Annotated in this window: 45 protein-coding genes, 1 rRNA gene, 1 other RNA gene, 1 pseudogene and 1 other annotated feature (1 of these 49 running past the window's edge); of the genes and pseudogenes, 20 read left to right on the top strand and 28 right to left on the bottom strand. The window is 52.3% G+C overall.

The window, feature by feature from the left end; translation table 11 throughout:
• Positions 1-2,621: the final stretch of an autotransporter outer membrane beta-barrel domain-containing protein gene (locus WC7_RS08295; protein ID WP_231390988.1), read on the top strand. 4,294 nt of this gene lie to the left of the window's left edge; only the last 2,621 of its 6,915 coding nucleotides appear in the window; its start codon lies off the left edge, out of view; the stop codon is at positions 2,619-2,621.
• A gap of 116 nt (positions 2,622-2,737) precedes the next feature.
• A pseudogene (locus tag WC7_RS0124625) lies at positions 2,738-3,619 on the top strand (EAL domain-containing protein); the annotation flags it as partial.
• A 9-nt stretch (positions 3,620-3,628) separates the two neighbouring features.
• Here WC7_RS0124625 and WC7_RS27345 read toward each other — a convergent pair.
• The 8 genes from WC7_RS27345 to WC7_RS08330 form a co-directional block, all read right to left on the bottom strand.
• A complete protein-coding gene (locus WC7_RS27345; RefSeq protein WP_369707980.1) occupies positions 3,629-3,838 on the bottom strand; it encodes a hypothetical protein in 210 nt (69 codons plus the stop codon).
• Positions 3,820-4,800 (bottom strand): IS5-like element ISKpn26 family transposase, encoded by a 981-nt coding sequence (locus WC7_RS08300; protein WP_016154089.1) that lies wholly within the window; start codon positions 4,798-4,800, stop codon positions 3,820-3,822. Before WC7_RS08300 ends, WC7_RS27345 begins: the two co-directional genes overlap by 19 nt.
• Positions 4,801-5,073: 273 nt before the next feature.
• Positions 5,074-5,262 (bottom strand): hypothetical protein, encoded by a 189-nt coding sequence (locus WC7_RS08305; protein WP_016154088.1) that lies wholly within the window; start codon positions 5,260-5,262, stop codon positions 5,074-5,076.
• 514 nt (positions 5,263-5,776) lie between these two features.
• On the bottom strand, positions 5,777-8,110 hold the full coding sequence (locus WC7_RS08310; protein WP_016154087.1) for a primase-helicase zinc-binding domain-containing protein: 2,334 nt from the start codon (positions 8,108-8,110) through the stop codon (positions 5,777-5,779).
• 14 nt (positions 8,111-8,124) lie between these two features.
• Complete coding sequence (locus WC7_RS08315; protein WP_016154086.1) at positions 8,125-8,445, bottom strand: DUF5375 domain-containing protein; 321 nt, start codon at positions 8,443-8,445, stop codon at positions 8,125-8,127.
• A complete protein-coding gene (locus tag WC7_RS08320) occupies positions 8,442-8,669 on the bottom strand; it encodes a hypothetical protein (protein ID WP_016154085.1) in 228 nt (75 codons plus the stop codon). The genes WC7_RS08315 and WC7_RS08320 overlap by 4 nt, the downstream gene beginning before the upstream one ends.
• Positions 8,666-9,214, bottom strand: a complete 549-nt coding sequence (locus WC7_RS08325) for a host cell division inhibitor Icd-like protein (RefSeq protein WP_016154084.1) — start codon at positions 9,212-9,214, stop codon at positions 8,666-8,668. The genes WC7_RS08320 and WC7_RS08325 overlap by 4 nt, the downstream gene beginning before the upstream one ends.
• On the bottom strand, positions 9,211-9,477 hold the full coding sequence (locus WC7_RS08330; RefSeq protein WP_016154083.1) for a helix-turn-helix transcriptional regulator: 267 nt from the start codon (positions 9,475-9,477) through the stop codon (positions 9,211-9,213). Before WC7_RS08330 ends, WC7_RS08325 begins: the two co-directional genes overlap by 4 nt.
• A 539-nt stretch (positions 9,478-10,016) precedes the next feature.
• Between WC7_RS08330 and WC7_RS08335 the strand changes: the two genes are divergently transcribed.
• The 4 genes from WC7_RS08335 to WC7_RS08345 all read left to right on the top strand — a co-directional run bounded on the left by WC7_RS08335 (position 10,017) and on the right by WC7_RS08345 (position 14,279).
• Positions 10,017-10,754 (top strand): hypothetical protein, encoded by a 738-nt coding sequence (locus WC7_RS08335; protein WP_016154082.1) that lies wholly within the window; start codon positions 10,017-10,019, stop codon positions 10,752-10,754.
• Positions 10,751-10,996 (top strand): ogr/Delta-like zinc finger family protein, encoded by a 246-nt coding sequence (locus WC7_RS25800; RefSeq protein WP_016154081.1) that lies wholly within the window; start codon positions 10,751-10,753, stop codon positions 10,994-10,996. The genes WC7_RS08335 and WC7_RS25800 overlap by 4 nt, the downstream gene beginning before the upstream one ends.
• A gap of 16 nt (positions 10,997-11,012) precedes the next feature.
• Complete coding sequence (locus WC7_RS08340) at positions 11,013-11,579, top strand: phage polarity suppression protein (protein ID WP_016154080.1); 567 nt, start codon at positions 11,013-11,015, stop codon at positions 11,577-11,579.
• Positions 11,580-12,191: 612 nt separating this feature from the next.
• Positions 12,192-14,279: an SEC-C metal-binding domain-containing protein gene (locus WC7_RS08345; protein WP_016154079.1), complete on the top strand. Its 2,088-nt coding sequence runs from the start codon at positions 12,192-12,194 to the stop codon at positions 14,277-14,279.
• A 31-nt stretch (positions 14,280-14,310) separates the two neighbouring features.
• On the opposite strand, the gene WC7_RS08350 is transcribed toward WC7_RS08345, so the two are convergent.
• The 7 genes from WC7_RS08350 to smpB all read right to left on the bottom strand — a co-directional run bounded on the left by WC7_RS08350 (position 14,311) and on the right by smpB (position 33,251).
• Positions 14,311-15,501 carry an integrase domain-containing protein gene (locus WC7_RS08350; protein WP_000124714.1) on the bottom strand — a complete coding sequence of 397 codons (1,191 nt, stop codon included), beginning with the start codon at positions 15,499-15,501 and terminating at the stop codon, positions 14,311-14,313.
• 184 nt (positions 15,502-15,685) lie between these two features.
• Positions 15,686-16,049, bottom strand: a transfer-messenger RNA (tmRNA) gene (ssrA, locus tag WC7_RS25795).
• A gap of 72 nt (positions 16,050-16,121) precedes the next feature.
• Positions 16,122-17,285, bottom strand: coding sequence for a beta-barrel domain-containing protein (locus tag WC7_RS08355; protein WP_155849809.1), 1,164 nt, complete (start codon positions 17,283-17,285; stop codon positions 16,122-16,124).
• Positions 17,286-17,292: 7 nt separating this feature from the next.
• A complete protein-coding gene (locus WC7_RS08360; RefSeq protein WP_016154077.1) occupies positions 17,293-19,479 on the bottom strand; it encodes a type I secretion system permease/ATPase in 2,187 nt (728 codons plus the stop codon).
• Positions 19,476-20,885, bottom strand: a complete 1,410-nt coding sequence (locus WC7_RS08365; protein ID WP_016154076.1) for a TolC family outer membrane protein — start codon at positions 20,883-20,885, stop codon at positions 19,476-19,478. Before WC7_RS08365 ends, WC7_RS08360 begins: the two co-directional genes overlap by 4 nt.
• Positions 20,886-20,985: 100 nt before the next feature.
• The gene (locus tag WC7_RS08370; protein ID WP_016154075.1) at positions 20,986-32,187 is read right to left on the bottom strand and encodes a BapA/Bap/LapF family large adhesin; all 11,202 of its coding nucleotides are present in this window, start codon (positions 32,185-32,187) and stop codon (positions 20,986-20,988) included.
• Between the two features lie 581 nt (positions 32,188-32,768).
• The gene (gene smpB, locus WC7_RS08375) at positions 32,769-33,251 is read right to left on the bottom strand and encodes an SsrA-binding protein SmpB (RefSeq protein ID WP_003031211.1); all 483 of its coding nucleotides are present in this window, start codon (positions 33,249-33,251) and stop codon (positions 32,769-32,771) included.
• 154 nt (positions 33,252-33,405) lie between these two features.
• Between smpB and ratA the strand changes: the two genes are divergently transcribed.
• Positions 33,406-33,849 (top strand): type II toxin-antitoxin system toxin RatA, encoded by a 444-nt coding sequence (gene ratA, locus WC7_RS08380; protein ID WP_003031213.1) that lies wholly within the window; start codon positions 33,406-33,408, stop codon positions 33,847-33,849.
• Positions 33,833-34,129, top strand: a complete 297-nt coding sequence (locus WC7_RS08385) for an RnfH family protein (RefSeq protein ID WP_003839823.1) — start codon at positions 33,833-33,835, stop codon at positions 34,127-34,129. Before ratA ends, WC7_RS08385 begins: the two co-directional genes overlap by 17 nt.
• 50 nt (positions 34,130-34,179) lie before the next feature.
• Here WC7_RS08385 and bamE read toward each other — a convergent pair whose 3' ends face one another.
• From bamE to nadK, 3 genes are all read right to left on the bottom strand, one after another.
• Positions 34,180-34,524, bottom strand: coding sequence for an outer membrane protein assembly factor BamE (gene bamE, locus WC7_RS08390; protein ID WP_003826401.1), 345 nt, complete (start codon positions 34,522-34,524; stop codon positions 34,180-34,182).
• A gap of 149 nt (positions 34,525-34,673) precedes the next feature.
• Positions 34,674-36,335: a DNA repair protein RecN gene (recN, locus tag WC7_RS08395; RefSeq protein WP_016154074.1), complete on the bottom strand. Its 1,662-nt coding sequence runs from the start codon at positions 36,333-36,335 to the stop codon at positions 34,674-34,676.
• Positions 36,336-36,420: 85 nt separating this feature from the next.
• The gene (gene nadK / locus WC7_RS08400) at positions 36,421-37,299 is read right to left on the bottom strand and encodes an NAD(+) kinase (protein WP_016154073.1); all 879 of its coding nucleotides are present in this window, start codon (positions 37,297-37,299) and stop codon (positions 36,421-36,423) included.
• A 122-nt stretch (positions 37,300-37,421) separates the two neighbouring features.
• On the opposite strand from nadK, the gene grpE reads away from it, so the two are divergent.
• Positions 37,422-38,015: a nucleotide exchange factor GrpE gene (gene grpE, locus WC7_RS08405; protein ID WP_003031221.1), complete on the top strand. Its 594-nt coding sequence runs from the start codon at positions 37,422-37,424 to the stop codon at positions 38,013-38,015.
• A gap of 50 nt (positions 38,016-38,065) precedes the next feature.
• Here the strand turns inward: grpE and WC7_RS08410 are convergent, their stop codons facing one another.
• Complete coding sequence (locus tag WC7_RS08410) at positions 38,066-39,355, bottom strand: HlyC/CorC family transporter (RefSeq protein ID WP_008324538.1); 1,290 nt, start codon at positions 39,353-39,355, stop codon at positions 38,066-38,068.
• 18 nt (positions 39,356-39,373) lie between these two features.
• The gene (locus WC7_RS08415) at positions 39,374-40,165 is read right to left on the bottom strand and encodes a cytochrome C assembly family protein (protein WP_003031224.1); all 792 of its coding nucleotides are present in this window, start codon (positions 40,163-40,165) and stop codon (positions 39,374-39,376) included.
• Between the two features lie 165 nt (positions 40,166-40,330).
• Between WC7_RS08415 and ffh the strand changes: the two genes are divergently transcribed.
• The 5 genes from ffh (at position 40,331) to rplS (ending at position 43,962) form a co-directional block, all read left to right on the top strand.
• Positions 40,331-41,692 (top strand): signal recognition particle protein, encoded by a 1,362-nt coding sequence (gene ffh / locus WC7_RS08420; protein WP_003031226.1) that lies wholly within the window; start codon positions 40,331-40,333, stop codon positions 41,690-41,692.
• 253 nt (positions 41,693-41,945) lie between these two features.
• The gene (rpsP, locus tag WC7_RS08425) at positions 41,946-42,194 is read left to right on the top strand and encodes a 30S ribosomal protein S16 (protein WP_003031228.1); all 249 of its coding nucleotides are present in this window, start codon (positions 41,946-41,948) and stop codon (positions 42,192-42,194) included.
• 18 nt (positions 42,195-42,212) lie between these two features.
• On the top strand, positions 42,213-42,761 hold the full coding sequence (gene rimM / locus WC7_RS08430) for a ribosome maturation factor RimM (protein ID WP_003031230.1): 549 nt from the start codon (positions 42,213-42,215) through the stop codon (positions 42,759-42,761).
• A gap of 44 nt (positions 42,762-42,805) precedes the next feature.
• A complete protein-coding gene (trmD, locus tag WC7_RS08435) occupies positions 42,806-43,573 on the top strand; it encodes a tRNA (guanosine(37)-N1)-methyltransferase TrmD (RefSeq protein ID WP_016154072.1) in 768 nt (255 codons plus the stop codon).
• A 41-nt stretch (positions 43,574-43,614) separates the two neighbouring features.
• A complete protein-coding gene (gene rplS, locus WC7_RS08440; protein ID WP_002914145.1) occupies positions 43,615-43,962 on the top strand; it encodes a 50S ribosomal protein L19 in 348 nt (115 codons plus the stop codon).
• A 127-nt stretch (positions 43,963-44,089) separates the two neighbouring features.
• Here rplS and WC7_RS08445 read toward each other — a convergent pair whose 3' ends face one another.
• From WC7_RS08445 to WC7_RS08460, 4 genes are all read right to left on the bottom strand, one after another.
• Complete coding sequence (locus tag WC7_RS08445) at positions 44,090-44,572, bottom strand: OmpA family protein (RefSeq protein WP_016154071.1); 483 nt, start codon at positions 44,570-44,572, stop codon at positions 44,090-44,092.
• A 10-nt stretch (positions 44,573-44,582) separates the two neighbouring features.
• On the bottom strand, positions 44,583-45,809 hold the full coding sequence (dgcN, locus tag WC7_RS08450) for a diguanylate cyclase DgcN/YfiN (protein WP_016154070.1): 1,227 nt from the start codon (positions 45,807-45,809) through the stop codon (positions 44,583-44,585).
• Positions 45,802-46,320 (bottom strand): regulatory sequestration protein YfiR, encoded by a 519-nt coding sequence (locus tag WC7_RS08455; RefSeq protein ID WP_016154069.1) that lies wholly within the window; start codon positions 46,318-46,320, stop codon positions 45,802-45,804. The genes dgcN and WC7_RS08455 overlap by 8 nt, the downstream gene beginning before the upstream one ends.
• A 158-nt stretch (positions 46,321-46,478) precedes the next feature.
• The gene (locus tag WC7_RS08460) at positions 46,479-46,853 is read right to left on the bottom strand and encodes a DUF2799 domain-containing protein (RefSeq protein ID WP_016154068.1); all 375 of its coding nucleotides are present in this window, start codon (positions 46,851-46,853) and stop codon (positions 46,479-46,481) included.
• A 215-nt stretch (positions 46,854-47,068) separates the two neighbouring features.
• Between WC7_RS08460 and aroF the strand changes: the two genes are divergently transcribed.
• Complete coding sequence (aroF, locus tag WC7_RS08465) at positions 47,069-48,139, top strand: 3-deoxy-7-phosphoheptulonate synthase AroF (RefSeq protein ID WP_016154067.1); 1,071 nt, start codon at positions 47,069-47,071, stop codon at positions 48,137-48,139.
• 10 nt (positions 48,140-48,149) lie between these two features.
• Positions 48,150-49,271 (top strand): bifunctional chorismate mutase/prephenate dehydrogenase, encoded by a 1,122-nt coding sequence (gene tyrA, locus WC7_RS08470; protein ID WP_016154066.1) that lies wholly within the window; start codon positions 48,150-48,152, stop codon positions 49,269-49,271.
• 101 nt (positions 49,272-49,372) lie between these two features.
• Here the strand turns inward: tyrA and pheA are convergent, their stop codons facing one another.
• From pheA to bamD, 4 genes are all read right to left on the bottom strand, one after another.
• Complete coding sequence (gene pheA, locus WC7_RS08475; RefSeq protein WP_016154065.1) at positions 49,373-50,533, bottom strand: bifunctional chorismate mutase/prephenate dehydratase; 1,161 nt, start codon at positions 50,531-50,533, stop codon at positions 49,373-49,375.
• Between the two features lie 22 nt (positions 50,534-50,555).
• Positions 50,556-50,681: a sequence feature (Phe leader region), on the bottom strand.
• Positions 50,633-50,680 carry a pheA operon leader peptide PheL gene (gene pheL, locus WC7_RS26770; protein ID WP_100250063.1) on the bottom strand — a complete coding sequence of 16 codons (48 nt, stop codon included), beginning with the start codon at positions 50,678-50,680 and terminating at the stop codon, positions 50,633-50,635. It overlaps the preceding feature by 48 nt.
• A 102-nt stretch (positions 50,682-50,783) precedes the next feature.
• Positions 50,784-51,122, bottom strand: coding sequence for a ribosome-associated translation inhibitor RaiA (gene raiA / locus WC7_RS08480; RefSeq protein WP_003031244.1), 339 nt, complete (start codon positions 51,120-51,122; stop codon positions 50,784-50,786).
• Between the two features lie 269 nt (positions 51,123-51,391).
• Positions 51,392-52,129 carry an outer membrane protein assembly factor BamD gene (gene bamD, locus WC7_RS08485; protein ID WP_016154064.1) on the bottom strand — a complete coding sequence of 246 codons (738 nt, stop codon included), beginning with the start codon at positions 52,127-52,129 and terminating at the stop codon, positions 51,392-51,394.
• Positions 52,130-52,260: 131 nt separating this feature from the next.
• Here bamD and rluD point away from each other — a divergent pair, with 131 nt between their 5' ends.
• The 4 genes from rluD to WC7_RS0124620 all read left to right on the top strand — a co-directional run.
• Positions 52,261-53,241 (top strand): 23S rRNA pseudouridine(1911/1915/1917) synthase RluD, encoded by a 981-nt coding sequence (gene rluD / locus WC7_RS08490; RefSeq protein ID WP_016154063.1) that lies wholly within the window; start codon positions 52,261-52,263, stop codon positions 53,239-53,241.
• On the top strand, positions 53,238-53,969 hold the full coding sequence (gene yfiH / locus WC7_RS08495; RefSeq protein ID WP_016154062.1) for a purine nucleoside phosphorylase YfiH: 732 nt from the start codon (positions 53,238-53,240) through the stop codon (positions 53,967-53,969). The genes rluD and yfiH overlap by 4 nt, the downstream gene beginning before the upstream one ends.
• Positions 53,970-54,098: 129 nt before the next feature.
• Positions 54,099-56,672: an ATP-dependent chaperone ClpB gene (gene clpB, locus WC7_RS08500; RefSeq protein ID WP_016154061.1), complete on the top strand. Its 2,574-nt coding sequence runs from the start codon at positions 54,099-54,101 to the stop codon at positions 56,670-56,672.
• 416 nt (positions 56,673-57,088) lie between these two features.
• A 16S ribosomal RNA gene (locus WC7_RS0124620) occupies positions 57,089-57,671 on the top strand; the annotation flags it as partial.

Raw genomic sequence — 57,671 nt, 5'->3', positions numbered from 1 at the left:
CCGTCACCGGCGGTGCGGGCAATCTGACGCTGACCGATAGCAATGGCAATATCATCAGCGATGGAGTTGAAGCCGGCATCAGCCAAAATGGCGAGATTGTTGCGAATGGAACCTATGATTATCGCCTCACCGGAGGGGATAACGATGATGGACTGTACATTAGCTATGGTCTGACACAAGTCGAACTGCTCGCATCCGGAGACAATGCACTGGTCCTGGATGCGAACGGAAAAACCGGTAATGCCGCAGATCTGAGCGCTCGCGTGACAGGCAGTGGCGATCTGGCGTTTGACAGCGCCAAAGGCCAGACGGTATCGCTGTCGAATATGGATAACGATTACACCGGTATCACCGATGTGCGCAGCGGCAACCTGCTGATGAAAAACGATAATGTTCTGGGACAGACCGGTGAACTACGTCTGGCCGCCGATACCGGTTTTGACATGAATGGTCATAGCCAGACTGTCGGTAAGCTGACGGCGGGGGCTGACTCACTGCTGAACATCAATGGCGGTAGCCTGACCCTGGAGCAGGGCGGAACAGCCGATGGAATATTGACCGGAAGCGGCGCGCTAAACATCAATGGCGATACGCTGACCATCACCGGTGAAAACAGCACGCTGACGGCAAAAACGACCATTGCAGAAGGCGCACGCGTGCTGATGAACACGACGCTGGGTCTCGGCACGGGCGATATTGTGGCGGCGGGAACGCTGACGATGAATAAGGCGGCAGGTGTACTTTACAACAGCATCAGCGATGCCGGACGGATTGAACTTACCGAAAGTGATGTCGCGCTGGTGGGCAATAATAGTGCCTTTACGGGACAATTTGCTATTGATGCGGATTCCCGGCTCACCGCGTTCACCGCAGAAAATCTGGGCAGCGCAGAAGTGCGCAATAGCGGTTCACTGGTGCTGGACAGTCATACCGACTGGCAGCTTAATAACGACGTTTATGGTAGCGGCGACGTGACCAAGCTGGGAGCCGGATCCATTACCGTCGGTGATAACGCCGCCTGGACGGGGAAAACGGATATTGAGCAGGGCGGCCTGGTTCTGGGTGACGGCACATCTCCAGTCACGCTTGCCAGTACCGAGGTCAACATAGCTACGGCGGGGATGCTCTCGGGCGTAGGGGGCGTCGCAGGTAATGTGAATAACGCCGGTGTGCTGCAGGTGGGTACCGGGACCGGTGACAACCTCCTGTTCACTGTAGAGGGAAACCTGGTTAACAGCGGTATCCTCGCAACCGGTGTGAATGGTCAGCAGGCCGGTAATCAACTGGTGGTCAATGGCAATTACACGGGTAATGATGGTCATCTTTCCTTAAACACTGCGCTGGGGGATGACAATTCCGTTACGGATAAGCTGGTGGTGAAAGGTGATACCAGTGGCACTACTTCTGTCAGCGTCACTAACGCCGGCGGGAAAGGTGCCGCAACGATTGATGGTATCGAAGTTATCCATGTTGATGGCGTATCGGATGGTGAGTTTATTCAGGCTGGCCGTATTGTGGCGGGGGCATATGACTACAGCCTTGGACGTGGTCAGGATGAAAACAGCGGCAACTGGTATCTGACCAGCGGTAAAACCAACCCCGATCCGCAGCCAAACCCGGATCCGGATCCCGATAAAGATCTGCGTCCGGAAGGCGGCAGCTACACGGCTAACCTGGCGGCAGCCAACAACATGTTCGTCACCCGTTTGCACGATCGTCTGGGCGAAACGCAGTATATTGATGCCTTCACCGGCGAGCAGAAAGTCACCAGCATGTGGATGCGCCACGTCGGTGGGCACAACAACTGGCGTGACGGTAGCGGCCAGTTGAAAACCCAGAGCAACCGTTACGTATTGCAACTGGGGGGCGACATTGCGCAATGGAGCCAGAATGGGCTTGAGCGCTGGCACCTTGGCGTGATGGCGGGCTACGGTAACGATCACAGCAATACCCAGTCTTCACGCACGGGCTATCGTTCAAAAGGCTCAGTGAATGGTTACAGCACCGGCGTTTATGCCACGTGGTATGCCAATGATGCGTCGCATAACGGCGCCTGGCTGGACAGCTGGGCTCAGTACAGCTGGTTTGATAACAATGTTAAAGGCGATGACCTGCAAGGCGAATCGTACAAATCGAAAGGGGTTACCGCTTCGCTGGAAATGGGATATGCCCAAAAAATGGGCGAGTTTGCCGGCAGTCACGGAACGCTGAACGAATGGTACATACAACCTCAGGCGCAGGCAGTCTGGATGGGGGTGAAGGCGAACGACCATCGTGAAAGTAACGGTACCCGTATCACCAGCAACGGTAATGGTAATGTGCAGACCAGACTTGGCCTGAAAACCTGGATTAAGAGCCATCATCAGATGGATAACGATAAAGAGCGTGAATTCCAGCCGTTTGCCGAGCTGAACTGGCTGCACAATTCACGCGATTTTAGTACGACCATGGATGGCGTGAATGTGCGCCAGGATGGAGCGAAAAATATTGCCGAGGTAAAAGTGGGTGTGGAGGGACAGGTGAGTCCTCGTCTTAATCTGTGGGGCAATATCGGGGTTCAGGCTGGCGACAAAGGGTATAACGACAGCGCTGCGATGGTAGGTGTGAAATGGAACTTCTAAGCTGATTCTACCGGGCAAGTTCAGCCAGACTGGCGCATGTCAGTCTGGCCATTTCCTCCTGAAATAATCTCAAAAAGCGTCCTTCGGGGCGCTCTGTTCGACAACACGAGTTAATCATGTCTGTAACCAAGAAAATCACACCCATCATGCTGGTGTTGCTTTTTCTTCTGGCCGGTGTGCTGACGTCATGGCAGCAATGGGATAGAGAGGGACAACTTGTCAGAGAACACGCGATAAATAGCCTGGTCGAAGAAATCGATACGATATTTGACGACGTAAATACACTGGCTGTGTTAGCCAGCGCACATATACAAGAGAATTGCACTGACGATCTGCTACGAAAATTGCGTCTTCTTACGGCGTCTGGCGAGAAGATTCGTTCAGTCAGTATCATCAGGAACGGTGAGTGGAACTGCTCTTCTCTTGAAGGTCGAGAATCGCCGGGGATTATTTCCAATGGAACGACTACACACTCACTGATGATTGAACAGATTTATCGGCTGAACACGGAGATGTATATAATCTATTTTCCGTTTCAGGGGCAGGTGGTGGCTGTTGCAGTATATAAAGCGGCGATCGATAAAATTCTTATGGATTTTACCCGTAAAGAAAAAATTGATGTGCATTTTTTATTGTATCCAGAAAAACATCCTTTCGTGCAGATGGCCTCGCAAAACTATCCTTTCTGGATTGTGACGGATTCACAGGATGGCATTGCGGATTATGTGCGGGATAATCATTATCTTCTTATTTTATTTGTGGTTCTGTCTTTGCTGTTATATTTCCACTTACGCCGGGCGCAGCGGATATCACCGATAAAAATACTGCAGCGTGCGATTAATAATGATGAATTTATTCCGTTTTATCAGCCCGTCGTTGAACTCGCTTGCGGAAAAATCGTCGGGGCTGAAGTGCTTGTTCGCTGGAATCACCCTGAGCAGGGAATTATTCCCCCTAACGAATTTATCCACACGGCTGAACATAGCGGCTTGATTAATGCGCTGACGCTAAAATTGTTGACGCAGGTAGAGGTTGATATGCGGTGCCTTAGGGAAGGTGCGAATAAGCAGGTCATTTCTTCCCAAGCTGACTCGCTGATTAAAATTTCGCGGATCTGGGCCGATTTTTTTCCCGCAAACACATCGAATCAGCCTATTTAGGCTATTTTTTCCACCATTTCTGGCGTTATTTCCGGTTTTTACTGAGATCTCTCCCACTGACGTATCATTTGGTCCACCCGAAACAGGTTGGCCAGGGTGAATAACATCGCCAGTTGGTTATCGTTTTTCAGCAGCCCCTTGTATCTGGCTTTCACGAAGCCGAACTGCCGCTTGATGATGCGAAACGGGTGCTCCACCCTGGCACGGATGCTGGCTTTCATGTATTCGATGTTGATGGCCGTTTTGTTCTTGCGCGGATGCTGCTTCAAGGTTTTTACCTTGCCGGGACGCTCGGCGATCAGCCAGTCCACATCCACCTCGGCCAGCTCCTCGCGCTGTGGCGCTCCTTGGTAGCCGGCATCGGCTGAGACAAATTGCTCCTCTCCATGAAGCAGATTACCCAGCTGATTGAGGTCATGCTCGTTGGCCGCGGTGGTGACCAGGCTGTGGGTCAGGCCACTCTTGGCATCGACACCAATGTGGGCCTTCATGCCAAAGTGCCACTGATTGCCTTTCTTGGTCTGATGCATCTCCGGATCGCGTTGCTGCTCTTTGTTCTTGGTAGAGCTGGGTGCCTCAATGATGGTGGCATCCACCAAAGTGCCTTGGGTCATCATGACGCCTGCTTCGGCCAGCCAGCGACTGATAGTCTTGAACAATTGACGGGCCAGTTGATGCTGCTCGAGCAGGTGGCGGAAATTCATGATGGTGGTGCGATCCGGCAGGGCGCTATCCAGGGATAATCGGGCAAACAGGCGCATGGAGGCGATTTCGTACAGGGCATCTTCCATGGCACCGTCGCTCAGGTTGTACCAATGCTGCATGCAGTGAATACGCAGCATGGTCTCCAGCGGATAGGGCCGTCGGCCATTGCCCGCCTTGGGATAAAACGGCTCGATGACAGCGGTCATATTCTGCCATGGCAAAATCTGCTCCATGCGGGAGAGGAAAATCTCTTTTCGGGTCTGACGGCGCTTAGTGCTGAATTCACTATCGGCGAAGGTGAGTTGATGGCTCATGATGTCCCTCTGGGATGCGCTCCGGATGAATATGATGATCTCATATCAGGAACTTGTTCGCACCTTCCCTACGAATACCTCCAACTCGGGTTTAAAGCAAGCTTCGTAGTACGTTTACTGTAACGCCCCTCCCAATTAACTTTGAACTAAGAAGAGTAGAAATAATTTTTTATAAAAAGCATGAAATCTTTGTGTTTAGCATTCGTTAAAGCTGAACGTCCGCTTCTAGCTCGTAGCGGCCGGTCCGTTACGTGAGGGTCACCTCGGGGATTGTCACGCTGATTCTGCCAGTTGTCGCTGCAGGACCTGCAGGCTAGTTCCCGCCCCTGCCCATGCTGCAGTCGAGCCGACCACATACAGGTTTTTCTTGGCGCGTGAGACGGCTACATTGATTATGTTTGGCAGATTCGATTTCTTTAACGGATAGAGGTTTGGTTTGTCTTGCCATTGCCGGGTTTCCATAGTTTTAGGCACCTCAAAAACAATAAAGCTTTATGAGGTGCCTAACAAGGTGCCTAAAAGGTTCGGATTTAATTAGTTCTCTTCGGACTTCGCGGGACAAATTGAGGGCACAAAAAAGCCCGCAGGGCTTGCGCCGTGCGGGCTCTTAGGACTTCATCGGATGACTCTGGTAATCACCGATGGAGAATTTTGGTGCTGGCGGAGTCTGAATAATTCACGTAACTATCTGTTATAAACCAATTTTAACCAATTCAACTTTCATTGGTATACCTAAGCGTATACCAATGGCGATTTGTTGCAGCGCTTCCTGTGGTTAAGTGAACCTGTTTTTGAATAGATCACATCAATAAAAAAACTTTTTTTTAGAAAAACTGTTCACACTGTTCACTAATGGTTTTTGTTTATAATATTCATTAGCTTATGCGGTGAATGGTTGGTGAACAGTGAACACTTTACTGTTCACTTTTGCCGTTTTGCAGGTAAAAAAAGACCGGCGATTGCCGGTCAGGGTAGGCTATTTCGCTATAGGGTCATCACATTTCGGTAGCCAGTCGGCGTTGCTTTCCTCTCTTAACGCGAGATTGGTTTGTATGCCCTGATTTTTTCGGCGCTTCTCATAACTCAGCCCGTACTCTTTCAGCATGACTGGCAGCCCCTTACCGAACATGGTGAGGCTGAGCGTATTTTTGTAACCGTGGGCTTCCATATACGCCAGATAGGCGTGATACAGATACATGCGCGGCTGACGCGGAATGATGCTGGCATTGCCAATATACATACCCTCAGGCTCCGGCAGTGCTTCCAGATAGCCGCAAAAATCAAACGTCGGGTCGGCATCGCGTTTAATACTGAGCGCCTCGTCGGAGTTCTGCTGTGACTGGAGCAGTGCGCGCGCAGTCATCGGATCGCTGAATTTCTGCATTAGCTGGCGCACAATCACGGCCAGCTCACGGGTGATTTTGTTCTTGAGCTGCGGGTCGCGTTCCTCCGGGGCAATCTGCTCCGGGAAATGCAGGATCACCCGGCGGCGCGAAACACCGCCGCTGCGGTCAGTAAAGCGCATCGGATTATTGTTCACGGCCAGAATCACCGCCGGAATATGGGTTGAGTACGCATCCTTGTATTTCGGGTCAACCGATACCGCGTCACCGCCGGTGATGGCCTTGAGCCCTGCCCCGTCACCGCTCCATTTCTCCTGGTCAGGCAGGCGTATCAGCGAGAAGCCAATAAGCGCGGCGCGCTCGCGCGGTGATTCCAGCGTTTCGATGGTAGCCGACGTGGCGTTATCTTCCCCGGCAAGCATGGTCGCAATTTCGGCCAGAATACTTTTACCGCTGCCACCGGGGCCGGTCACTTCGAGAAAGAGCTGCCAGTCGTAGCGGTTCGCCAGCACCATAAACAGTGCGGCCAGAATCACGTCGCGTTTTTCCGGTCTGCCACCGGCGGCGCGGTCGAGCCAGCGCCAGAAAGCCGGGGCGTGGGTTTCCAGCGTTTCGCCCTCTACCGGCGGGGTAAAATCGACATCACAGAGCGTGCGCAGCCAGTGCGATTTATGGTGCGGGTTGAATGTGCCGGTGGCGGTATCGAGTACGCCGTTGCGAAAGCCAATCAGTCGGCGTGCCGGGGAATCCTGCTGCGGAATAATCAGTTTCAGGGTTTCCACCACTGAGGCAATTTTACCCGACGAGAACGGCGCGCGAAGGCGCTGGAACAATCCGGCCACGTCACGGGCAAAATCCGACGGCGGAATGATTTTCCATATACCGGCCTCATAGCGGGACAGGAGCTGGCCGTTCGCGTCCACGGCCAGCGCTTCGCCGTAATGTTCATGCACCCGCATTGCCTTTTCACTGGTGCTCATGGCGGTAAATTCCGCTTCGCTCATGGTAGTGAAAGGACTGTCAGCCGGTGGCCGGATGGCGTCATAAATCGCTTTCCGCGTCGCCTCTTCGCCGTGCTGCATAAACGCATCATTCCAGTCACCGAACACCGGCGGCAGGGCGACAATGCCCTCGCAGGCTCCTGCGGCCACAGTGGCTTTACTCTGGCCCTCGCCGTTCAGGTCACGGTCAGCGGCCAGCACAATCTGACAGACCGGGTGTTTTTGTCGGGCAAGGCTCGCCAGAGAAAGGAGGTTCACGGAGGACAGCGCCACCATGACGGTTTCCCCGGTCAGGTGATGCACGGTGAGCGCGGTCGCATAGCCCTCCGCTATCCACAGACGTTTTCCGGCCTGTTTCTGCCCCTCTATGATGTGGCATGTACCTTTTACCGCCCCGCCTTTCAGGGTGCGTTTGAGACCGTCAGAATTGATAAGCTGAACGTTAACCAGCGCCCCGGCATCGTCATACAGCGGGACAACCATATCACCGGCGCGGAACGTCACACCGCCGGTTTTATGCATGACGGTGAGCGTCAGACATTCCAGAGCGGGGAAGCCCTTTCGGGTCAGGTAGGTGTTGCCGGTGGCCGGTCGGGTTTTCTCCATGAGCCTGACGGCCAGCGCGGCCGCCGCTTTGCGGTCGGCATCGGCTTCTGTCTCTGCGGCCGCAATCACTTCAGGGGCAACCGGCGGCAGGTTGCCGGTCACGGCGTTCACCTTCCCGGCGGCCTCTGAGGGAGTCACGCCAAACACTTTCTCTACCAGCTTAAGCCCGTCACCCGCGCCGCACTGATTGCAGAACCACGTCCCGCGCCCCTCTTTATCGTCAAAGCGGAAGCGGTCAGAGCCGCCACACACCGGGCAGGACTGATGGCGGTTTTTAATCACCTTCACCCCCAGCGCCGGGAGAATGCGCGGCCAGTATCCGCAGGCCTGTTTTACGGTTTCCGTTACGTTCATTTTCATTGTTATTTTCTCCCTCAGTGCAGTACAGGCGGTGTGATGTGACGGGCGCAAAGTTCATCCATCACGGCGAGCCCGAGAAAGGACAGTGACGGCGCGGTTTTCAGTGGCCCGGCTTCCATTAAATCTTCCAGTAATGCACAGGCAATCTGACGGCCTTTTTCCTCGCCGTGCTGGCGCAGGTAGAAGCCCTCCAGCTCGGCGGCAATGGCGCTTTCCAGCGCGTCGAGGGTGAGATGCTGGTAGCGGTGCTGGCGTTCGCACAGGGTCAGCCAGGCACAGGCCACGGCGCGACGATACAGCGCGGCGCGTAATACGGGCGGTAATGGCTTTTTCATACATTACCCTCCCCGGTCAGCCATTGCTGATTGCAGCGTTCGACCACGCCGTCGAGCTGGGCGGTCATGAGGTAAATCACGGAGGTGAGCTGTAACTGCTGCGCCGGGTCACGACGAACGGTGGCGCAGTCCTGCACCTGCATCAGGTCGCTGACGAGCTGGCCGACATTGCGCATATGCTCCAGACATTCGAGGTCACGGGCAGTAATGGTGGTGTGTCTCATGCTCGCACCTCCGCAACCGGCAGACGACCAGCGAACGAGAGGACGTAATCGCGAACGAGGGAAAGACGTGCGGCCTGTTCATCACCGGCAACGGTGCGAAGCATACAGATACGGGGTTTAGGGTCTGCGCGACGGACGGCGGCAAACACAAAGACAAACTGCGGGTGTGACGGGGTGAGGGTCGTAGCCATAGGAGCAACCTCCTTGAAGTAGCGGTTATCGCCACCACCGGAGTTCTCACGCTCGGGTGGTAGCCCAGACGGGGGTGAGAAACCGGCCTTCAAGGGAACCGGCCAGCCCGAGGGCTGCCCCGCCTGAGCCACCATTACGCAGATACAGCAACGGCTAAAGAACCGATGCGTAAACAACAGGTGCACATAGGCATAGACACAAAAAAAGACGCATGGCGCGTCCGGTGTCGCCTTGAAGTAACTCGGGTTCTCACGCCCGGCTGCCGATTTTGCGACAGCGGGGAAACTATACCTGGAAACGGCGAAAAGAAGCAAGCCAGAAAAAGGGGCTGTTTGCTGAACGGTCATCATCATGCGTCATAACCCCGGTTGCGTTCGGCAATGCGATCTGCCATCCATGCAGTGATTTCTGACTGCGCCCACGCCACGTTTTTACCGCCGAGAGAAATTTGTTTCGGGAATGCCTCCCGGCTGATGAGATCGTAAATAGTCGAACGGGACAGGCCGCATAAATGCATCACTTCGGGCAGACGAATAAAACGCTCCTGGACGACATCAGAAAGCGGCATCAATGGGGCGGCAGGCGCTGAAGAAGGGGAAGAAAAAGCGGTGTGCATCGGGCTACCTCATAAAGTCCATACAGTGCCGGTCGTGTCCGTCCGGCTTCGGGTAGCTCTCTATTTTGTGAATATTTTCCCTCAGGGCAACAAGTCATTTTGTAGTGCTTTACCACACAACAGAGCGATTTTTATACAGTGGCAAACGTTGGCCGTTTTTTGGTAAACGTTGGCAAACCGGTGGCCTATTCCTGATTACTTTTATATATATATTTTCATTTTTTAATCGAAATAAAGTCTAAGTAAGCAGGCCGGTCAAAATCCAAAAGGTGAACAGTAGTGAACAGTCGGTGAACAGTTACACCCTAAACTGTTCACCCTTTATCTTACTGTATTACTTATCTTTTTCTTTTCAGTGAACAGTAGTGAATAGTTATAAATAAAAAAACAAACAGTGAGTAAGGTTTTCCTGAGACTTTTCTCTGGCCAGCCGGGTTTTAAGGTCTGTTTGTGCCATTTTTGCCACAACGGCAATGAATCGTGTTGTTGTGTCTGGCGCGGCAGAATCTCCTCAGATTGAAACGAAGAGGAGACCCGACATGACTCAGACTGCTGTTATTCCCGACTACCTTAAACCCTCAATGGAAAGGCTTGAGACGGCCAGAGAAGCACATCTGACCAATGCCCGACGCATGGACGAAACCACGACGGCCATCAGCCAGGTGAAAACGCAAAAAACTGAACTGGAGCAGGAAAACGGCAATGATTCCGGTGCATGGCGCACCGCCTTTCGTGCCGGTGGTGCTGTCATTACCGACGAGCTGAAACAACGCCATATTGCGCGCGTGGCACGGCGGGAGCTGGCACTGGAATGTGACAACATGGCTGAGGTGCTGTCTTTCGAGCTGGACAGCCTTCGGGGAGCCTGTGACCGCACGGCCAGAACATACCGTCAGGCGCATCACGGCGTACTCAGCCAGTATGCAGAGCATGAACTCGATGCCGCCCTACGTGAAACCTGCGGCGCACTCGTTAGAGCAATGAAACTCAGCATATTGGTTAAAGAAAATCAGCTTGCCAACACCATCGGGCATCAGGGCTATGTCGAACCAGAGCATGCCGTTATGCATAAGGTGAAATCATGGCTTGAGCAGGCGGTGAAGTACTGCAATATCCGTCTGACTGATGAACCAGTGCTTTTTAAAACAGGGCTGGCGGCCTCCACGCTGCCACATATGGAGCATGACGTTGCGGCCACGCCCGGTCAGCTAAAAGTCTGGCAGGAAAAAATGCAGGAACGTGAAGCCGATCTGAAAGCACGAGGGTTACTGTCATGATGCGCTGCCCTTTCTGTCGCACAGCGGCCCACGTTCGCACCAGCCGCTATATGTCTGACAGCGTCAAAGAGAGTTACCTCCAGTGCCAGAATGTGCACTGCTCGGCGACATTCAAAACGCATGAGTCCATCTTTGAGGTGATCCGTTCCCCGGTCGTCGATGAGAAACCCGCACCGGTGCCGACAGTACCCGTTACACCCCGCCGGGTAAAAAGCTGCTACAGCTCACCGTTCCACCATTAATCAGGAGAGACAACCCGTGACCACCCTGACCTTACAGCAGGCGTTCGATGCCTGTCAGACGAACAAAACGGCGTGGCTGAACTGTAAAGCCGAACTGACCGCCGCAGAACAGGAATATCAGGAATTATTGCTGGATGACAACGCATCAGGTTCCCGCAGATTACAGACGCTGCGAGATATTATTGACGTAAAAAAATGGGAGATTAATCAGGCCGCCGGTCGCTACATTTCCTCGCATGAGGAGGTGCAGCGCATCAGCATCCGTAACCGGCTGTACGATTTTATGCAGCAGAACGGCGCGGAGCTGGCCGCCGCACTGGCACCCGAGCTGATGGGAATTAAGAACCAGCCCACGATGATAAAAAACCGTGCGCTTGACCGTTCAGTAGCATACCTGCGAGAAGCTCTTTCCGTCTGGCTGGCCGCAGGAAATGAAATTAATTATTCGGCACAGGATAGCGATATTTTAACGGCCATCGGATACAGGCCTGACGCGCCTTCGCGGGATGATAATCGTGAAAAATTCACCCCTGCACAGAGCATGATTTACACCCGTCGACGCGCCGAACTGGCCGCGCCGTAACCTGTCAAAAAATCCTCGTAATTCCCGCCATTTTTCCCGAATTAAGCCATGCATCCAAAGGGTGCATGGTTTTGCATGCGTTTTCCCGCTCCTGTACTCCCGACCAGCGCCAGTCGCGGTGCGACCTGAGCCCACCTTTGCTCCTGCATTAAAAGCGCCCCCTTAAGCGGGCAGGCGTGGCGGGGAGAGCATTGCGCGCTAGCGTTAAAGTGTTTATTTATTTTAACGGCCTGTGGACGTCTCTAAGAAACACGAATTAGTTTGAATATATGCAGCAGGAGCTATCCTGTTTGAGGATGTGACAAGTCTCTGAGGCTGTCAGGATAGAGTCAGGAAAATGCCATCTGGAGGGGAAGGAAAGTCAGTCATTTCGACGTTGATGGGAAGGCCTATGAGGCCGCTAGCCTCCTGTCCATGCACTCATATGATGTATGTGGACTTATAGGAGCCTTTGCTCTACTTGAACATTCGTGAGAACTGTCCCACGTTACGTAGAGTATTGTGTGCGTATTGGATCAACTTTTTGAAATCTATAGTGTCGTATGATGCGCTGATATTAAGAAACTAATAATATCTGATGAATAATTTTTAGTGTATGAGGAAATTCCCAAAATGCAAAAATCTGAGTCTGAGGTTTTTTCCGAGCTGGAGGCATTATGTTCATCTCATGGTTTTATTCATGGTTTGGCGTTATTGAGTTGTATTAATAACATTACCATCTATGAAGAAGAACTCGGTTCTGAAGATCTGCAACATCTGTACGAAAAAGAACGATTAATAAGAACTGAGATCTCTACAGTTGCAGGATTAATGTTAAAGTCTGAAATCAATACCAATTATCCGGGGGGAGATGTTCTATCGAAGTTATGCGAAGGTGTGAATGCATCTTTGGCTGCTTTGCATACGGCAATGTTTTCGGCTGAAAAGGATGGTGATTACGACAATTCGATGATAAAAGAAAGTATCTTTTATGCGGCTGAATCTGCTTATGATTTTCAATATTTAGACATGGCTGAGGAAAAATATTCTTTAGATGACGTTTGGTTCTTGGAAAACATGGGCTTTACATGTGCTGAAATGGTATCTGTCGGTCGGTGCATAGAGTCTATTATGGGGAGGCAAATTAGTGCTTTTATACATAGTGGTCTAGGAATTCTTAGCGATCAAGCATTGAAGGCTTATAAACTTCCATTTGATCAAATAGCGACTGAAACAGGTTTAAATGTCATTAAAGTAAAAAACATTGTTGATTTATTTTCATCACACAAGTTTTCAAATGAAAACTTTAAAGGCATGAGTGACTTTAATGTATTTAATGCTAGGCCGATAATTTGCTCTGGAAATGAATATTATTGTTTCTCTGCCTATTCTTTGGCTCAGTCTATATATGAAGCTCCATTTTTTTGGATGAATGATGATAAGAAATACAGGCCGATATCTGCGCAACATAGAGGGCAATTTGTAGAAGACTATGTATACAGAAAGATGGCATCTGTTTTTGGTGCTGAGAATGTATTCAAAAATGTATATATAGTTAATAGTAATAATGAAACTCTAGGCGAAATAGATGTACTGGTGTCCTTTTCTGATTCGGTAATAATTTATCAGGCTAAATCTAAAAAGTTAACTATTGAAGCCCGGAAGGGAAATGGCAATGCTATTCAAAAAGATTTTAAAGGTGCTATACAAGATGCCTATGACCAAGGTGTTTCCTGTGCTCAATTTATATTATCTGGCGCAAGTCTAGCTGATCAAAACTTCAATCAATTTAATCTTGGATCTTCAGTTTCTAGATGTTATATTGTTCCAATTATATCTGAACATTATCCATCTTTAAGTTTTCAAGTTCGTCAGTACTTAAATACTACAATTACAAATGAAATTTACCCACCATTTATAATGGATGTTTTTCTTTTAGATGTATTAACTGAGTTCTTAAATACGCCACTGTATTTTTTATCTTACATTGATCGTCGTTCGACATATAACATGAGAGTGTTTTCTTCTCATGAATTGACTATCTTTTCTTTGCATCTAAAACAGAACTTATGGATTAATGATGAATGTGACATGTTCATGCTGCATGACGATATATGTGTTGATCTCGATATCGCAATGTTAGTTCGTAGGAGAGGTATCACCGGGAAACGTACTCCTGATGGTATTCTAACATACCATCAAGACGGTTTTGTTAGAAAAATAATTAAATCATTAGAGTCTGAAAATCATAAGTTGGCGGTGGAATTAGGTTTTCTTTTACTTTCTTTGGATGGTGATACCATTGAAGGTATTAACAAAATGGCAAAGAAAACGATATTTCTATCATCGATTGACAAGAAGCATCATGATCTTACAACTGTAATTGGGGATACAGGTTTTACTGTTCATTGTAATTACTATAGTAAAGATATTGCGGAAAAACAATTACATGAACATTGTATGAAAAGAAAGTACATAACTAAATGTAAAAAATGGATTGGCATACATGTTCGGCCAAAAACATATGCTGTAAATTATGGGATTATGTTAGATTTTGAATGGGAGTATTTACCCGAGATTGAAAACATCATTACTCCAAGTCGGCTTCAAAATACTTTAGTTAGTGTTGGTGGTGTTATGACTCAAGCGAAACAGCCCGGGAGAAATGAACCATGTTTTTGTGGGAGTGGTAAAAAATATAAAAAATGTTGTTTGCGTTAAGATAAAGGGCGCATTAAATATGCGCCTTTAATTATATTTTTTTTACTTCGCTACCCCACCATTCCATGAGATTAATTCTTTGCTCTAGATATGTTGATCTATTGTAAGCTCTCCGAACTTCATTTTTATCACTATGGGCTAAAGCCGCTTCAATAACATCTGCATTAAAACCTGCTTCATTCATTGCAGTACTTGCTATTGAGCGAAGACCATGAGCAACTAGTTTTCCGCCAAAACCAATACGTTTTAAAGCTGCATTAGCAGTTTGGCTATTCATTTGTTCTTTAGGGTCATTTCTACTGGGAAAAACATGTTCACGATGGGCACTAATAGGTTTCATCACCTCTAGAATATCTAACGCCTGAGCGGATAAAGGAACAATATGCTCACGCTTGGCCTTCATACGTTCTGCTGGAATCGTCCAGAGCTTTGCATCGAGATCGATCTCTGCCCAACGAGCACCGGAGGCCTCAGAAGGGCGCACAAGCGTCAGGAGTTGCCATTCAATGAGACAGCGAGTCGGAACAGACAGATTTGACATGACTAAAGAACGCATTAGCTTTGGCAATTCTTCTGGCCGCAGTGTCGGCATGTTTTGCTTTTTGGGCTTCTCAAAAGCCATGCCAACACCTGAAGCCGGATTCGCATCGATCAGACCCGTGTTTACGGCATAAATCATTATCTCGTTTATGCGTTGCACCAGTCGACGAACAGTCTCAAGCGCTCCACGAGCTTTGATTGGCTCAAGTGCTTCAACCAATGTTCGGGCTTTGATTTGCTGAACGGGAATCTCACCAATGGCAGGGAATACATCTTTCTCCAGTGAGCGCCAAATGTCTTTTGCGTAATCAGGGGTAACGCTTTTGCTTTTGAGTTGGAACCAGTTAGCGGCAACCGTTGAAAAAATACTGTCTAGAGCAATTTGCTGCTGTTCCTCTGCAACTTCGGCCTGAATTTGTGGGTCAATTCCGTTGGCTAACAAGGCAAGGTAATCCGCTCTTAACCCTCGGGCGTCAGCAAGTGAAAGGGCGGGGAAAGCACCTAGCCCCATCATTGTCCGCTGTTTTGTCGCCGGACGTTGATACCGGAAACGCCAGAGCTTTTTCCCGCTGGTTTTCACTATCAGGAAAAGGCCATCGCCATCATGCAGCGTCAGATCCTTCTCTAACGCTTTAGCGCGCAGAACTTCGGTGTTGGTAAGGGGACGTGTTGTCCGTGCCACTGAGGCTGCTCCTTCATGAATTGGTATACGCTTTTAGGTATACATCCTACCGTATACCTAAACGTATACCAATAATCACCGGATTTAGCCGGATGTTCTCGGACAACAACAGACACAAAAAAGCCCGCAGGGCTTGTGCCATGCGGGCTTTCTGTACTTCACCGGACGTATCCGGATCATGATTTGGTGGAGCTGGCGGGAGTTGAACCCGCGTCCGAAATTCCTACATCCTCGGTACTACATGCTTAGTCAGTCTTTACATTCGCCTGGCACCTGCGGACAGACACGCCACTACCAGACTAGCCTGATTAGATTTAACGCTTCAACCCCAGGCAGGGCCTCCACGCGATCTCTTTTGGGTTTGACCTCTCTTTGATCCCCGTCTTAAGAGCGGAAGCTAGGGAGAGAGGGCTCAGAGCAGGTTATTAAGCTGCTAAAGCGTAGTTTTCGTCGTTTGCGACTATTTTTTTGCGGCTTTTTACGAGGCCAACCGCCCCTCGGCATGCACCTTGGGTTTCGCGAATCCCGTCGAATCCAGAATCAGCCCCAATGTGTTAGAGCAAGTATAACAGACTTGTGACACGCGTGACCAGCCCCCGCAACCCCTAATCCTCAAGGATTTACCGCTCGCGCAGCGCTTCTTTTGCGCGATTAAACGGTTTGATTAAATAGTCGACGATGGTTTTTTCACCTGTTTTTATATCCACTGTGGCAATCATTCCCGGTACGATGGAGAAATGGCGTCCCAGTTTGTTCTGTAAGAAGTCCTGATGGGTGCGGATAAACACGCGGTAGTAGAATATTTCCGGTTTCACTTTGTCCTGAATAGTATCCGGGGAAATAGTTTCGACTACGCCTTCCAGACCGCCGTAAATCGCGTAGTCATAAGCGGTTATCTTCACCAGCGCCCGTTGGCCGGGGTGGATGAACGCGATATCGCGCGGAGACAGGCGGGTTTCTATCAGCAGATGATCGTCCAGCGGTACAATCTCCATCATCTCGCCATTGGGCGGGATAACGCCGCCAATGGTAGTGACCTGGATGTTTTTCACAATACCGCGCATCGGCGCGCGCACGGTCAGGCGGGTGACGGAATCCTCGCGTCCTTTCAAAATAGCCGCCAGCATATCCACTTCGGCATTGGCTTTTGACAGCGCTTCCCGCGCCTGCACGAAGTATTGTGAGCGCAGATCGGTGATTTTTAATCCCAAATCGCTTTTTTGTCGTTGCAGGCGCAGCACTTCAACGTGGCTGGCGGCACCACTTTTTTCCAGCCGTTGGGTTATGGCCAGCTCTTTATTTACCGAGACCAGCGCATCCTGCAGTTCTGCCATAGAATCAGCGAGCTGCGCGCGGCGACTTTTATACAAGCGCGTTTCGGAGGCGATGAGATCCGGCCAGGCGCGTAGTGAAGCGGGAAACACGAGCGGCAGATCGTTAACTTCGGCATTGAGCCTTGCGCTGGAAGCCAGTGAGGCGCGATAGCGGGCGGCGCTCTCCCCAACGTTGGACTCAGAGCGAGTGGGGTCGAGGCGCGCGACAATCTGATTAGCCTGTACTTTATCTCCTTCGCGTACCGTGAGCTCGGCGAGAATGCCGCCATCCAGCGACTGCAAAACCTGCTCGCGCGAGCTGGGGATTACCTTCCCGCTGCCGGTCGAGACTTCATCCAGCTTGCCGAAATACGCCCAGATACCCAGGACGGCAAACAGCAGCGTGCCGAGCAGAATAATGCGGCTGGCCCCGGAAAAACGGTGCTCGCGGCGGATATCGAGGTCGTCCATGGCAGCGTCATGCGGATTGGTTTTCATTTTTCCACTCCCGACCGTGAGTAGGGGCTGGTGCCCGGCTCGCATTCAGCGCCTGCGCTTTCGGGGCATCCATGACCAGTTGACCTTCTTTTAACACCACTACGCGCTCGACCAGTTCCAGAACCGGTACGCGATGGGTGGCGACAATCAATGTTCGGTTGCCCAGCCACTGGTTCAGGCGCTGAATAAACTCTCGTTCGGTATGTTCATCCAGCGAGGCGCTGGGTTCGTCGAGCAGCACGATATTGGGCGATCGCAGCAGCATTCTTGCCAGCAGGATCGACTGCCGTTGTCCACCGGACAGACCGTTGCCGCCCTCCATAATGGGGTGCGCCAGCCCTTTGGCGAGTTGTTTAACGAAAGCCGCCGCGCCGCTGACCTCCAGCGCTTCGAAGATCTGCGCGTCGCTGGCATGCGGTGCGCCGAGGGTCAGGTTCTCGCGCAGGGTGCCGAAAAACAGCCGCGCATTCTGACTGAGAAAACCGATATTGCGGCGTAAATCGGCCATATCGATCTGCGCCAGGCTCAGGTTATCGAGTCGGACATCGCCCTGGATAATCTCCACGCCGCCCGCCATGGCCTGTAGCAGCGTTGATTTCCCGGCGCCGTTACGCCCGAGGATCGCCACCCGTTCACCGGGCATGACCTCCAGACGTGAGATGCGCAGCGGAACGCGTTGATCGTCGCTGTGGTAGCGAAAGTGCGCGTTTTCAAACAGATAATGGCCGTGAAAAATCTCCTGATGCACCCGGTCTTCATCGTACTGCGTTTCGGTGGGAAGCTGCATGATGCTGTCTAATCCCATCTTCGCCGCCTTGACCTGTTGCCAGCGGGCCAGCACGCCACACAGGTTCGCCATCGGGGCAATCATTCTGGAACCGAGCATCGACGCGGCCACCACCGCCCCGGTGGTCATTGTGCCTTCAATGACCATCGGCGCGCCGAACATAATGATGGCGGCGTAGACCAGGCTTTGTACCGACATGCCCCAGCCAATCAGCCCCTGAGTCAGCTTGCGCGTGCGCAGTCCGGACTCTCCGGTAATACGGATGTAGCTGTTCCACTGTTGTAAAAAGCGGTTTTCCGCCTGCATCAGCTTGATATCTTCCAGCCCCTGAACGCTCTCGACCAGCACCGCGTTGCGCAGGGTGGATTCATGCGCTGCCTGGTTGGCGAGTACCGCCAGTTTCTTCTGTAACAGCAAACCAGGCAGGATCATCAGCAGGGCCGCGACGGGGGCTATCCACGCCAAGGGCGGGGCGATAAAGGCCAGCACCACGATAAACAAAAAGAAAAACGGTAGATCGACAATCGTCGACAGGGTCGAGGAGGTGATCATCTCGCGAACCTGTTCCAGCTCGCGCAGTTGAGAAATAAAGCTCCCCGTCGAGCGGGGGACGGCACTGTTGCGCAGTCGCAATGCGTGGCTGAACACGCGATCGGAAATGCGCATATCGGCGCGTTTGCCGAGCAGGTCCATTATGTGGGTACGCGCTTCGCGCAGCAAAAAGCCAAACAGCACCGCCACCAGAACGCCGGTGGAGAGAACATACAGCGTTGGATAAGACTGGGCGGGGATCACCCGATCATAGACCTGCATCGAAAAGATAATCCCGGCGAGCGACAGGACGTTAATCAGAAAGGCGGCAACCATGACCGGCAGGTAAGGGCGGATGTCCTGTAACACCAGTTCGCGCATCCAGTCGGGCCTGAAGCGCGAAATATAGCGGTCTACCCGACTGTCCTTCAGCGCTGACAGCGGGCGCAGTGCGGTAATGCTCACGATCTCCGGCAGAAGTTCTGCAACTGTGAGTCGGTTACGCTGGCCCTCTTCGGCGATGATAAAAACATCCAACGCATCTTCACCGTTGAAATGTTCTATCACCATCAGTTGGCCGTCGCGCAGTTCCGCCACCACCGGCAGACGCCACTGGCCGAACGCCTGCGTGGCGGTATCCAGCGCATGAAATGACAGCCCCGCCTGACGCGCCAGCTGCGACAGGGCCATAGCTCGGCTTTTTCCCGCAAACCACGGGGCGTTGGCCTGGATTGCGCCGGGCGAACAGGCAACGCGATAGTGGCTGGCAATATGCGTCATCGCCAGCGCCCACTGGCTCAGGGCGTGTTCGCCAATCGCATCTTCCGCATGTGTATCGACGTCGCTCATAGCTTTATCTCCACCGATTGAATACTGCGGTTATTTAAGGCGAACGCCTGGCGAAGCGAGCCGGTGTTATAGAGGCAGTTCAACTGGAGCTGGCGCAGCTGGTTTTGAGTCTGGAGTTCAGCAAAACGGGCCTGATATACCTCCTGCTCGGCGTTAAGCACGTCGAGCAGTGGGCGTGACCCGAGGTCCAGATACTGCTGTTGATAAAGCTCGCGCGTTTGTTCACTCAGCCGTTGCTGGCGACGCAGGATCTGCAGGGCAGTGGCGAGGCTCATCGCCTGGCTGCGGGATTCCAGTAATTTCTGCCGCACTTCAAGTCGGGTACGCTGGATGGAGTACTGTGCAGACTCTACCGCGTGACTGGCGGCGTTGCGTCTGGCGGTGAGTCCGCCCCCCTGATACAGCGGCATCTCGACTTTTACCCACGTGGAGTACTGGGTTTTGTCGAGCACCTCATGGCTGGGGTATTTGTCGTTGAGATAGTGCTGAACCGACGGCTCCAGGGAGATAGTGGGCGTCATCTGCGCGTTGGCGTAATCGAGATTTGCCTGTGCCACATTCGCCTGCGCCCATGCCGCCAGCACCGCGGGAACCAGCTTATCGTCCGGTTTGACCACATCACAACTGCTGTCCAGTTTGACTGGAAATTCGTTGCTGATGCCGTTAAGCGAGTTCCAGCCGAGGAAGCTCATCAGCGTTGCCTTGCTGCTGTCGAGATTGGCCTGATACTGCGCCAACTGAGAACGTGCAGACTCGATACGCGCATCGGTTTGCACCACGTCGGATAGCGAGGTTGCCCCTTCATCATTGCGTTGACGGGTCAGCCGACCAATACCGTTCAAGGCGCTGAGCTGCTCTTGGGCGGCGTCCACCATTTGCTGCCACGTCTGCACCTGGACTATCGCGTTGGCGGTTGCGTGGGCGATGGTATCAATACTGAGTAATACATTCGCCTGCTGTTGTGCGGATCCGGCGGTTTCAGCACGGACCTGGCTTGCCACTTTGCCGAAGTCGTACAGCATTTGCGACACTGAAATAACCAGGGCCGGGCTAAAGCCGTGATCGGTGTAAGTATTGCTGTAACCGTTGTTCATCCCGGCAGAAACCTGCGGGTAATATTTTGATTTCGCCACATCGATCTGCTCATTTTGTGAGAGCAGTTTGCCGATGGATTCACGAATAGAAGGATGCCAGCTCACGGCGCGGCTCACTGCGTCGTTGAGCGTCAGGCTGCCGGGGGCGGCGGCGCTCAGCGGCAGATCGGCAACCGCGCCGTCCAGCGAGGGCAGCATCTGGCTGGTGGCCAGACCTTCCGGCGTTATAATTTGCGGTTCATCTTCGGCATTCACCCGCAGGGTACAGAGCGTTAATGCCAGCAGTAAGGCAACAGGCGCGACATTTCTCATAGTTTATCCCTTACAAAATACGGCAGCGACGACTGTTATTGCCCCGGACGTCATGGCATCCGGGGCTGTAGTTATGGCGCTTTAACGTTATGCGTTAGCTTCAGGGCACAATGTGATTTTGTTGCACCAGCTCATCGAGCGTGGTGTGTACGTTCTCCAGCGTTATGAGATTGGTTGAGTGCCAGGTGTTGCCGGTACCGTCGCGGTCGATGGCAATCACCGTGTTGTTACCGTTGGTGGTCACGGTGAGGTAGTTGCCGAGCGTAGCGTTCTGCCCGTTCCAGCCCACCAGCAGGTCGCCGATATCGATTTTGTCGCCCTGGGCCAGCGAGAAGTTGGTCCAGGTATCGGTAGGTCCAACGCCAACATTGCCAACGTTACCACCGGTAGCATCGTTGGCGTTGAGCAGGTGATAAATCAGCGTATCGCCGTAGACACTGCCGGTAAAACGATCGGCATCCACGGTGCTTACAACCTGCGGATTCATGTTGATGGTCAACGTAGCGGTATCGGTATGCCCATTCTGATCGTTTAGGGTGTAAGTAAATGTCTCTTTGGTGAGGATGGTGGAAAGTGAGACATCGCTGTTGAGGGCGTAGGTGTAATGACCATCAATGCCAATGGTCAGTTTGCCGTACAGTCCGTTAATGATGGCGCTGGTCGTGCTGCTCAGCGGATCCAGCGTGGCGGTGCTACCGCCCGTGCCGTTCACCGTCAGCAAGGTATGCACGCTGGCAATATGGTCCCCGTCATAAATGTTGCCGGCGACGCTGTTCGCTGTGGAAGTCTCGAAGTTTTGCAGGTCGATTATCGTGCCTTTCACGCTAGGGGTGATGGTGATATTCCCCAGCCCTAAAGCCCCGACGCTGCCAGTGTAGTCGAGTCGATAGTTACCGGGGTGTAACATGATCCCCAGGGCAATATCGATATTGCCGCCAATGAGCAATCCACCGTTGAATGAGTTACTGGCAACCTTGACGTTGTTGCTGTCATACAGCGCCCAGGTGACGGTCAGTCCGCCCAGCGTCAGACCTGAAGCAACGTTAAAATGCAGTATGGCGTTTTGCACCGCCGTTCCCGTCGCGACCTCAATGACGCCAGTGCCATTTTGTGAGGTGGGAGAAAGGAGTTGGGCGTTCCAACTGGCGTTCCCGACGCTGTTGTCAGCAAACAATCTGGAGGTGTCCGCCTGCGTGGTGACCGCCATCTGGCTACTGATGTCATTTACGGCGTCCAGCGGCTGCGGCGTTGGTTTGATATTCAGCGAGGCGCTGCCGGTATCGCCGTTTGGTGCTCTGACCTTATACACGAAGCTGTCCGGGGTGTTGATACCGTCTGCACCCAGTCCGCTTCTTAGCGTGTAGGTGTAGTTCCCCTTCGCATCGATAGTCAGCGTGCCGTACTGCCCATTAATAGTGGTAGTGCCCGTCCCGTTAACGACGATACCGTTTACTTCGGTGATAACGGTATTGGCCGGAGCCGAGTCGTTGACCAGCAGATTGCCATTGGTTGTCGCACTCAGGCTGTCGACGGCGTAGGTGTGATCGGCCTGAATATTCAGGGTATAGCTGGTCAGCAGTGTCAGGCCGCCGGAAGCGTTAAGCAGGAACAGATAATCGCCACCCGGTAGCGTAATGGTATACGCTGACGAACTTCCGCCCAGTAGGGCGGTGACCCAGTTTGGCTGTACCCGGTACTGCTCATACTGCTGAATTGACTCGTTGAAGCGATAAACATAGAGATCGAAGCCGCCAAGCGTCACGCCGAGAACATTCGCCTGTACGGTCAGCGTGCGGGTTGCGCCATCGTCAACGTTAAACTTAATCGGGTTAGTCAGACCGTTGACCAGACTGACGTCCAGCACATTGCCGAGTCCGACGCTGGCGAGCGTGAAGCCGGTTTGTTGTGAAGGCAAGTGGTCAACCGCGATGACTTGCGTTCCGTAAGTCAGCACTGCTGCATCGTCTGCCGCGGTTACCGTGCTGGTGGTTGGGGCCTGACCGAGCGTTACCACCAGTTTTGCCGAGGAGTGATCGCTGCCATGCGTCAGCGTGTAGGTGAAGCTTTCGGAACGTCCATACACTGAGATTGACGTATTGGTCAGAGTATAGGTGTAGCTACCGTTCTGATTGATATGCAGGATGCCGTATTTTCCCTGAACATCAATGCCGCCCGCCGGGATATTCACGACGTTGCCGTTACCGTCGGTGATGGCGGTGACCAGCGTGCCGGAAGGTGCATTATCCTGCCCGTTGGCGGGATCGGTATCCGTAATGATGTTCCCGGATTCCGTGGTACCGCTGATGATGGTCCCTGCGCTGGCTTTTACCACTGAGACATCAAGGCTGGTGTATGCCCCGGTCGCCAGCAGGTTGGTGTTGTAGCTGACCACGCGGTAATCACCGCCAGTCAGCCCGCTGTAATTGAGCGTTACGCCCGAGGCGCCCAGGGTGAGCAGGCTGGCGAAGTCTGGTTTCCCGGTATCCACCACTGTTACCCAGGCATTCAGCCCGGTGTCAAAGCGCTGGATAACGACTTCAAGCGTGTTTAGCAGCGACAGCACCACACCGGTCGCGGCGGCGTTGATCGTAATGGACCCACTGCCGCCAGAAGCGATGCTGAAATTAACGCTTGCCGTATCGTTCCCCAGCACGTTGGCGACATTCCCCAACGCATTAACCAGCAGGAAACCATAATCGCTTTGATGATCGGTGCTGACGATAACATCGGTTTGCAGCGGCAGGCTGGTGACGTTGTCTTCAGCCAGCAGCGGTAATACCGGTGCGATAGCGCTTGTCGGCGATGAGGTATTGCCCGCCGCATCGGTCGCCGTGGCGGACAGCGACTGGCCTTCAATCTGGCGAACCGGCAGGTTGATGCTGTAGACACCGCTGCTGTTGGCGATTGCCGTCACGCTGGTGCCGCCGGGCAAGGAGATAGTGACCGTGCTTCCCGCTTCGGCGACGCCGCTGACGGTGCCACCATCGGCGCTGATCAGTATCGTTGGCGCGGTCGGTGGCGTGGTGTCCACAATCACGCTGAACGAGCTGGACAACCCGCTTGCGCCGTTGGCGTTTGTTGCAGTGGCGGTAAACGCGTGGTTACCTTCGCTGAGCGCCCCGGATGGGGTAAAGTTCCAGATCCCGTTACCGTCTGCGGTCGTGGTGCCCATTAGCACGCCGTTGTTGTACAGGCTGACGATGGCGTTAGCCTGCGCCGTTCCGCTGAGCGTTGGCAGCGTATCATTGGTGGTTTTGCCCGCCGCGACGGGCCCCGTGATCGTACCGACGTCATCGAGAATGGTGGCAATAACCGGCGCAGGCGGTACGCCAGTAAACGGTGCCAGAACGTTACCCGCCGTGCCGATGTTGCCTGCGGTATCCTGGGCGCTGACCTGCAGCGTTTGCCCACTGATTTGCGGTGGGTTCAGCGTGAAGGTGAAATTTCCGGAGGCGTTGGCGGTTGCCGTGCCGAGCACCGTTCCACCGCTGGAGGTAATAATGACCGTGCTGTTTGGCTCGGCAACGCCGGTGAGCGTGGTACCGTTGGCGTTTACCGCCAGCCCTGTAGGAATGCCCGGGGCGACGGTATCGACCACGATCGCTGCCGCAGACGATATGCCACTAGTATTACCCGCACTGTCCGTTGCGGTGATGGTAAAGGAGTGGGTACCTTGTGCCAGCGCGGTGGTTGGGGTGTAACTCCAGTTACCGCTGCCGTCCGCCGTCACGCTGATGACAAAGCTGCCGTTATCGTAAATATCGACCCGCGCGTTGGCTTCTGTGGTGCCGTTTAACGTTGGGCGTGCGTCGTTGGTTGGCTGATTAGCGCCAATCGCCCCGGTGTTTGGCCCGACGTCGTCAATAATGCTGCTGATTGAAGGCTGCGTCGGCGCCGTGGTGTCGACCACCACGTTAAAGCCTGCCGTCGCACTGCTGGTGTTGCCCGCCGCATCTGTCGCGGTGACGGTGAAGGTGTGCGATCCATTCGTCAGCGGCGTAGTTGGGGTAAACGACCAACTGTTATTACTTTGCACCAGCGCCGTACCCAGCAGGGTGCTTCCATCATAGATGCTGACGGTGCTGCCTGCCTCGGCGGTACCGTTCAGCGTCGGGCGCGCATCGTTGGTCAGTTGTCCGTTGTTGAGCGCCGCATTGAACACGCCGCCTGCGATATCATCCACCACTGAGACCAGCAGCGGGGCGGATGGCGCAATGGTGTCGACATTAATAATAAACCCGCCGGAGGTGGGACTTACGTTTCCGGCCGCATCGGTGGCGATAGCGGTAAACACATGCTGACCGTTACCCAGCGCGGCAGGCAGATATTCCCAGGTGCCGTCTATCGCCGCAGTTACCGTTGCCAGCAGCGTGCCATTATCGTAGATGGCTACCCGGGCACCGGCTTCCGCCGAGCCGTTGAGTACGGGACGGGTGTCGTTGGTAAAGGCCCCGCTCGACAGCGTTCCGGTTCCCGGTAGCACGTCATCAAAAGCCTGGATAATCGTTGGCGCAAGCGGGGCGACGGTATCAACAACGATGTTAAATCCAGCGGACGTGAGGCTGACGTTTCCGGCAGCGTCGGTGGCTGTCACTGTCAGCGCGTGGTTACCGTTGCCAAGCTCGGTTCCTGGCGTGAAGCTCCAGGCGCCCGTGCCATCCGCTGAGGTAAAGCCGATAAACGATCCGTTATCGTAAACTCTTACCGTGGCATTGGCTTCAGCCGTGCCGCTAAGCGTCGGGAGTGGATCGTTCGTGGCCTGACCGTTGTTCAGATTACCGATCAGCGGGCCGACATCATCTGCAACCTGAGTAATCGCTGGCGTACCAGGCAACACGGTATCCACGATAAGCGTGAAGCTATTGGATGGCTGGCTGGTATTACCTGCGCTGTCGGTGGCGGTGACGGTCAGCGTATGCGGGCCGTTACTGAGTGCATCCGTTGGGGTTAAGCTCCAGGTGCCGTTAGCCCCAACGGTGGTGGTGCCGATGGGCTGACCATCGCTCAGGACGGTAATGGTCGCGCCAATTTCACCGGTGCCGCTCAGGGCCGGACGGGATTCATTCGTGGTCTGCCCGTTGGTTATCGGGCCTGTTGTCGGTGCGGTGCTGTCCTGAACTGAGCTGATGACCGGGATTGACGGGGCAACTGAGTCCAGCTCAATAGTAAACGATGATGATACTCCGCCGGAGTTACCTGCCTGATCGGTGGCAACGGTGGTGAATATATGTTGTCCCTGTCCCAGCGGGGCATCCGGTGTGAAGCGCCAGTTGCCTGACTCGTCCACCTGCGCTGTACCGATGGCGTCGCCGTTATCACGGATCGTGATGATGGTACCGATTTCGCCTTTGCCGTTCAGCGTAGGCTGCGCATCGTTTGTCAGTTGTCCGTTGGTCAGCGCTGTATTGCCAGGCTGATCGTCAATTACGGAGGTAATGGTCGGTGCCGCTGGCGGCAGCGTGTCGACGACAACCACAAACGGTGGCGTTGCCGGGCTGATATTGCCCGCGCCATCTGTGACGGTGGCAGTCAGCGAGTGGCTGCCTTCACCGAGGGCAGGCGCAGGCGTAAAGCTCCAGTTGCCGTTTTCATCGCTGATGGTTGTGCCAATGACCGCCCCGTTATCGCGGATGGTAACAAGCGAATCCGCCTCGGTAACGCCAGCAAGCGTTGGGGTATTATCGTTGGTCAACTGCCCGGAGGTTAGGATTTGGGTTGTACCAACGTTGTCTGTGACTGTCACAATAGAGGGGGCATTCGGCACCAGGGTATCGATAATGATCTGGAAATCACCGGATGGATCTCCCTGGTTGCCTGCGGCATCTGTTGCGCGAGCGGTAAAGATATGGTCGCCTTCTCCCAGCGGAGCGGTCGGGGTAAAACTCCAGAATCCGTTGCTGTTTACCGTGGTAGTGGCATAAGCGATGCCATTATCGTAAAGGGTGATGGTTGCCCCCGCTTCGCCGGTTCCGTTAAACGTTGGGCGTGAATCGTTGGTAATTTGCCCTTTATCCAACGATCCGGTGCCGGGGGCAATATCGTCAATAATGCTGGTGATAGTTGGCACCTGCGGGGCCGTGGTGTCGATGGTGATTGCGTAGTTAGGTGACAGACCACTTGGGGTACCGTCCACCGTTTGTGAAACCGTGAAGTTATAGGTAATGCCATTAGTCAGCGCAGTGGGTAGCTGATAACTCCATGCGCCAGACACGGCATCGGCAGTTACCGTGGCGATAGATGCGCCATTTTGATAGATAGTCACCGATGCCCCTGCAGTGGCGGTCCCTTGCAGCAGCGGTAAGGTGTCGTTGGTGGTTTTACCGTTGCCAATCACCCCCATGATGGGCGCGATGTCATCAACGATCTCAAGAGTCGGTGGATGCGGAACGCTGGAGGTAGCGGCGTTAAACGTTGTCGGATCGCTTTGATTTCCGGCGGTATCCTGAGCGATGGCGTTGAGCGCCTGACCGGTTGTTTGCGCTGGCGAAATGGTGACAGAGAAGTTACCAGAACCGTCTGCCACCCCCTGGCCGAGAATGGTGTTACCGCTGCGAATAATCACGGTGCTGCCGGCGTCGGCCGTACCGCTTACCAGCGTCCCGTTAGGATCTACGCTGGTAACCGTAGGCGTTGCAGGCGGCTGGGTATCGACAATCAACGTCAGCGGGTTATCTGCAACCAGTGAGTTACCTGCGGCATCCACTGCGCCGAACGTCAGTGTGTGAGTGACGTTCGGCGTGAGGGGAACATCCACACTCCAGGTGCCGTTAGCAGCAACCGTAGCCGTAGCAATTGCGACGGGATTATTGCCATCGAAAATTAACACCGTACTGCCCGGTGTGCCGGTCCCGCTGAGGGTCGGGGAGGTATCGTCCGTGACGCTGCCACTGGTTAGCGAACCGGTAAAGATTCCAACGTTATCCTGAATATCCGTTACCTGCGGCAACGTCAGCTTCGTGTTGTTAACCGTAAACGAAATGCTGTTTGAATTGTCGCTGATGTTACCTGCCGGATCGGTTGCGGTGGCGCTTAACGTGTAGCTTCCGTTCGCCAGCGCAGTCCCTGGCGTAATACTCCAGGTTCCGCCAGCCACCGTTGTAGTACCGATCGCCGTCCCCCCGTTATACAGGGTGATGGTATCCCCGTCTGTGCCAGTACCGCGAATGGTTGGCGTGGTGTCATCAGTCACGGCATCTGGCGCAAGGTCGCCCGTGGCGTCACCGACATTATCGTTGGCGGCGATAATCACCGGAGGTGCAGACGGCGTCGTGTCGATGTTCAGTGTTATGGCGTTAGATGGCAGGCTGACGTTGCCTGCTGGATCGGTTGCGGTGAGCGTTACCTGATAACTACCAGGAGCAACCGGTGCTGACGGAGTGAAGCTCCAGGTACCGTCTGCACCTACTGTTGTTGTTCCCTGCAATGGGGGAGTACCGGCAAGATAGAGGGTAATCAGATCCCCGACGTTCCCCGTGCCGCTAAAGGTTGGCGTGGTGTCATTGGTGTTGCCATTAGTGACCACTCCCGTTACCGGAGCCACATCGTCGGTAGTGATTGGCGCGGCTGGTTGTGCGGGAGGCGTATTGTCTACTGTCAGAGTAAAGCTTGCCGACGGGATCCCCGTGTTGCCCGCGACGTCAGTTGCCGTGGCGGTAAATTTATGCGGCCCGTCGGCGAGTGAGGTTGGGGTAAATGTCCAGGTGCCGTCTGGCTGTACGGTGACGATGCCAATAGAACCGCCATTATCATAAATCGTAATCTTCGCGCCAGGCTCGCCGGTTCCGGAGAGTTCGGGATTCGAGCTCTTGGTACTGCTGCCATTACTCAGCGTTTGTAGATTTGTCCCAATCAGACCTTCTGCAGAGCTGATAACCGGGGCAACTGGTGGGGTGGTATCAATCGTCAGCGTAAAGTTCCCTGCATTGCTGGCGTTGCCTGCAGCGTCCGTGGCGATAGCGGATAAATTGTGTGCGCCTTCACTGAGCGGTTGGCTGAGTTGAATACTCCAGGTGCCGGCGGGTAAAACCGTTGTGCTGCCAATTGGCGTGGAACCCTCATAGAGGGTGATTGTAGAACCGGCTATTCCGGTTCCTTTCAGCTCTGGTAAGGTATCGTTTGAACGGCTTCCGGAAGGCAGATCGATCGGCGCATTCCCAACGTCGTCGGTGGCAGCCAAAATGACAGGATCGCCTGGCGGTTGAGTATCTACGGTAACGCTGACCACCGTGGGTGAGGTGATGACATTACCGGCGGCATCGGTTGCCGATACCGTAAACTGATGAGTGCGATCGCTGAGCACCTGATTTCCCGGAACGGTATAGCTCCAGGTGCCCGAACTGTCGACAAGAATAACCGTCATCAACAGACTGCCATCGTACAGGCTCACCAGTGAACCTGGTTCACCGGTACCCGAGAGGGTTGGCGTGTTATCGTTGGTGACCCAACCGTTATTTGCAACGTTGCCCGTAATGCTGCCAACATCATCGTTAACCAACGTTATTACTGGAACGGTTGGGGCGATGCTATCGACAATAATTTTCCAACTGGCGGCGCTGCTGGTGTTGTTGGCAGCGTCTGTTGCCGTCACCGTAAATACGTGCGCGCCCTGGCTTAGTGCTGCGGTGGGCGTATAGTTCCAGTTACCGTTGTTATCAGCGTTAACGGTCGCAAGCAGGGTGCCATTATCATAAATTTTGACCCGCGAACCTGCTTCGGCGATGCCTTCAATTTTCGGTTTATCGTCGTTGGTTAACCCATTGTTATTGATGGGGCCAGTGAAATCGTCAACATCATCAGTAACGGCAATAATAACTGGCTGGTTTGGTGCAGTGATATCCGGAGCCAACGCGGAGGTAGGCTGACTCTCGTTATTGCTGCTGTCCGTTGCGGTGACGTTTACCGTTTCGCCGTTCTTTTGCGACGGCGCGATAGACACGGTGAAATTGCCACCGCTGTCAGCCTGGCCTATGCCAATCGGGTTACCGTTGCTGTCTTTTACGGTAACGGTGCTTCCTGCTTCAGCATGTCCGCTTACAGAACCGCCGTCTCCGGCGACGGTGACGCCGGTTGGCGCATCAGGTGCCGTGGTGTCCGGTGCGGTGACAGAGGCGTTGTCGCCCTTGTTGCCTGCGGTGTCGGTCGCATTTGCCGTAAGGGTCTCGCCGTTGGTTTGCGGCGGAACCAGCGTTGCGGTGAAATCCCCATCCGTATCGGCAGTTGCCGTACCAATGATATTGCCATCTGGATCCAGAATATTGACCGTACTGTCGGGTTCGGCCTTGCCGGTGACCTGGTCGCCAGTGCCATTAACTAGCAGGTTTGTTGGGGGCTGTGGCGCGGTAATGTCTGGTGCAAGCGCCGTTTCTGGCAGGCTTGGGTTTCCTGCCGGATCGGTTGCGATGGCTTCAATGGTTTCGCCATTGGTCTGTGGTGGGTTAATGGTGATGGTAAATGAGCCGTCCGTTCCGGCGACGCCGCTGCCGATCTGAGTTCCGCCACTGCCGGTGATAACCACGGTATTGCCCGGCTCGGCCGTCCCGGTAACAACAGTGCCATCGGCAGATACGTTCAGATCGTCCGGCGCTGGCGGTGGTTGTGTGTCGATGTTGATATTGAACGCTGGTGACATGCCTCCTGTACCTGACTGGTTTGTCGCGGTGGCGCTGAAGGCGTGTAGCTCATCTGATAACGGGGAGCTGGAAGTCCATGTCCAGTTACCGTTACCGTCAGCCAGTACGCTGTCGATAATTGTGCCGTTGTCGTAAATAGTCACCGTGCTGTTGGCGTCGGCAGTGCCAGAGAGCGTGGGGGTATTATCGTTGGTGGCCTGATTATTGCTCAATGGTCCGGTTGAGGGGGCAAAATCATCCATTATGCTGACGATAACGGGCACGCCCGGGTAGCCAGAGTTGGTGGCATTGAAAGAGGTATCTGGCCCGATGTTGCCTGCCTGGTCCTGAATTTTCGCGATCAGCGCTTCACCGTGCGTCTGTGAGGGCGAAATCGCGATGACGAAATTGCCGGTTTGACCGACCGTTGTTGAACCCAAAACCTGATTATTACTGCCGATGATAATGACCAGGCTTCCCGCCTCAGCGCTACCGGTTACCTCGGTACCTTCTGGATTAACGGAGGAAATGACTGCGGCTGCAGGCGGGGTGGTATCAACGGTGAATGTCGGCACGCGCGTTTCCGCGCTCACGTTACCCGCGGCGTCAGTTTGCGTCAGCGTCAGATTGTGAACACCATCGCTGAGCGGAATGTCCGGTGTAAATGTCCAGTTACCATTGCTATCTACAGTTTGCATACCAATCAGGATGCCATTGTCATAGATGTTGATGGTACTACCTACTTCGCCAGTGCCCTTGAGCGTCGGCGTGGCATCGTCGGTTACGCCGTTATTGGCGATAAAGCCGGTAATGGAACCGACATTGTCGGTTTCCTGAGTGACCACGGGGGCGTCGGGGGCAAGCGAATCGACAATAATTTCCCAACTGTCCGACATGCCGCTGCTGCCAGCACCGTTTGAAGCGCTGACGGTAAACTGGTGCGTGCCGTCTGCCAGAGGTGAGGATGGCGTAAACGACCAGTTGCCGTTGGCATCGATTGTGACCTGGCCTATTTCGACGCCGTTATCAAAAATATGTAATGTGGCATTCGCGGGGCCGGTGCCCTGAAGTGTCGGCGTATTATCGTTGGTGGATTCCTGCTGATTGACAGGGCCAGTAATCAGCTCCTGGTTATCGATTATGCTGGTGATAACGGGGACGTCAGGCCTGTTAGGGGTTGTCGTTGGCGGTGTGCCGCCATCACCGTCGCCGTTACCGTTGCCATCGCCGCCGCTACCATTGCCGTTTCCAGCGTTATTATCGCTCCCACCGCCGCCGCCACCACCACCCGCAGCGAGGCCAATCCCACCAGCGACAGCGATCCCGCCAAGAACCCACGGCCAGACGGCGCCGCCTTCATGACTGCCTTCGGCCGTCATCAGCGGTGTGAGATCGTCCAGATGCTGGAAATGGAATGCTCCGTCAGTATCCTGAACCCACCACAGTGCGCCATTACTGTCCTCCAGAACAAGTTGGTTTTGCGCTTCGCCTTTTCCGAGGTAGAAATTTTTAATGGTGATGGTTTCACCTGAGCGGAGTGTGACAACCAGATCCTGATTAACGCGCGTGAGTTGACTCACCTCCTCACGCGACACAGACAGTTTCACGATAGAAGGTGAACTGAGCGTAATTTCAGAGGCTTCAACATTTGTGGAAACGCCAGTTAATTTTGATACAACGGCGAGTAGACGCATATGTTCACTCCTGATGGCATGCCGGGAGTATTAATCCGCAACAGCGCGCTGGGAAAATGAGCAGACAGGGGCTCCGTTCATCATAAAGATGAATTTACACATGTAATTTCATTGATTAGGTCACATAGATGTTAGTTTATTGATTAAATACGTCCGGGCCCTTTCGGCTGAATAGTTCTTTCGTATTAGATGATATAGTCAGAAAGAAAGTATTCTGCAACTTATCCATATTAAAAAAGTAATTAGTCATTTGAAAAGGATACTTTCCAGTTTGCTTTTAACGGTTGTTTTTATAGTAAGTAATTGTATTTAAATGGGTTTGTTTTTATTGAAATGAATGCCAATATAATAAACAATAGTAATAATAGTGTTATTAAATAAATGGAAATATGAACGCTATGGTCTTGAACTTTTATATTATTGGACTATAGACCGCAACGGTAATGACAGGGGGTTTATTTCATATCTGAACGATTCAGCATAAATAAACTATAAACTCGGTGAATGTATTGTGTGGGTTTCGATAACTAAAAAATAAGAACCAGTCTCAGGAGGAGAGACTGGTCACAGGGGAGTAGCATTTAGCGGCCAGCATTTTTCATGATACGCGCTTTATCTAACTGCCATTCGCGTTCTTTCACATCAGAGCGCTTGTCGTGCTGTTTCTTACCTTTCGCAACGCCAATTTTCACTTTGCACCAGGCATTCTTCCAGTACAACGAAAGCGCAACGACGGTATAACCATCACGATTCATACGACCATACAGGGAGTCGAGTTCACGTTGGTTTAACAACAGTTTACGGGTTCGGGTGGGGTCGCATACCACGTGTGTTGAGGCCACCGCCATCGGTGTGAAGTTGGCGCCAAACAGGAACGCTTCGCCGTCTTTGAGTATGACATAGCTGTCGCCGATGTTGGCTTTACCCGCGCGCAGGGATTTGACTTCCCAACCTTGCAGGGCGAGTCCTGCTTCGAACTCTTCTTCAATAAAGTATTCGTGTCGTGCGCGCTTGTTTAGCGCGATTGTGGCTGAGCCAGGTTTGTGTGCTTTTTTCTTCGTCATAATGCCGCTCAGTATAGGTAATCTGGAATCGAAAAACACCCCATTTCATCCAGCGGGGCGCAAGGCGCTATCTTAGCACGAGTTAGGCTATAGCGTTTTTTTTAGCGGGTGATAAATGGTATTATTTGTGTGATTGATATTGATGGGAATTGTTATGCCTCAGATTAGCCGGACCGCTTTAGTACCCTACAGTGCGGAACAGATGTATCAGCTAGTGAATGATGTTAAGTCCTATCCTCAGTTTTTGCCGGGTTGCACCGGTAGCCGCGTACTGGAGTCGACTCCGGGACAAATGACGGCCGCTGTGGATGTCTCGAAAGCAGGGATCAGTAAAACGTTCACCACGCGCAATCAACTGACCAGTAATCAGAGCATTCTGATGCATCTGGTCGATGGGCCGTTCAAGAAGCTGATTGGCGGCTGGAAGTTTACGCCACTGAGTCATGAAGCGTGTCGTATCGAATTTCACCTCGATTTTGAGTTCACCAATAAGTTAATCGAGCTGGCGTTTGGCCGTATCTTTAAAGAACTGGCTTCAAATATGGTGCAGGCCTTCACGGTTCGCGCGAAAGAGGTTTACAGTGTCAGCGTCGGCTAAAATTGTCGTTGAAGTGGCGTACGCGCTACCCGAGAAACAGTATTTACAGCGCGTAACGCTGCAGCAGGGCGCAACGGTGGAAGAGGCTATCCGCGCTTCCGGGCTGCTGGAATTACGTACCGATATCGATCTCAGTAAAAATAAAGTGGGTATCTACAGCCGTCCGGTAAAGCTTGCTGATGTTCTGCATGACGGCGATCGGGTGGAAATTTACCGGCCACTGATTGCTGACCCAAAAGAGCTGCGCAGACAGCGAGCAGAGAAATCCGCTAAAAAGTAACAGACAATAAAAAAGGTGCTCATTGAGCACCTTTTTTTGATCTCTCAAACCTACTTGTTATCGGTCAAAGCGGGTTTGTTATCAATGTTGGTCAATACGCCGCTGCTGTTAAAGGTCAGCGTCAGCGTTTGCTGGGTTACGCCTTCATGTCCAGGTTGCTGACGGAACACATAAAACCAGGTATTAGTGCCAAAAGGATCGGACATCATTGGTGTACCCAGAGCATAAGCAACCTGCTGTTGCGTCATACCCGTGCGCACTTTAGCGACATCGGTAGGTGTCAGATAATTTCCCTGGTTGATGTCAGGGCGGTAAACCACTCGCTCCAGAGTGGAACAGCCTGCAGTCAACATCAGTAGTACTGCTGCAGCAGCAGTCAGCGTTTTACAGCGCATAGTGATTTGATTCCTTTTCGGGCCCGAGCAGTACGCGGCTCATATGTAATATGCCGATGATAATAGACCTTTCACCACTTTAAAACCTTTTGCTGTCGGGTCGGTCGGCGATTTTATGTTGAACTCAGACCTTCACAAGGTAAAAAAGTTTATGCAGCCAGCAGTTCTTTTGCATTTGCGAGGGTATTGCGCGTCACTTCGCTACCGCCAAGTAGACGGGCTAATTCCTGCAGGCGAGCGCGTTTATCAAGCGGCTGCATGTGTGTTTCCGTCATCGCGCCATCTGTTTCTTTGCTGACATAGAAGTGTTGATGACCACAGCCCGCAACCTGCGGCAGGTGAGTAACACACATTACCTGCGTTGACTCGCCCAACTGTCGCAACATTTTACCCACTACCGCAGCCGTCGGGCCGCTGATACCAACATCCACCTCATCGAAAATTAGCGCAGGCGTTTCCATCTTACGTGCTGTAATGACCTGAATAGCCAGCGCAATACGTGACAGTTCCCCGCCGGAAGCGACTTTCGCAATTTGTTGTAACGGCTGACCTGGGTTAGTGGTCACTTTAAACTCCACGCGATCGGCACCGTCTGCGCTCAGGTGGTGCTCCTCAAATTTCACATCAATGCAAAAGACACCGTGCGGCATCGAGAGAGCATGCATGCTCTCTGTAATAAGTTGTCCCAGTTCCTGCGCATAATGCTGACGCTGTTGGTGCAGCATTTTTGCCGTTTCCAGCGCCTGCAGGTGGTGATTGTTCACCGCCAGGGTTAAGGTTTCGAGCGAGTCGGCCTGATCGTCCAGTTGCTGTTGTTCATCCAGCAACGACTGATAGAACTGTGGCAGCACTTCAGGGGCAACATGATGCTTACGCGCCAACGAGATTTGCCTGGAGATACGCTGTTCGAGTTCGAACAAGCGGTTAGGGTCTAAATCCAGACGATCGCAATAGTGGCGCAGCTCGTCGCTGGCTTCGCTGAGCTGGATGGTGGCCTCTTCCAGCATATCCAGAATACCTGAAAGTTTGCCGTCCATGCCAGCCAGTTCAGTGACCAGGTGTTTTGCGGTGTACAGTTGGCTTTGCAGATTGATGTCTTCACCATCTGCCAGGATAGCCAGCGCCTGTTGGCTGGTGGTGAGCAATTGCCCACTGTTAGCCAGGCGCTTGTACTCTTCATCAATTTGCTCAAACTCACCCGGCTGCGGATTGAATTCGTTCAGTTCCTTTAACTGGTATTGCAACAATTCCGCCCGGGCTGCGCGTTCCAGACTTTGTTGCTGATGATGCGCCAGGTCACGACAACTTTGGTGCCACAGCTGGTATCGTGCAGCCATTTCTTGGGTCAGAGACGCTTCATTGGCGTAACCATCAAGCAGGGATTTTTGGTGTTCTGATTTTGTCAGGAGCTGATGCGCATGCTGGCCATGGATTTGAATAAGTAACTGGCCCAGCTCGCGCAACTGCGATAGCGGAACGGCGGTTCCGTTAATAAACCCACGGGAGCGGCCATCGCTGCTGATAACGCGACGCAGCAAACACTCACGGCCTTCCTCAAGCTGGTTCTCTTCCAGCCATCGCAGGGCTGCGGGGGTATCTTTTAAGGCAAAACGGGCGCAGAGGTCGGCTCGCATGGCGCCTGCACGCACCATGTCTGCGTCTGCGCGTCCGCCCAGACACAAACCGAGAGCATCAATGGCAATGGACTTACCCGCACCGGTCTCACCGGTGATAACGGTCATTCCGTTCTGGAAATCGATCTCAAGTTCACGAACGATAGCAAAATTGCTGATGGTCAGTTGTGCCAACATAGCTGTTTTCCTGTATGAAAAACCATAACTGTAATTTCATACAGTATAAACTGGTTTTTTATACAGTAAAGAGGTTAGCGTTAAATTAGAATAATTTTTTTGACCAACCAAGCTTAGTGCTTAATGTGTTGAAATAGCTGTAATCTTTTGGATGTATCAGGTTCAGATGATAATCACAGCGGCGAATCAATACGTCTTCACCTTCCTGTATAGGTAGGGCGATTTGGCTGTCACAGCTGATCTCCAGATCGTTACGGCGATGAGAAAAGCGCAGGCGAATGGTGCTGCTACTGTTGATCACCAGCGGTCGCGCGGAAAGCGTATGCGGAAACATGGGTACCAGCGTAATGGCATCCAGAGAAGGCGTCAGAATTGGGCCTCCGGCAGAGAGCGAGTAGGCGGTAGAGCCGGTCGGCGTGGAGATAATCAGCCCATCTGAACGTTGGGAGAAGGCAAAAATTTCATCGATATAGACTTCAAATTCAATCATGTGCGCCACTTTCCCAGGGTGCAGCACAACTTCATTGATGGCAGTGCTAATGCGCTTCTGGCAATCCTGTTGACACACCTGAGCTTCGAGTAAAAAGCGCTTTTCGCTGATGTAGTGGCCTTCCAGCACGTCAGCTAACTGTTGCTGGGCATTGTCTGGGTCAAGGTCGGTCAAAAAACCGAGGTTGCCGCGGTTAATGCCAATAACCTTGATGTCATAACGTGCCAGGGTGCGTGCGGCGCCCAGCATATTGCCGTCGCCGCCGACTACCACGGCGAGGTCTGCCTGTTGGCCAATTTCTGCGAGCGTACCGGTTTTCACATTTTTCAGCTGCAGTTCGTGGGCGATTTGTTGCTCAACGATAACCTCATAACCTTTGGTGCACAGCCAACGGTAGAGCATTTCATGTGTGGTCAGTGCAGTGGGGTGACGTGGATGCCCCACAATGCCAATACACTTGAAATGTTTGTTCATTTTCTCGAGGTCCTTGTAACGAAGATTAGTGACAATGTGAGTACTTCCCTTGAATCCCTGAATCTGATCCCCATAATAAGCCAAGTTAGCGAGATGAATGCGAAAAAAACGCGGAGAAATTCATGAGTAGTAAAGAACAGAAAACGCCTGAGGGGCAAGCCCCGGAAGAAATTATCATGGATCAGCACGAAGAAGTTGAGGCGGTTGAATCAGACGCTTCTGCTGAGCAGGTGGATCCGCGCGATGAAAAAATTGCGAATCTGGAAGCTCAGCTTGCTGAGGCCGAAACTCGCGAGCGCGACAGCGTGTTGCGTATCAAAGCGGAAATGGAAAACCTGCGTCGTCGTACCGAACTGGACGTAGAAAAAGCGCATAAGTTTGCGCTGGAAAAATTCGTCAACGAACTGCTGCCGGTGCTGGATAGCCTGGACCGCGCGCTGGAAGTTGCGGATAAAGATAATGACGCTATGGCGGCGATGGTTGAAGGTATTGAGCTGACCCGTAAGTCAATGCTGGATGTCGTGGCGAAGTTTGGTGTACAGGTGGTTGCGGATATCGATGTGCCGATGGACCCGAACGTGCACCAGGCAATTGCAATGGTAGAGTCTGACGACGTTGCCGCCGGTAATGTGCTGATGGTAATGCAGAAAGGCTATACCCTGAACGGACGTACCATCCGCGCCGCGATGGTCTCTGTGGCGAAAGCCAAAGGCTAATCAGCCTTCAGGCCGGGTAATGCTCACGCGCTACCCGGCCTGAATTACTCTCACTGGTCCGACACGCTTTCCCGTAGCGGTTTGACCGGCAATACCTGCACCTGTTTAATCATATTGTCCTGCACGTCGAGAATATCGATATCGTACTGTCCAATACGCACACGTGTGCCAGCAACCGGGATCTCTTCCAGCGCTTCAAGAATAATACCATTCACGGTACGTGCGTCATCTTCCGGCAGGTGCCAGTTAAACGCCTTATTGATTTCACGAACGTTGGCGCTGCCGTCAATGATCACCGAGCCATCATTCTGCGGTGTTACCTCTTCGGCAAGCGTGGGTGACATTGAAGTGGTGAAGTCGCCGACAATCTCTTCCAGAATATCTTCGACCGTGACCAGCCCCTGAATATCGCCATATTCATTAACAACCAGACCCACTTTCTTCTTGTTTCGCTGAAACTTAATGAGCTGGGTGCTGAGAGGCGTACCTTCCGGGACGTAATAAATTTCGTCGGCGGCACGTAACATGGTCTCTTTGGTGAACTCTTTTTTCTCTGCCATCAATCGCCAGGCTTCACGTACGCGCAGCATACTGATGGCGTCGTCCAGCGAGTCGCGGTACAGCACAATACGGCCGTGTGGAGAGTGCGAAAGCTGACGCACGATTGACTTCCAGTCATCGTTAATATCAATGCCGATGATTTCGTTACGCGGGATCATGATGTCATCGACGCTGACTTTTTCCAGATCCAGCACTGACAGAAGCATATCCTGGTTACGGCGTGAAATTTGCGAGCGCGATTCATTCACCAGCGTTCGCAGTTCATCTTTACTCAGCGAACCGCTCACCACGATATCCGTTTTGATGCCCATCATGCGCATAAGTAGCCGCGTGATGGTGTTGAGTAGCCACACCAACGGCATCATCAGAATCTGCAGTGGAGCCAGCAGTACACTGCTCGGATAGGCGACTTTTTCCGGATAAAGTGCTGCAATAGTTTTGGGCAGTACTTCGGCAAAAACCAGCACGACAAACGTCAGTACCCCAGTGGCAATAGCGACACCCGCATCGCCATACAGGCGCATACCGACAATGGTGCCGAGCGCGGAGGCCAGAATATTCACCAGATTATTACCGATGAGCACCAGGCTTATCAGGCGGTCCGGCTTACGAAGTAGCTTTTCAACGCGTTTTGCCTGACGATTCCCCTGCTTGGCCCGATGACGTAGACGATAGCGATTCAGGGTCATCATTCCGGTTTCAGAACCGGAAAAATAGGCGGAAATGACCACCATGATGAGAAGCGTGACAATGAGCGTGGTGGTGGAGATGTGTTCCACGTAGGGTTCCTTAAAGATTTAACTCACGAACTGCTGCAGGATACGACTGCCGAAATAGGCCAGCGTTAGAATGCCTGCGCCTGCGACGTTAAACCATACGACGCGACGTCCGCGCCAGCCTTCATGGTAATGCCCCCACAACAGAACGATATAGACAAACCATGCCACGATAGAGAGAACGGCTTTATCAATGTTCTCGGTACTGAACAGGTTATGCATGTAAAACAGGCCAGTGCACAGGGTGAGCGTCAGCAGAACCACGCCAATTTGGGTGATATGAAACATTTTCCGCTCAATACTCATTAGCGGCGGCATCTCATTGCTGAAGGCCAGTTTTTTGTTTTTCAACTGGTAGTCGATCCATGCCAGTTGCAGCGCATACAGTGCGGCGATAATCAGCGTGGCGTAAGCGAATAGCGATAGCCCAATGTGAATCATCATGCCCGGCGTAGCTTCGAGATGGGTGATGAACTCGTTAGGCATAAACGTGGCGAAGGCCAGATTGATTAGCGCAAAGGCGTAGACAATGGGCAGCAATAGCCAGCCACGATTGCGGGAAGCGACGATAGTCATTACCGTACAGATCATCAGGCTAACCAGTGAGCCGACGTTCAACAGACTCAGGTTTTGTCCGCTTTCACCGCCGGGCAGAATTCGCGCTTCCAGGGCGATAGCATGACTTACCAGCGCGACGACCGCAGAGAGAATAGCCATACGCCGCCAGCCGCTGTTTTTTTGCAGCAGAGCGGGAATAATCAGCGCAAGGCTGACTGAGTAGGCGACAAGGGCGAGCAGAGCAAAAACGGGCATATAGGTGTCGACAGTTGGCCAGTGATAAAGAAAAGCAGTATAGCGTTACGTGACCGCTGCTCCAACCGTTGCATAACAACAAAGGCGGCTTCATGTTATACTGCGACAAATTTCTGTTGATGTGTCGCTGTCGCGACCGACCGTTTCCACCCCAGGCGAGAGACAATGTTTGATAATTTAACCGATCGTTTGTCGCGCACGCTGCGCAATATCAGTGGCCGTGGACGCCTTACTGAAGACAACGTTAAAGAGACGCTGCGCGAAGTGCGCATGGCGCTGCTGGAGGCTGACGTAGCGCTGCCGGTAGTGCGTGAGTTTATCAATCGCGTAAAAGAGAAAGCGGTTGGTCATGAAGTTAACAAAAGCCTGACGCCGGGTCAGGAGTTCGTCAAGATTGTCCGTAACGAACTGGTTGCGGCAATGGGCGAAGAAAACCAGACCCTGAATCTGGCTGCACAGCCGCCAGCCGTTGTGCTGATGGCTGGTCTGCAGGGGGCGGGTAAAACGACCAGCGTCGGTAAGCTGGGGAAATTCCTGCGTGAGAAGCACAAGAAGAAAGTGCTGGTGGTCTCCGCGGACGTTTATCGCCCGGCGGCGATAAAACAGCTGGAAACGCTGGCCGAGCAGGTCGGTGTGGACTTCTTCCCGTCGGATGTCGGCCAGAAGCCGGTCGATATCGTTAACGCCGCGCTGAAAGAAGCCAAACTCAAATTCTACGACGTGCTGCTGGTGGATACCGCCGGTCGCCTGCACGTTGATGAAGCGATGATGGACGAAATCAAACAGGTCCACGCTTCTATTAAGCCGGTTGAAACGCTGTTTGTGGTCGATGCCATGACCGGTCAGGATGCCGCGAATACCGCAAAAGCCTTCAACGAAGCGCTGCCGTTAACCGGTGTCGTGCTGACCAAAGTTGATGGTGATGCTCGTGGTGGTGCGGCGCTCTCTATTCGTCATATCACCGGCAAGCCGATTAAATTCCTCGGCGTTGGCGAGAAAACCGAAGCGCTGGAGCCGTTCCACCCGGATCGTATTGCTTCGCGTATTCTCGGCATGGGTGACGTGCTGTCGCTGATCGAAGATATCGAAAGCAAGGTCGACCGCGCGCAGGCAGAGAAATTAGCCAGCAAGCTGAAAAAAGGCGACGGCTTCGATCTCAACGATTTCCTTGAGCAGCTCAACCAGATGAAAAACATGGGCGGCATGGCAAGCCTGATGGGCAAGCTGCCGGGCATGGGGCAGATCCCAGACAACGTGAAATCGCAGATGGACGATAAAGTGCTGGTGCGTATGGAAGCCATCATCAACTCGATGACGATGAAAGAACGCGCTAAACCGGAAATCATCAAAGGTTCCCGTAAACGCCGTATTGCTGCCGGCTGCGGTATGCAGGTACAGGACGTAAACCGCCTTCTGAAACAGTTCGACGACATGCAGCGCATGATGAAGAAAATGAAGAAAGGCGGTATGGCGAAGATGATGCGTGGCATGAAGGGTATGATGCCGCCAGGCTTCCCTGGTAGATAAATATATCGGGCTACCTAATTTGCCTTTTTGACGCCGGGGTGAGCTCGAAATGCTCACATACTGCATGTACGTTCCGCTTTCTGCGCGCACGCCGACGCCAAACTGGCTGCAACGGTAATGCCCTGGTATAAAGCCTCATCACATGTTGATTGCTTTTTTCCCAGAAATCAGTAAAATTTTCGGGCTTTTAATATGACACCCGGGCTCCGTTCCTCGATGGGGCCTGGGTGTTTTATTCACACAAGAGGATGTTATGGTTACTATTCGTTTAGCTCGTCACGGCGCTAAAAAGCGTCCGTTCTACCAGGTTGTTGTTACCGACAGCCGTAATGCACGCAACGGTCGCTTCATCGAGCGCGTTGGCTTCTTTAACCCAATCGCTAGCGAAAAAGAAGAAGGCACTCGCCTGGATCTGGATCGCATCGCTCACTGGGTTGGCCAGGGCGCGACTATTTCTGATCGCGTAGCTACGCTGATCAAAGCAGCAAACAAAGCAGCTTAATCTGTCACGGTGGTCATGATGAGCAAGCAACTCGCCGCGCAGGCTCCTGTGGAACCCATCGTTTTGGGGAAAATGGGGTCTTCTTACGGTATCCGTGGTTGGCTCAGAGTGTTTTCTTCCACTGAAGACGCCGAAAGCATTTTTGACTATCAGCCCTGGTTTATCCAGAAGGCGGGTCAGTGGCAGCAAGTACAGCTGGAAAGCTGGAAGCACCACAATCAGGATCTGATCATCAAGCTGAAAGGCGTTGACGATCGTGATTCGGCGAATCTACTGACTAATTGCGAAATTGTCGTGGATTCCTCGCAGTTGCCAGCGCTGGAAGATGGTTCCTACTACTGGAAAGACCTTATGGGCTGCCAGGTAGTGACCACTGAAGGTTACGATCTCGGTAAAGTCGTCGATATGATGGAAACCGGTTCGAATGACGTCATTGTCATTAAGGCAAACCTGAAAGATGCGTTTGGTATCAAGGAACGTCTTGTACCGTTCCTCGATGGGCAGGTTATCAAGAAAGTCGATCTCGCTACTCGTACTATCGAAGTAGATTGGGATCCTGGTTTTTAAACCACCGGATAAACGGTAAAAGTCGGCGTTATGGGGATTGGCTTGTGTTTATAGGTATCGTTAGCCTGTTTCCAGAAATGTTCCGCGCAATTACCGATTACGGGGTAACTGGCCGGGCAGTAAAAAATGGCCTGCTGAACATCCAGAGCTGGAGTCCTCGTGACTTTACTCATGACCGACACCGTACCGTGGACGATCGTCCTTACGGCGGCGGACCGGGGATGTTAATGATGGTGCAACCTTTACGGGACGCCATTCATGCAGCAAAAGCTGCGGCTGGTGAAGGCGCAAAGGTGATTTATCTGTCACCTCAGGGACGCAAGCTTGATCAAGTGGGCGTTAGCGAACTGGCCACGAATCAAAAGCTGATTCTGGTGTGTGGTCGCTATGAAGGAATAGATGAGCGCGTGATTCAAACCGAAATTGACGAAGAATGGTCAATCGGCGATTACGTTCTCAGCGGTGGTGAGTTACCGGCAATGACGCTGATCGACTCCGTTTCTCGGTTTATTCCGGGAGTTCTGGGTCATGAAGCTTCAGCAATCGAAGATTCGTTTGCTGATGGGTTGCTGGATTGCCCGCACTATACCCGACCTGAAGTGTTAGAACAGATGGAAGTACCGGCAGTGTTACTGTCGGGGAACCACGCTGAGATACGTCGCTGGCGTTTAAAACAGTCGCTGGGCCGGACCTGGCTTAGAAGACCTGAACTTCTGGAAAACCTGGCTCTGACTGAAGAGCAAGCAAGGTTGCTGGCGGAGTTCAAAATGGAACACGCACAACAGCAGCATAAACATGATGGGCTGGTCTGAGACCCCCAAATATCAGTTTACCCAGGATAAGAGATTAAATTATGAGCAACATTATTAAGCAACTTGAACAAGAGCAGATGAAGCAGGACGTACCTTCCTTCCGTCCGGGTGATACCGTGGAAGTGAAAGTATGGGTTGTTGAAGGTTCCAAAAAACGTCTGCAGGCATTCGAGGGCGTGGTTATCGCTATTCGTAACCGCGGTCTGCACTCTGCATTCACTGTTCGTAAAATTTCCAACGGCGAAGGCGTTGAGCGTGTCTTCCAGACTCACTCTCCGGTAGTTGACAGCATTGCTGTTAAACGTCGTGGTGCTGTTCGTAAAGCTAAACTGTACTACCTGCGTGAGCGCACTGGTAAGTCTGCTCGTATCAAAGAGCGTCTTAACTAAGATTCGCGCAAGCGACATCCTGTTAGAAAAGGGCTGGCCGAAAGGCTGGCCCTTTTTTTATTCCGACCTTACTCTTTTGTTTCATTGCAATTGGATGGCTGCGCGCCGCGCAGCCAGTTGAGGACTTTTACGGCGTAGCGATCACGACTGCAACCCGGCGGTTTTCAGCACGACCTTTTGACGTCTGATTACTGGCAATCGGGTATTTCTTCCCGAGTCCCTGCGTTGTCAGATTAGTGCGGGGAATGTTGGCGCCCTGTGCCCACGCATCGGCAACCACATTCGCGCGTTTGAGCGACAGTGCTTCGTTGTAGCTGTCTTCGCCGTAGTTATCGGTATGGCCATCCATACGCGCATGGTTTAACCCGGTAGCTGCCAGTTTGGATGCCATTTCCTGGATCTGCTTTTCACTTTCAGGGCGGAGCTTATAGTCGTTTTTGTCAAACAGGATGTTGTCAGACAGACCAAGAGACCAGTCTCCGGAAGCTTCGGTAAATCCGTACGATTTCATGGCTGCAATTTGCTCCGGGGTAAATTTTCCCTGAGGTGCCTGACAGCCTGCCAAAATCAGTAAAAGCAGAAGAAACGGGGATGATAGACGTTTTAGCATGTGTAAGTCCTTATTTTTTAATAATGCGTTCAGAACGCAAATTTTTGGCCTGATACATATTTTTATCGGCAAGTTCTTGTAATTTCTCGGCAGAGGCATGTTCCCACGTCAGCGCAAAACCAATACTGAGTGTCATGCTTGCCTGATGACCGTTATGCAGGTCAAAAGGTCGGTTAAACTCGTGTGATAGTGCCGCGCAGATCCGCTGAACTTCGTATTCAGAGTGAACGCTGTACAGCACCATAGCGAACTCATCGCCGCCAAGTCTGTAGGGGTGATGTCGATTACCACCAAACTCGGACAGCCTGTTTGCAACTTCAATCAGGACCCGATCCCCAGCTGCGTGGCCCCAGGTATCATTAATAAATTTAAAATTATCACCATCAAGAAATAACAGTGCGGAGCTGCTGTGGGCGGCATGGTCATTCATCAGGGCGTTAATGCTGCTGCGAAATGCGGCGCGATTCGCCAGGCCGGTCAGCGGATCGTGTAGCGCCGTACGCAAAAGCTGGGCGTTCTTTGCCTGCAGTTTAAGTTGCCACTCCTCCATCTCATCCAGCAAACTATTAAAATCCTGGGCAAAAAGGTGAAACTCTTCAATGCGCTCTTCTGAAACGCGCCGTGAAAAGTTACGGTTGGTACGAACATCATGTACCACCTCGGTTATATTTTGCAGGGCTTCCACGACGCCATTATGTAAATAACGAGTGAGCATTAATGCAATGCCAGAGGCCAACAGAATGCACCCGGTTAGGACGGCAAGTGACAAATAGATGAAATGGCTGATAACGCTATCGCGCGCAGTCAATCGTACTTCGCCGATGACGTTGCCATTATGCAAAATAGGTTGAGTGACCGGTTGTGGGAACAGCCAGTGGCTGATAAGTCCGCTGATTTTTTCAGTGGTATCCTGCGCGTTATAGCGCCAGGTGGCGATCACCTTCTGGTTTTTATTACGAACTTCTGCAACGGAAAATTGCCCCTGCTGGCCCAGTGCTGCCAGCGTTTCAGTTGCTGCGACGCCATCAGAAAAAACTAATGCTGCTTCAAGCGTGCGGGTCATGGTTGCAGCGGTCAGATCCAGGTTCTTTTGCGCATGCTGTCTCAATGCCAGCACCGAAGAAATGCTGAGCAGCAGCCAGATCAGCGTCATAGTTACCAGAACGCTGATTATGCTGATACGCCGTAATGTCCGCTTAAACGTCGGGCGTGTTATGGGAGAATGGCCCTTATCCATGCTTCTGATTCCGTGCAAGCATTAATACGTCCGGACTGACCCTTACGCCACTGCGTGAAAGGGAATCCATATTTACGGAAAATCTCACATCTTCATCTTTAATTATGAGGCAAAAGGCGCTGCCAATAACGCATTCGGGGTTCTGTTCGGCAATTAATAACAATGCCTTAGACGGATATTTATTCTTTAATTCCACCTGAAAAGTAGGGGATTCTTTTCCAAAATAAAAGCCATCACACTGCGAAACTAATATTTCTTGTTCCGTACGAATGATGACGGGAAGATAGGGTAATGCTCCGGCACTGGTATCTCCCAGGACACTGGAAAAACGCGATGAAGAGAAAATACACAGTTTGGGGGGCCCGGACAGTGCAGGCCAGCGCGTATAACTGACGATGCCGGAAACCATAGCGCGTACAGATTTTGCTTCTTCCGTAACGCTTTGGGCGTACAGCGGTAATCCGGTCAGGAGCAGTGCCAGTAGAAGTATGAGTCGGTAAGAATAGCTCATGAATAGTTACCTACCAGCGTTTGCCGTAAAACGTCGAAATACATTCAAGATTATTTAGGACAAAATAACATTATTTTCCTAAGCCGTCATTATGCCAGGTGGAAAGCCATTAGTAATTTAAGTTAAATCTTAGTAATTTATAAAATATAAGCTATTGTTTAATTTAATCTTATTGAGGCAGCACCTTCGTTTGCTCCTTTTTGCCAGGCACTGTGTAACTGGTCAATATTTTCGACCGTATCACAACTTGGGGGAAAGGTTTTCCCGGTCAAACCTCTGGCGTAAACAAAATCCGGCTGGCAGATTTTACGTTGTCCCTCGGCATAACCCTTAAGATATTCCGTACGATCGACTTCGGGGTCATTGTAGTTGTCGGCAAGAGTTTCATTATCTTTAACGGCATACCCCGAAATGGCATCTTGTATTCCGGCGTCGTACCAGGCGGTTCCCGTCCATGTGGGGGCGTGGGTATAAGGATCTATCTGACATCCGCTAAGAAGTAATAGAAATAGGGTGCTGATGAGTTGCTTCATTGCCTGTACTCCCTCGTTTTTTTAAGCATAGTGGATCTCAATATCGGATGGTGTAAATTTTAATGTACGCAACAGAGGGCGTGTTCTGTCATTAAATTGCATTCTGTAAATTAAAATTTACGGTTTGTGGATTGAAATCTTTACCTGTTGTGTTATCGTTATCACCTCCTCGCTGAGGATCAACTATCGCAAACGAGCTAAACAGGATCACCATCATGCAAAAAGACGCGCTGAACAACGTACATATTACCGACGAACAGGTTCTGATGACTCCGGAGCAGCTGAAAGCTGAATTCCCGCTGAGCCAGGCGCAAGAAGCGCAAATCTCCCAGTCGCGTAAAACCATTTCAGATATTATCTCTGGTCGCGATCCGCGCCTGCTGGTGGTATGTGGCCCGTGTTCCATTCACGATCCTGAAATGGCTATTGAGTACGCTCGTCGGTTTAAAGCCCTTGCCGCAGAGGTCAGCGATAGCCTCTACCTGGTGATGCGCGTCTATTTTGAAAAACCCCGTACCACCGTCGGCTGGAAAGGGTTAATTAACGATCCTCATATGGATGGCTCTTTTGATGTTGAAGCCGGCCTGAAAATTGCGCGTCAGCTGCTGCTTGAACTGGTGAATATGGGACTACCGCTGGCAACTGAAGCGCTGGATCCCAATAGCCCGCAATACCTTGGCGATCTGTTTAGCTGGTCTGCAATCGGTGCGCGTACCACGGAATCGCAGACTCACCGCGAAATGGCTTCCGGTCTTTCGATGCCGGTCGGCTTTAAGAACGGTACTGACGGTAGCCTGGCGACCGCCATCAACGCGATGCGCGCGGCGGCACAGTCGCACCGCTTTGTTGGTATTAACCAGGCCGGACAGGTTGCACTGCTGCAAACTCAGGGTAACCCGGACGGTCACGTGATCCTGCGCGGTGGCAAAGCGCCGAACTACAGCCCGGCAGATGTCGCCCAGTGCGAAAAAGAGATGGAGCAGGCGGGACTACGACCTTCTCTGATGGTAGATTGCAGTCATGGTAACTCCAATAAAGATTACCGCCGCCAGCCTGCCGTGGCTGAATCCGTGATTGCACAAATCAAAGATGGCAATCGCTCGATCATTGGCTTGATGATTGAAAGTAATATTCACGAAGGCAACCAGTCTTCTGAACAGCCGCGTAGCGAAATGAAATACGGCGTGTCTGTAACTGATGCCTGCATTAGCTGGGAAATGACGGATGCGCTACTGCGTGAAATTAGCCAGGATTTAAACGGCCAGCTGTCGGCGCGTGTAGCATAAGAGGTTGGTTATGGTTGCTGAATTGACCGCATTACGCGATCAAATTGATGAAGTCGACAAGGCGCTGCTGGGTTTACTGGCACGTCGCCTGGAGCTGGTGGCCGAAGTCGGTGAAGTAAAAAGCCGCTTTGGGCTGCCTATCTACGTGCCGGAACGGGAAGCCTCTATGCTGGCCTCCCGCCGGGCGGAAGCGGAAGCCCTTGGCGTGCCGCCGGACCTGATTGAAGATGTGCTGCGCCGGGTTATGCGCGAGTCTTACTCCAGTGAGAACGACAAAGGATTTAAAACGCTTTGTCCTTCTCTGCGACCGGTGGTGATTGTCGGCGGCGGCGGTCAGATGGGACGTCTGTTCGAAAAAATGCTCACCCTGTCAGGTTATCAGGTACGGATCCTGGAACAGCAGGACTGGGATCGTGCGCCGGAGATCGTCTCTGATGCTGGCATGGTGATCGTCAGCGTGCCGATCCACGTCACTGAGCAGGTGATCGCCAAATTACCGCGTCTGCCGTCCGACTGCATCCTGGTGGATCTGGCTTCGGTGAAAAATGGTCCTTTGCAGGCGATGCTGGCGGCGCACGACGGCCCGGTGGTGGGATTACACCCCATGTTTGGCCCGGACAGCGGCAGTCTGGCAAAGCAGGTCGTCGTCTGGTGTGACGGACGCCAGCCGGAAGCCTATCAGTGGTTTCTGGAACAGATTCAGGTGTGGGGCGCGCGACTGCATCGGATCAGTGCTGTTGAACACGATCAGAACATGGCATTTATTCAGGCATTGCGTCACTTTGCGACCTTTGCTTACGGTCTGCATTTAGCGGAAGAGAATGTTCAACTGGAGCAGTTACTGGCACTCTCTTCGCCGATTTATCGCCTTGAACTGGCGATGGTCGGACGTCTGTTTGCCCAGGATCCGCAGCTCTATGCCGATATCATTATGTCGTCTGAGAGTAACCTTGCGCTGATCAAACGCTACTACCAACGTTTTGGTGAGGCGATCGGTTTACTGGAGCAGGGCGATAAGCAAGCGTTCATCGACAGCTTCCGTAAGGTGGAGCACTGGTTTGGTGATTATGCGAAACGCTTCCAGAACGAAAGCCGTACTTTGTTGCGCCAGGCTAACGATAGTCGCCAATAAATACGATGCTTGATGGCAACGCTGATGCGTTGTATCAGTCATACAAGGATCGGCTAAATAGAATGCCGGATAAGCGTAGCGCCATCCGGCATTGTCAAGCGTTAGCTTGGATCGACCGGCACCACATTCTCACTTGGATAGCAGCCAAGTACTTTCATCGAGCGCGTAATCTCACCTAACTCCTTCAATGCTTTTTGCATCTGGGGTGATTCCAGGTTGGCCTGGATATCAAGATAAAACATTTCCTCCCACGGATTGCCGTGAATCGGGCGTGACTCCAGTTTAGTCATAATCAGATTATGGTTGCGCAGTACCAGCAGAGCTTCTACCAGCGCACCGGCTTGTTGTCCTGTCGCCATCAGCAACGTGGTTTTTGCTGGCACCTGATCGGAAACATTGATTGCCTTGCGCGCCAGTACCACGAAGCGGGTGATGTTTTGCGTCTGATTAGCTTCGATATGCTCGAGAACCTGCAAACCGTATAGTACGCCTCCGGCTTCGCTCCCCAGAGCCGCCACGCGCGGTGAGTTAGCCTGCGCAACTTTTTCCATCGCCGCCGAGGTGCTTTCGGTGTACTCAATCTTCCAGTGCGGGTAACGACTCAGGAATTTGCTGCACTGCTGGAATGGCTGCGGATGGCTATATACCGTTTCAATGGTCTCGAGATCTGTCGTGCCGGACACCAGTAGGCAGTGGTCAATCGTGATAGTCATCTCGCCAACGATAGACAGGCTGGTGTGCTGTAGCAGGTCGTAAACATCGTTAATCCCACCGGAACTGGTGTTTTCAATCGGAACCACGGCGTAGTCAGCTTGTCCGGTTTCGACCTGATTAAAGATATCGGCAAATTTCGCGCAGCCGCTTTCTATAAATTGTTCAAAATGGCGGGCAGCATACTGACGTGCGGCAAGATGAGAATATGACCCTTTTGGCCCAAGGAAAGCAACGCGTGCTGAGTGCGGGTTAATTTTGTTCAGATGCTGCTGGAGCAGTGCCTGCTGAGTCAGGACGGAGTCTTCGATTATGAGCTGGAACAGGCGAGTGATGTAGTGAGCATCAAGATGATGTGCTTTGCCAAGCTGAATCAGTCGGTCCAACAGATCGCGCTCACGGTCGATATCACGAACTGGACGATGTGAAAGCAGCTTAGCTTTGCCAACTTCTACGGCCAGTCCACGTCGCTCAGCCAGCAGGGCCAGTAATTTTTCATCCAGCGTGCTGATCTTATCGCGCAGCGCCAGCAATGGGTTTTCCGATGTCATAGTGTTGCCTTTCTTGTTATCAATAAAAAAGGCCCCCCGTTGTGGGAGGCCTTATTGTTCGTCTTCGCATTCTTTATCACACGACGAAACGCCTCCCATTCAGGGGAAGGTAAAAAAGAATGCGAAGAAGAACGGGACAAGTTTCATGTAATTTTCCTTTGGCTACGTCAGTAAAGTACCCGTACTGTTTTCACCCTGTCAACAAAAAACGCGCCCGGAGGCGCGTTGGCGATACACTCAATGTAAGGGACTACTCTTCTTCTGCTTCGACGAAGTTGGCGTCTTTGACTGAAGTTGTTGCACGACGGGCTTCGCCTTTGTGCTGCACTTTATTGAGCTGCCGTTCCAGCTTGTTGATCAAATCGTTAATTGCGGTGTACATATCCTCGTGTTTTGCGCTGGCGACCAGATGTCCGTTCGGTGTATTGATGGTGGCATCAGCAATGAAACCCTGCGGCTCCTTAGACAGAATGATATGTGGATTAATCAGATGAGTTTGCCATTTTTCGAGTTTGGCGAGACGGTCTGCGACATGCTGGCGAATTGCCGGAGTAATTTCCATTTGTTTACTGGTAATGTTCATTGTCATAAATTTTACCTCTTGTCTTTCCCGTCTTGGTGATTCCAGCATACCGTTCCTAATGTCAAAATGTGTGATATTAATCACATTTTTTTGTCGCTTTTTGTCAAGAAAACCTTTTTGTGAGGCACCGCAGGAACAAGCGATTTTTTACTTGAGGAATACCTGAAAGCAGGCCATATTTGATGAGATGCGTTGCAGCTAAACCGCTTCAGTTGTGGCGTTTACGGATAAAAAAAACGGCAGCCTTTGGGCTGCCGTTTGCATTCTGAGATAAATCAGGTATTGCTGCTGTTGGCGGCAATGATTTTCGCTACTTTTTCTGCCTGCGCATTCATCTGCATCTGGCGATAAGCATTTTCCATTAACGGCAGGGCATTGCGTGTTGCCTGGGTATCCGGGAAGTCGCGCAGCATGCCTTCCACACGGTTTACCACGGCAACCCATGCACCGCGGGCAGTGTAGTATTCCACAACGGAATATTCATACTTCGCCAGACGGTCTTTCAGGAATACCAGACGTTTGGTGGCGTCAGTGGTGTACTGGCTGTTCGGATAGCCACGTACCAGTTTGGAAAAGTCATTAAACGCAGCTCGGGCATGTTGCGGATCGCGATCGCTGCGATCAACACCAAAGAATCCTTGCAGTGCGCTATCATCCAACGCCATATTGGTCAGGCCACGCATATACATGACATAATCAATGTTAGGGTGTGTCGGGTTAAGACGAATAAAACGATCGATGGCAGCCTGAGCAAGTGGCAGATCGGCGTTTTTGTAGTAGGCGTAGATGAGATCTAATTGCACCTGCTGAGAATACGGTCCAAATGGATAACGGTTATCCAACGCTTCTAATTGCGTTATTGCCTGTTTCCAGTTACCGTCCTGCAGCTTTTGCTGAGCAGTCGCGTAGATTTCATTTGGCGGATTATCGGGCACCTCTTCCTTTGAACCAGAGCAACCCGCCAAAAACAGGCTCAACGTGGCTGCTGCCACCAGATATTTCATGCGCGTCATGACGTTTTGACTTTCCTCAAAATGTTTTACGGGAGATTCTCTGTTCCTGCTCCCGGTTAAGACCAGCTACAATAGCACACTATATTAAACGGCAAAGCCGTAAAACCCAACGTTAAACGAAGAAGCAGTTTATGGCACAACGAGTAGAACTCACCGCAACAGTCTCCGAAAATCAGCTCGGTCAACGCTTAGATCAGGCTTTGGCCGAATTGTTCCCTGATTATTCGCGATCGCGCATAAAAGAATGGATCCTTGACCAGCGCGTACTGGTAAATGGCAATCTTTGCGATAAACCGAAAGAAAAAGTGTTGGGTGGAGAGCGCGTCTCCATCACTGCAGAAATTGATGAAGAGGTTCGTTTTGAACCTCAGGATATCCCACTGGATATCGTTTATGAAGATGACGATATTCTTGTCATCAACAAACCCCGTGACCTCGTAGTGCATCCGGGCGCCGGTAATCCTGATGGCACGGTATTGAATGCATTACTGCATTACTACCCGCCAATCGCGGATGTTCCACGTGCTGGTATCGTGCACCGTCTGGATAAAGACACGACCGGATTAATGGTGGTGGCAAAAACCGTTCCGGCGCAAACGCGTCTGGTGGAGTCGCTGCAACTGCGTGAAATTACCCGTGAGTACGAAGCCGTGGCGATTGGTCATATGACGGCAGGCGGAACCGTTGAGGAACCGATTAGCCGCCACCCGACCAAGCGTACGCACATGGCGGTACACCCGATGGGGAAACCGGCGGTGACGCACTATCGCATTATGGAACACTTCCGTGTGCACACGCGTCTGCGGCTGCGTCTGGAAACCGGACGTACGCACCAGATCCGCGTGCACATGGCGCATATCACCCATCCGCTGGTGGGCGATCAGGTCTACGGGGGTCGTCCGCGTCCACCGAAAGGCGCTTCTGACGAATTTATCTCCGTTCTGCGTAAGTTCGATCGTCAGGCGCTGCACGCGACTATGCTGCGTTTATATCACCCAATTTCAGGTATCGAAATGGAATGGCACGCACCGATTCCACAAGATATGGTGCAATTGATTGAAGTGATGCGCGCTGATTTCGAAGAACATAAGGATGATATTGCCTGGCTATGAGTAAGCTAATTGTCCCGCAGTGGCCGATACCGCAAGGTGTTGTGGCGTGTAGTTCTACCCGTATTGGCGGTGTTAGCATGCCGCCTTATGATTCGCTGAATCTGGGCGCCCATTGCGGCGACAACCCGGAGCATGTTGAAGAGAACCGCAAGCGGCTGTTTGCTGCGGGCAATCTGCCGTCAAAGCCAGTCTGGCTGGAGCAGGTCCACGGTAAGGATGTCCTGAAACTGACCGGCGAGCCTTACGCCTCCAAACGTGCGGATGCTTCTTACAGCAATACGCCGGGCACCGTGTGTGCAGTGATGACGGCCGACTGTCTGCCGGTGCTGTTTTGCAATCGCGCTGGAACGGAAGTCGCGGCGGCACATGCGGGTTGGCGCGGATTATGCGCAGGCGTGCTGGAAGAGACGGTGGCGTGTTTTGCCGACAAACCTGAAAACATTATTGCCTGGCTAGGCCCGGCGATTGGCCCGAACGCGTTTGAAGTGGGAGCAGAAGTTCGCGCAGCGTTCATGGCGAAAGATCCGCAAGCGGACCTCGCATTTGTACCGCATGGTGATAAATATCTGGCGAATATTTACCAGCTTGCGCGTCAGCGTCTGGCAAATATCGGAGTAGAGAACATCTACGGCGGCGACCGTTGCACCTTCAGCGAAAGTGAGACGTTCTTCTCTTATCGTCGCGACAATACCACGGGTCGTATGGCAAGTTTTATTTGGCTGATATAACCTAAAGAATCAAGACGATCCGGTACGTGTAATTTTCTTTTCACATAATTCAGGTCATTCACCTTGAATAATTGAGGGATGACCTCATTTAATCTCCAGTAGCAATTTTGACCTGTTATGGGAGGAGTTATGCGTCTGGATCGTCTTACTAATAAATTCCAGCTTGCTCTTGCCGATGCCCAGTCACTTGCATTGGGGCACGACAATCAATTCATCGAACCACTTCATCTAATGAGCGCCTTGCTGAATCAGGAAGGGGGATCGGTACGTCCTTTATTAACGTCTGCTGGCATTAATGCTGGCCAGTTACGTACAGCCATTGACCAGGCGTTGAGCCGGTTGCCGCAGGTAGAAGGTACCGGCGGTGATGTGCAGCCTTCTCAGGATCTGGTGCGTGTACTGAATCTTTGCGACAAGCTGGCGCAAAAACGTGGGGACAACTTTATTTCGTCAGAACTGTTCGTACTGGCGGCGCTTGAGTCACGCGGTACGCTGACCGATTTACTAAAATCAGCAGGTGCGACGACCGCGAATATCACTCAGGCAATTGAACAAATGCGTGGAGGTGAAAGCGTGAATGACCAGGGGGCTGAAGACCAACGTCAGGCCTTGAAAAAATATACCGTCGACCTGACCGAACGTGCCGAGCAGGGCAAACTCGATCCGGTTATCGGCCGTGATGAAGAAATTCGCCGTACCATTCAGGTACTGCAGCGTCGTACTAAAAATAACCCGGTGTTAATCGGCGAACCAGGTGTTGGTAAAACGGCCATCGTTGAAGGGCTGGCCCAACGAATTATCAATGGTGAAGTGCCGGAAGGCTTAAAAGGTCGCCGTGTGCTGGCGCTGGATATGGGCGCGCTGGTGGCTGGGGCCAAATATCGTGGTGAGTTTGAAGAACGCTTAAAAGGCGTGCTGAACGATCTCTCGAAACAGGAAGGCAATGTCATCCTGTTTATTGATGAGCTGCATACCATGGTTGGGGCGGGTAAAGCCGATGGCGCAATGGACGCCGGGAACATGCTGAAACCGGCGCTGGCACGCGGGGAACTGCACTGTGTAGGCGCAACAACGCTTGATGAATATCGCCAGTACATCGAAAAAGATGCGGCGCTGGAACGTCGTTTCCAGAAAGTATTTGTAGCCGAGCCTTCAGTAGAAGACACCATTGCGATTCTGCGTGGCCTGAAAGAACGTTATGAGCTGCACCACCATGTGCAGATCACTGACCCGGCGATTGTTGCGGCAGCTACGCTGTCTCACCGCTATATTGCCGATCGTCAGTTGCCGGACAAAGCTATCGACCTTATCGATGAGGCGGCATCCAGCATTCGTATGCAGATTGACTCCAAGCCGGAGGAACTCGACAGACTCGACCGCCGTATTATCCAGCTCAAACTGGAACAGCAGGCATTAATGAAAGAGTCTGATGAGGCGAGTAAAAAACGTCTCGATATGCTCAACGAAGAGCTGGACGATAAAGAGCGCCAGTATTCTGAATTAGAAGAAGAGTGGAAAGCTGAAAAAGCATCCCTCTCGGGAACGCAAACTATCAAGGCTGAGCTGGAGCAGGCGAAAATCGCCATCGAACAGGCGCGTCGCGTCGGCGATCTGGCGCGGATGTCTGAACTGCAGTACGGCAAAATTCCTGAACTGGAAAAACAGCTGGAAGCAGCCACCCAGTCTGAAGGCAAAACCATGCGTCTGCTGCGTAATAAAGTCACGGATGCAGAAATTGCAGAAGTGCTGGCGCGCTGGACCGGTATCCCGGTTGCTCGCATGCTGGAAGGCGAACGGGAAAAACTGTTGCGTATGGAGCAGCAGTTGCACAGCCGCGTGATTGGCCAGAACGAAGCGGTGGAAGCCGTTTCTAACGCCATCCGTCGTAGCCGTGCTGGCTTGTCCGATCCAAATCGCCCGATTGGTTCATTCTTGTTCCTCGGCCCAACCGGTGTCGGTAAAACTGAACTGTGCAAAGCGCTGGCAAACTTTATGTTCGACAGTGATGATGCCATGGTGCGTATCGATATGTCCGAGTTTATGGAGAAACACTCGGTGTCTCGTCTGGTCGGGGCGCCTCCGGGATATGTCGGCTATGAAGAAGGTGGATATCTGACAGAAGCGGTACGTCGCCGTCCTTACTCTGTCATCCTGCTGGATGAAGTGGAGAAAGCGCACCCGGATGTGTTCAATATTCTGTTGCAGGTGCTTGACGATGGTCGTCTGACTGACGGGCAGGGGAGAACGGTCGACTTCCGTAATACGGTTGTCATCATGACCTCGAACCTGGGGTCCGATCTGATTCAGGAACGCTTCGGTGAGCTGGACTACGGCCACATGAAGGATATGGTCCTGGGCGTCGTGAGCCATAATTTCCGCCCGGAATTCATCAACCGTATAGATGAAGTTGTTGTATTCCATCCGTTGGGTGAGCAGCACATTGCTTCTATTGCACAGATCCAACTGCAACGTCTGTACAAACGTCTGGAAGAGCGTGGCTATGAAATTCATATCTCTGACGAGGCGCTTAAACTGCTGAGTGCGAATGGTTACGATCCGGTGTATGGCGCACGTCCACTCAAACGTGCTATCCAGCAACAGATCGAAAACCCGCTAGCGCAGCAAATTCTGTCTGGTGAGCTGATTCCAGGCAAAACGATTCGGCTGGAAGTGAATGACGATCGCATTGTGGCAGTGCAGTAAGTCACAAAACGACAATAAACGAGCCCTGCGGGGCTCGTTTTTGTTTAAAAACAAAGCAAAAATCAATGTAATGGTTGAAAAGTAGTCGCTTGATAAGTTTTTTGTATTTTTAACTTGTCAGCCTGAAATAACTCCCTATAATGCGCCTCCACTGACACGGAACAACGGATTACAAACCGCCGGGTCAGCGGAGAAAAGCGAAAATAAACGCTTGACTCTGCAGCGGGATGGCGTAATATGCACACCCCGCGCCGCTGAGAAAAAGCGAAGCGGCACTGCTCTTTAACAATTTATCAGACAATCTGTGTGGGCACTCGAAGATACGGATTCTTAACGTCGCAAGACGAAAAATGAATACCAAGTCTCTGAGTGAACACGTAATTCATTACGAAGTTTAATTCACGAGCATCAAACTTAAATTGAAGAGTTTGATCATGGCTCAGATTGAACGCTGGCGGCAGGCCTAACACATGCAAGTCGAACGGTAGCACAGAGGAGCTTGCTCCTTGGGTGACGAGTGGCGGACGGGTGAGTAATGTCTGGGAAACTGCCCGATGGAGGGGGATAACTACTGGAAACGGTAGCTAATACCGCATAACGTCGCAAGACCAAAGAGGGGGACCTTCGGGCCTCTTGCCATCGGATGTGCCCAGATGGGATTAGCTAGTAGGTGGGGTAACGGCTCACCTAGGCGACGATCCCTAGCTGGTCTGAGAGGATGACCAGCCACACTGGAACTGAGACACGGTCCAGACTCCTACGGGAGGCAGCAGTGGGGAATATTGCACAATGGGCGCAAGCCTGATGCAGCCATGCCGCGTGTATGAAGAAGGCCTTCGGGTTGTAAAGTACTTTCAGCGAGGAGGAAGGTGTTGTGGTTAATAACCGCAGCAATTGACGTTACTCGCAGAAGAAGCACCGGCTAACTCCGTGCCAGCAGCCGCGGTAATACGGAGGGTGCAAGCGTTAATCGGAATTACTGGGCGTAAAGCGCACGCA

The organism is Citrobacter sp. KTE151 (assembly GCF_000398845.1).
GTDB classification, from domain to species: Bacteria; Pseudomonadota; Gammaproteobacteria; order Enterobacterales; family Enterobacteriaceae; genus Citrobacter; species Citrobacter braakii.
This window is presented reverse-complemented; position numbering and strand designations above follow the sequence as displayed.

Excerpts from the sequence above, each read along its gene's own strand:
- WC7_RS08365 (WP_016154076.1), bottom strand. The coding sequence starts at position 20,885 with ATGAGAAATGTCGCGCCTGTTGCCTTACTGCTGGCATTAACGCTCTGT.
- WC7_RS08310 (WP_016154087.1), bottom strand. The coding sequence starts at position 8,110 with ATGAAAATGAACGTAACGGAAACCGTAAAACAGGCCTGCGGATACTGG.
- WC7_RS08335 (WP_016154082.1), top strand. The coding sequence starts at position 10,017 with ATGACTCAGACTGCTGTTATTCCCGACTACCTTAAACCCTCAATGGAA.
- WC7_RS08305 (WP_016154088.1), bottom strand. The coding sequence starts at position 5,262 with ATGGAAACCCGGCAATGGCAAGACAAACCAAACCTCTATCCGTTAAAG.
- WC7_RS08455 (WP_016154069.1), bottom strand. The coding sequence starts at position 46,320 with ATGAGCTATTCTTACCGACTCATACTTCTACTGGCACTGCTCCTGACC.
- ratA (WP_003031213.1), top strand. The coding sequence starts at position 33,406 with ATGCCTCAGATTAGCCGGACCGCTTTAGTACCCTACAGTGCGGAACAG.
- bamD (WP_016154064.1), bottom strand. The coding sequence starts at position 52,129 with ATGACGCGCATGAAATATCTGGTGGCAGCAGCCACGTTGAGCCTGTTT.
- recN (WP_016154074.1), bottom strand. The coding sequence starts at position 36,335 with ATGTTGGCACAACTGACCATCAGCAATTTTGCTATCGTTCGTGAACTT.
- WC7_RS08415 (WP_003031224.1), bottom strand. The coding sequence starts at position 40,165 with ATGCCCGTTTTTGCTCTGCTCGCCCTTGTCGCCTACTCAGTCAGCCTT.
- WC7_RS08320 (WP_016154085.1), bottom strand. The coding sequence starts at position 8,669 with ATGAGACACACCACCATTACTGCCCGTGACCTCGAATGTCTGGAGCAT.
- rimM (WP_003031230.1), top strand. The coding sequence starts at position 42,213 with ATGAGCAAGCAACTCGCCGCGCAGGCTCCTGTGGAACCCATCGTTTTG.
- rpsP (WP_003031228.1), top strand. The coding sequence starts at position 41,946 with ATGGTTACTATTCGTTTAGCTCGTCACGGCGCTAAAAAGCGTCCGTTC.
- rluD (WP_016154063.1), top strand. The coding sequence starts at position 52,261 with ATGGCACAACGAGTAGAACTCACCGCAACAGTCTCCGAAAATCAGCTC.
- WC7_RS08360 (WP_016154077.1), bottom strand. The coding sequence starts at position 19,479 with ATGAGCGACGTCGATACACATGCGGAAGATGCGATTGGCGAACACGCC.
- bamE (WP_003826401.1), bottom strand. The coding sequence starts at position 34,524 with ATGCGCTGTAAAACGCTGACTGCTGCTGCAGCAGTACTACTGATGTTG.
- raiA (WP_003031244.1), bottom strand. The coding sequence starts at position 51,122 with ATGACAATGAACATTACCAGTAAACAAATGGAAATTACTCCGGCAATT.
- ffh (WP_003031226.1), top strand. The coding sequence starts at position 40,331 with ATGTTTGATAATTTAACCGATCGTTTGTCGCGCACGCTGCGCAATATC.
- WC7_RS08355 (WP_155849809.1), bottom strand. The coding sequence starts at position 17,285 with ATGGACGACCTCGATATCCGCCGCGAGCACCGTTTTTCCGGGGCCAGC.
- clpB (WP_016154061.1), top strand. The coding sequence starts at position 54,099 with ATGCGTCTGGATCGTCTTACTAATAAATTCCAGCTTGCTCTTGCCGAT.
- tyrA (WP_016154066.1), top strand. The coding sequence starts at position 48,150 with ATGGTTGCTGAATTGACCGCATTACGCGATCAAATTGATGAAGTCGAC.
- WC7_RS25800 (WP_016154081.1), top strand. The coding sequence starts at position 10,751 with ATGATGCGCTGCCCTTTCTGTCGCACAGCGGCCCACGTTCGCACCAGC.
- nadK (WP_016154073.1), bottom strand. The coding sequence starts at position 37,299 with ATGAACAAACATTTCAAGTGTATTGGCATTGTGGGGCATCCACGTCAC.
- pheA (WP_016154065.1), bottom strand. The coding sequence starts at position 50,533 with ATGACATCGGAAAACCCATTGCTGGCGCTGCGCGATAAGATCAGCACG.
- WC7_RS08370 (WP_016154075.1), bottom strand. The coding sequence starts at position 32,187 with ATGCGTCTACTCGCCGTTGTATCAAAATTAACTGGCGTTTCCACAAAT.
- WC7_RS08315 (WP_016154086.1), bottom strand. The coding sequence starts at position 8,445 with ATGAAAAAGCCATTACCGCCCGTATTACGCGCCGCGCTGTATCGTCGC.
- WC7_RS08345 (WP_016154079.1), top strand. The coding sequence starts at position 12,192 with ATGCAAAAATCTGAGTCTGAGGTTTTTTCCGAGCTGGAGGCATTATGT.
- smpB (WP_003031211.1), bottom strand. The coding sequence starts at position 33,251 with ATGACGAAGAAAAAAGCACACAAACCTGGCTCAGCCACAATCGCGCTA.
- yfiH (WP_016154062.1), top strand. The coding sequence starts at position 53,238 with ATGAGTAAGCTAATTGTCCCGCAGTGGCCGATACCGCAAGGTGTTGTG.
- dgcN (WP_016154070.1), bottom strand. The coding sequence starts at position 45,809 with ATGGATAAGGGCCATTCTCCCATAACACGCCCGACGTTTAAGCGGACA.
- aroF (WP_016154067.1), top strand. The coding sequence starts at position 47,069 with ATGCAAAAAGACGCGCTGAACAACGTACATATTACCGACGAACAGGTT.
- WC7_RS08445 (WP_016154071.1), bottom strand. The coding sequence starts at position 44,572 with ATGCTAAAACGTCTATCATCCCCGTTTCTTCTGCTTTTACTGATTTTG.
- WC7_RS08325 (WP_016154084.1), bottom strand. The coding sequence starts at position 9,214 with ATGATGATGACCGTTCAGCAAACAGCCCCTTTTTCTGGCTTGCTTCTT.
- grpE (WP_003031221.1), top strand. The coding sequence starts at position 37,422 with ATGAGTAGTAAAGAACAGAAAACGCCTGAGGGGCAAGCCCCGGAAGAA.
- WC7_RS08300 (WP_016154089.1), bottom strand. The coding sequence starts at position 4,800 with ATGAGCCATCAACTCACCTTCGCCGATAGTGAATTCAGCACTAAGCGC.
- WC7_RS08460 (WP_016154068.1), bottom strand. The coding sequence starts at position 46,853 with ATGAAGCAACTCATCAGCACCCTATTTCTATTACTTCTTAGCGGATGT.
- rplS (WP_002914145.1), top strand. The coding sequence starts at position 43,615 with ATGAGCAACATTATTAAGCAACTTGAACAAGAGCAGATGAAGCAGGAC.
- WC7_RS08330 (WP_016154083.1), bottom strand. The coding sequence starts at position 9,477 with ATGCACACCGCTTTTTCTTCCCCTTCTTCAGCGCCTGCCGCCCCATTG.